The organism is Microvirga lotononidis (assembly GCF_034627025.1).
In the GTDB taxonomy this organism is placed as follows: Bacteria; Pseudomonadota; Alphaproteobacteria; order Rhizobiales; family Beijerinckiaceae; genus Microvirga; species Microvirga lotononidis.
Genome location: NZ_CP141048.1, coordinates 57,672 through 113,381, shown reverse-complemented (window position 1 = coordinate 113,381; position 55,710 = coordinate 57,672). Strand labels below are relative to the sequence as shown.

At 64.6% G+C, this 55,710-nt stretch carries 56 protein-coding genes (1 of these 56 cut by a window edge); 34 read left to right on the top strand and 22 right to left on the bottom strand.

Translation table 11 applies throughout. The features are described from left to right. The 8 genes from U0023_RS00510 to ftsH form a co-directional block, all read left to right on the top strand. Positions 1 to 254, top strand: the 3' end of a protein-coding gene (locus U0023_RS00510) for a Do family serine endopeptidase (RefSeq protein ID WP_009764326.1). Its footprint begins 1,153 nt before the window's first position; only the last 254 of its 1,407 coding nucleotides appear in the window; the start codon falls outside the window, past its left edge; the stop codon is at positions 252 to 254. Between the two features lie 64 nt (positions 255 to 318). Then, a complete protein-coding gene (locus U0023_RS00505) occupies positions 319 to 1,641 on the top strand; it encodes a replication-associated recombination protein A (protein WP_040638763.1) in 1,323 nt (440 codons plus the stop codon). A gap of 3 nt (positions 1,642 to 1,644) precedes the next feature. Beyond that, the gene (gene crcB / locus U0023_RS00500) at positions 1,645 to 2,031 is read left to right on the top strand and encodes a fluoride efflux transporter CrcB (RefSeq protein ID WP_009764328.1); all 387 of its coding nucleotides are present in this window, start codon (positions 1,645 to 1,647) and stop codon (positions 2,029 to 2,031) included. 147 nt (positions 2,032 to 2,178) lie between these two features. Continuing rightward, positions 2,179 to 3,486, top strand: coding sequence for an RluA family pseudouridine synthase (locus U0023_RS00495; protein WP_009764329.1), 1,308 nt, complete (start codon positions 2,179 to 2,181; stop codon positions 3,484 to 3,486). A gap of 111 nt (positions 3,487 to 3,597) precedes the next feature. After that, the gene (locus U0023_RS00490) at positions 3,598 to 4,059 is read left to right on the top strand and encodes a hypothetical protein (protein ID WP_009764330.1); all 462 of its coding nucleotides are present in this window, start codon (positions 3,598 to 3,600) and stop codon (positions 4,057 to 4,059) included. Between the two features lie 215 nt (positions 4,060 to 4,274). Beyond that, the gene (locus U0023_RS00485) at positions 4,275 to 4,859 is read left to right on the top strand and encodes a GNAT family N-acetyltransferase (protein ID WP_009764331.1); all 585 of its coding nucleotides are present in this window, start codon (positions 4,275 to 4,277) and stop codon (positions 4,857 to 4,859) included. Positions 4,860 to 4,951: 92 nt separating this feature from the next. After that, the gene (locus tag U0023_RS00480; protein ID WP_009764332.1) at positions 4,952 to 5,290 is read left to right on the top strand and encodes a GNAT family N-acetyltransferase; all 339 of its coding nucleotides are present in this window, start codon (positions 4,952 to 4,954) and stop codon (positions 5,288 to 5,290) included. Positions 5,291 to 5,403: 113 nt separating this feature from the next. Continuing rightward, positions 5,404 to 7,176 (top strand): ATP-dependent zinc metalloprotease FtsH, encoded by a 1,773-nt coding sequence (gene ftsH, locus U0023_RS00475; protein WP_195904222.1) that lies wholly within the window; start codon positions 5,404 to 5,406, stop codon positions 7,174 to 7,176. A gap of 14 nt (positions 7,177 to 7,190) precedes the next feature. Here the strand turns inward: ftsH and U0023_RS00470 are convergent, their stop codons facing one another. Continuing rightward, positions 7,191 to 8,732: a sensor histidine kinase gene (locus U0023_RS00470; protein ID WP_009764334.1), complete on the bottom strand. Its 1,542-nt coding sequence runs from the start codon at positions 8,730 to 8,732 to the stop codon at positions 7,191 to 7,193. Positions 8,733 to 8,904: 172 nt separating this feature from the next. On the opposite strand from U0023_RS00470, the gene U0023_RS00465 reads away from it, so the two are divergent. From U0023_RS00465 to U0023_RS00455, 3 genes are read left to right on the top strand one after another with little or no spacing between them, the layout of a single operon-like run. Further along, positions 8,905 to 9,030, top strand: a complete 126-nt coding sequence (locus U0023_RS00465) for a hypothetical protein (RefSeq protein ID WP_009764335.1) — start codon at positions 8,905 to 8,907, stop codon at positions 9,028 to 9,030. A gap of 33 nt (positions 9,031 to 9,063) precedes the next feature. Then, positions 9,064 to 9,741, top strand: a complete 678-nt coding sequence (locus U0023_RS00460; RefSeq protein ID WP_009764336.1) for an HAD-IA family hydrolase — start codon at positions 9,064 to 9,066, stop codon at positions 9,739 to 9,741. 17 nt (positions 9,742 to 9,758) lie between these two features. After that, a complete protein-coding gene (locus U0023_RS00455) occupies positions 9,759 to 10,541 on the top strand; it encodes an ATP12 family chaperone protein (RefSeq protein ID WP_040638764.1) in 783 nt (260 codons plus the stop codon). A 53-nt stretch (positions 10,542 to 10,594) separates the two neighbouring features. Here U0023_RS00455 and U0023_RS00450 read toward each other — a convergent pair whose 3' ends face one another. Next, a complete protein-coding gene (locus tag U0023_RS00450) occupies positions 10,595 to 10,972 on the bottom strand; it encodes a hypothetical protein (protein ID WP_009764338.1) in 378 nt (125 codons plus the stop codon). A gap of 155 nt (positions 10,973 to 11,127) precedes the next feature. On the opposite strand from U0023_RS00450, the gene U0023_RS00445 reads away from it, so the two are divergent. The 3 genes from U0023_RS00445 (at position 11,128) to U0023_RS00435 (ending at position 14,709) form a co-directional block, all read left to right on the top strand. Further along, positions 11,128 to 12,660 (top strand): acyl-CoA carboxylase subunit beta, encoded by a 1,533-nt coding sequence (locus U0023_RS00445; protein ID WP_009764339.1) that lies wholly within the window; start codon positions 11,128 to 11,130, stop codon positions 12,658 to 12,660. A gap of 88 nt (positions 12,661 to 12,748) precedes the next feature. Then, the gene (locus U0023_RS00440) at positions 12,749 to 13,612 is read left to right on the top strand and encodes a hypothetical protein (protein WP_154661156.1); all 864 of its coding nucleotides are present in this window, start codon (positions 12,749 to 12,751) and stop codon (positions 13,610 to 13,612) included. A 17-nt stretch (positions 13,613 to 13,629) separates the two neighbouring features. Further along, positions 13,630 to 14,709 (top strand): PLP-dependent cysteine synthase family protein, encoded by a 1,080-nt coding sequence (locus tag U0023_RS00435; protein ID WP_009764341.1) that lies wholly within the window; start codon positions 13,630 to 13,632, stop codon positions 14,707 to 14,709. 142 nt (positions 14,710 to 14,851) lie between these two features. On the opposite strand, the gene U0023_RS00430 is transcribed toward U0023_RS00435, so the two are convergent. Together U0023_RS00430 and U0023_RS00425 are read right to left on the bottom strand one after the other, a co-directional pair. Continuing rightward, positions 14,852 to 15,469, bottom strand: coding sequence for an alpha/beta hydrolase (locus U0023_RS00430; RefSeq protein ID WP_009764342.1), 618 nt, complete (start codon positions 15,467 to 15,469; stop codon positions 14,852 to 14,854). Between the two features lie 258 nt (positions 15,470 to 15,727). Continuing rightward, positions 15,728 to 16,657: a ring-cleaving dioxygenase gene (locus U0023_RS00425; RefSeq protein ID WP_009764343.1), complete on the bottom strand. Its 930-nt coding sequence runs from the start codon at positions 16,655 to 16,657 to the stop codon at positions 15,728 to 15,730. Positions 16,658 to 16,974: 317 nt separating this feature from the next. Between U0023_RS00425 and U0023_RS00420 the strand changes: the two genes are divergently transcribed. Next, a complete protein-coding gene (locus U0023_RS00420) occupies positions 16,975 to 17,388 on the top strand; it encodes a hypothetical protein (RefSeq protein ID WP_009764344.1) in 414 nt (137 codons plus the stop codon). Positions 17,389 to 17,540: 152 nt separating this feature from the next. Here U0023_RS00420 and U0023_RS00415 read toward each other — a convergent pair whose 3' ends face one another. Further along, the gene (locus U0023_RS00415) at positions 17,541 to 17,756 is read right to left on the bottom strand and encodes a dodecin (protein WP_009764345.1); all 216 of its coding nucleotides are present in this window, start codon (positions 17,754 to 17,756) and stop codon (positions 17,541 to 17,543) included. Positions 17,757 to 17,822: 66 nt separating this feature from the next. Then, positions 17,823 to 18,842 (bottom strand): fumarylacetoacetate hydrolase family protein, encoded by a 1,020-nt coding sequence (locus U0023_RS00410; protein WP_009764346.1) that lies wholly within the window; start codon positions 18,840 to 18,842, stop codon positions 17,823 to 17,825. Between the two features lie 73 nt (positions 18,843 to 18,915). Between U0023_RS00410 and U0023_RS00405 the strand changes: the two genes are divergently transcribed. The 5 genes from U0023_RS00405 (at position 18,916) to U0023_RS00385 (ending at position 24,239) form a co-directional block, all read left to right on the top strand. Continuing rightward, positions 18,916 to 20,004 carry a TRAP transporter substrate-binding protein gene (locus U0023_RS00405; RefSeq protein WP_040639167.1) on the top strand — a complete coding sequence of 363 codons (1,089 nt, stop codon included), beginning with the start codon at positions 18,916 to 18,918 and terminating at the stop codon, positions 20,002 to 20,004. 156 nt (positions 20,005 to 20,160) lie between these two features. Further along, positions 20,161 to 20,664, top strand: coding sequence for a MarR family winged helix-turn-helix transcriptional regulator (locus tag U0023_RS00400; protein WP_040639168.1), 504 nt, complete (start codon positions 20,161 to 20,163; stop codon positions 20,662 to 20,664). After that, the gene (maiA, locus tag U0023_RS00395) at positions 20,661 to 21,287 is read left to right on the top strand and encodes a maleylacetoacetate isomerase (RefSeq protein WP_009764349.1); all 627 of its coding nucleotides are present in this window, start codon (positions 20,661 to 20,663) and stop codon (positions 21,285 to 21,287) included. The genes U0023_RS00400 and maiA overlap by 4 nt, the downstream gene beginning before the upstream one ends. A gap of 85 nt (positions 21,288 to 21,372) precedes the next feature. Further along, entirely contained in the window at positions 21,373 to 22,488 is a 1,116-nt protein-coding gene (hppD, locus tag U0023_RS00390; protein ID WP_009764350.1) for a 4-hydroxyphenylpyruvate dioxygenase, read from the top strand. Between the two features lie 497 nt (positions 22,489 to 22,985). After that, complete coding sequence (locus tag U0023_RS00385; RefSeq protein WP_009764351.1) at positions 22,986 to 24,239, top strand: porin; 1,254 nt, start codon at positions 22,986 to 22,988, stop codon at positions 24,237 to 24,239. A 134-nt stretch (positions 24,240 to 24,373) separates the two neighbouring features. On the opposite strand, the gene U0023_RS00380 is transcribed toward U0023_RS00385, so the two are convergent. Further along, a complete protein-coding gene (locus tag U0023_RS00380; protein ID WP_009764352.1) occupies positions 24,374 to 25,252 on the bottom strand; it encodes an alpha/beta fold hydrolase in 879 nt (292 codons plus the stop codon). Positions 25,253 to 25,296: 44 nt separating this feature from the next. Beyond that, the gene (locus tag U0023_RS00375) at positions 25,297 to 27,339 is read right to left on the bottom strand and encodes a lytic transglycosylase domain-containing protein (RefSeq protein ID WP_009764353.1); all 2,043 of its coding nucleotides are present in this window, start codon (positions 27,337 to 27,339) and stop codon (positions 25,297 to 25,299) included. Between the two features lie 190 nt (positions 27,340 to 27,529). Here U0023_RS00375 and dapA point away from each other — a divergent pair, with 190 nt between their 5' ends. From dapA to U0023_RS00360, 3 genes are read left to right on the top strand one after another with little or no spacing between them, the layout of a single operon-like run. Continuing rightward, positions 27,530 to 28,414, top strand: coding sequence for a 4-hydroxy-tetrahydrodipicolinate synthase (gene dapA, locus U0023_RS00370; RefSeq protein ID WP_009764354.1), 885 nt, complete (start codon positions 27,530 to 27,532; stop codon positions 28,412 to 28,414). Positions 28,415 to 28,422: 8 nt separating this feature from the next. Next, positions 28,423 to 28,896, top strand: coding sequence for an SsrA-binding protein SmpB (gene smpB / locus U0023_RS00365; protein ID WP_009764355.1), 474 nt, complete (start codon positions 28,423 to 28,425; stop codon positions 28,894 to 28,896). 49 nt (positions 28,897 to 28,945) lie between these two features. Then, positions 28,946 to 29,476, top strand: a complete 531-nt coding sequence (locus U0023_RS00360; protein WP_009764356.1) for a glycine cleavage system protein R — start codon at positions 28,946 to 28,948, stop codon at positions 29,474 to 29,476. 59 nt (positions 29,477 to 29,535) lie between these two features. Here the strand turns inward: U0023_RS00360 and U0023_RS00355 are convergent, their stop codons facing one another. The 6 genes from U0023_RS00355 to rpoZ all read right to left on the bottom strand — a co-directional run bounded on the left by U0023_RS00355 (position 29,536) and on the right by rpoZ (position 35,450). Next, entirely contained in the window at positions 29,536 to 30,183 is a 648-nt protein-coding gene (locus U0023_RS00355; RefSeq protein WP_009764357.1) for a LabA-like NYN domain-containing protein, read from the bottom strand. Between the two features lie 241 nt (positions 30,184 to 30,424). Next, the gene (gene pyrE / locus U0023_RS00350) at positions 30,425 to 31,009 is read right to left on the bottom strand and encodes an orotate phosphoribosyltransferase (RefSeq protein ID WP_009764358.1); all 585 of its coding nucleotides are present in this window, start codon (positions 31,007 to 31,009) and stop codon (positions 30,425 to 30,427) included. 191 nt (positions 31,010 to 31,200) lie between these two features. Beyond that, positions 31,201 to 31,893, bottom strand: a complete 693-nt coding sequence (locus tag U0023_RS00345) for a gamma-glutamyl-gamma-aminobutyrate hydrolase family protein (RefSeq protein WP_009764359.1) — start codon at positions 31,891 to 31,893, stop codon at positions 31,201 to 31,203. A 44-nt stretch (positions 31,894 to 31,937) separates the two neighbouring features. Continuing rightward, on the bottom strand, positions 31,938 to 32,651 hold the full coding sequence (locus U0023_RS00340) for an alanyl-tRNA editing protein (RefSeq protein ID WP_009764360.1): 714 nt from the start codon (positions 32,649 to 32,651) through the stop codon (positions 31,938 to 31,940). Between the two features lie 37 nt (positions 32,652 to 32,688). Beyond that, positions 32,689 to 34,860 (bottom strand): RelA/SpoT family protein, encoded by a 2,172-nt coding sequence (locus U0023_RS00335; protein ID WP_009764361.1) that lies wholly within the window; start codon positions 34,858 to 34,860, stop codon positions 32,689 to 32,691. A 182-nt stretch (positions 34,861 to 35,042) separates the two neighbouring features. After that, complete coding sequence (gene rpoZ / locus U0023_RS00330) at positions 35,043 to 35,450, bottom strand: DNA-directed RNA polymerase subunit omega (protein WP_009764362.1); 408 nt, start codon at positions 35,448 to 35,450, stop codon at positions 35,043 to 35,045. A 405-nt stretch (positions 35,451 to 35,855) separates the two neighbouring features. Here rpoZ and fabD point away from each other — a divergent pair, with 405 nt between their 5' ends. From fabD to gmk, 7 genes are all read left to right on the top strand, one after another. Beyond that, on the top strand, positions 35,856 to 36,803 hold the full coding sequence (gene fabD / locus U0023_RS00325) for an ACP S-malonyltransferase (RefSeq protein WP_009764363.1): 948 nt from the start codon (positions 35,856 to 35,858) through the stop codon (positions 36,801 to 36,803). Between the two features lie 10 nt (positions 36,804 to 36,813). After that, a complete protein-coding gene (gene fabG / locus U0023_RS00320) occupies positions 36,814 to 37,551 on the top strand; it encodes a 3-oxoacyl-[acyl-carrier-protein] reductase (protein ID WP_009764364.1) in 738 nt (245 codons plus the stop codon). A 234-nt stretch (positions 37,552 to 37,785) separates the two neighbouring features. Continuing rightward, the gene (locus U0023_RS00315; protein WP_009764365.1) at positions 37,786 to 38,022 is read left to right on the top strand and encodes an acyl carrier protein; all 237 of its coding nucleotides are present in this window, start codon (positions 37,786 to 37,788) and stop codon (positions 38,020 to 38,022) included. A gap of 69 nt (positions 38,023 to 38,091) precedes the next feature. Beyond that, a complete protein-coding gene (fabF, locus tag U0023_RS00310; RefSeq protein ID WP_009764366.1) occupies positions 38,092 to 39,354 on the top strand; it encodes a beta-ketoacyl-ACP synthase II in 1,263 nt (420 codons plus the stop codon). Positions 39,355 to 39,534: 180 nt separating this feature from the next. Then, positions 39,535 to 40,896 (top strand): endolytic transglycosylase MltG, encoded by a 1,362-nt coding sequence (gene mltG, locus U0023_RS00305; RefSeq protein ID WP_009764367.1) that lies wholly within the window; start codon positions 39,535 to 39,537, stop codon positions 40,894 to 40,896. Between the two features lie 92 nt (positions 40,897 to 40,988). Then, entirely contained in the window at positions 40,989 to 41,876 is an 888-nt protein-coding gene (locus tag U0023_RS00300; RefSeq protein WP_009764368.1) for a YicC/YloC family endoribonuclease, read from the top strand. Continuing rightward, positions 41,866 to 42,531 (top strand): guanylate kinase, encoded by a 666-nt coding sequence (gmk, locus tag U0023_RS00295; protein ID WP_009764369.1) that lies wholly within the window; start codon positions 41,866 to 41,868, stop codon positions 42,529 to 42,531. The genes U0023_RS00300 and gmk overlap by 11 nt, the downstream gene beginning before the upstream one ends. Positions 42,532 to 42,537: 6 nt before the next feature. On the opposite strand, the gene U0023_RS00290 is transcribed toward gmk, so the two are convergent. The 6 genes from U0023_RS00290 to lptF all read right to left on the bottom strand — a co-directional run bounded on the left by U0023_RS00290 (position 42,538) and on the right by lptF (position 50,499). Continuing rightward, entirely contained in the window at positions 42,538 to 43,650 is a 1,113-nt protein-coding gene (locus U0023_RS00290) for a D-alanine--D-alanine ligase family protein (protein ID WP_009764370.1), read from the bottom strand. Between the two features lie 151 nt (positions 43,651 to 43,801). Next, entirely contained in the window at positions 43,802 to 44,662 is an 861-nt protein-coding gene (rsmA, locus tag U0023_RS00285) for a 16S rRNA (adenine(1518)-N(6)/adenine(1519)-N(6))-dimethyltransferase RsmA (protein WP_009764371.1), read from the bottom strand. Next, complete coding sequence (gene pdxA / locus U0023_RS00280; RefSeq protein WP_009764372.1) at positions 44,659 to 45,669, bottom strand: 4-hydroxythreonine-4-phosphate dehydrogenase PdxA; 1,011 nt, start codon at positions 45,667 to 45,669, stop codon at positions 44,659 to 44,661. The genes rsmA and pdxA overlap by 4 nt, the downstream gene beginning before the upstream one ends. Then, entirely contained in the window at positions 45,669 to 48,215 is a 2,547-nt protein-coding gene (locus U0023_RS00275) for an LPS-assembly protein LptD (RefSeq protein ID WP_009764373.1), read from the bottom strand. Before U0023_RS00275 ends, pdxA begins: the two co-directional genes overlap by 1 nt. 35 nt (positions 48,216 to 48,250) lie before the next feature. Then, complete coding sequence (lptG, locus tag U0023_RS00270; protein ID WP_009764374.1) at positions 48,251 to 49,336, bottom strand: LPS export ABC transporter permease LptG; 1,086 nt, start codon at positions 49,334 to 49,336, stop codon at positions 48,251 to 48,253. A 2-nt stretch (positions 49,337 to 49,338) separates the two neighbouring features. Continuing rightward, positions 49,339 to 50,499 carry an LPS export ABC transporter permease LptF gene (gene lptF / locus U0023_RS00265; RefSeq protein WP_009764375.1) on the bottom strand — a complete coding sequence of 387 codons (1,161 nt, stop codon included), beginning with the start codon at positions 50,497 to 50,499 and terminating at the stop codon, positions 49,339 to 49,341. A gap of 203 nt (positions 50,500 to 50,702) precedes the next feature. Here lptF and U0023_RS00260 point away from each other — a divergent pair, with 203 nt between their 5' ends. The 4 genes from U0023_RS00260 (at position 50,703) to U0023_RS00245 (ending at position 54,896) form a co-directional block, all read left to right on the top strand. Continuing rightward, positions 50,703 to 52,193: a leucyl aminopeptidase gene (locus tag U0023_RS00260; RefSeq protein WP_040639171.1), complete on the top strand. Its 1,491-nt coding sequence runs from the start codon at positions 50,703 to 50,705 to the stop codon at positions 52,191 to 52,193. A 67-nt stretch (positions 52,194 to 52,260) separates the two neighbouring features. Further along, positions 52,261 to 52,713, top strand: a complete 453-nt coding sequence (locus tag U0023_RS00255) for a DNA polymerase III subunit chi (RefSeq protein ID WP_009764377.1) — start codon at positions 52,261 to 52,263, stop codon at positions 52,711 to 52,713. 216 nt (positions 52,714 to 52,929) lie between these two features. Next, positions 52,930 to 54,513 (top strand): S10 family peptidase, encoded by a 1,584-nt coding sequence (locus U0023_RS00250; protein WP_009764378.1) that lies wholly within the window; start codon positions 52,930 to 52,932, stop codon positions 54,511 to 54,513. Continuing rightward, complete coding sequence (locus U0023_RS00245) at positions 54,513 to 54,896, top strand: hypothetical protein (RefSeq protein WP_009764379.1); 384 nt, start codon at positions 54,513 to 54,515, stop codon at positions 54,894 to 54,896. Before U0023_RS00250 ends, U0023_RS00245 begins: the two co-directional genes overlap by 1 nt. A 197-nt stretch (positions 54,897 to 55,093) precedes the next feature. Here the strand turns inward: U0023_RS00245 and U0023_RS00240 are convergent, their stop codons facing one another. Together U0023_RS00240 and U0023_RS00235 are read right to left on the bottom strand one after the other, a co-directional pair. Next, positions 55,094 to 55,231 carry a hypothetical protein gene (locus tag U0023_RS00240; protein WP_154661157.1) on the bottom strand — a complete coding sequence of 46 codons (138 nt, stop codon included), beginning with the start codon at positions 55,229 to 55,231 and terminating at the stop codon, positions 55,094 to 55,096. Between the two features lie 146 nt (positions 55,232 to 55,377). Next, on the bottom strand, positions 55,378 to 55,662 hold the full coding sequence (locus tag U0023_RS00235; protein WP_009764380.1) for a hypothetical protein: 285 nt from the start codon (positions 55,660 to 55,662) through the stop codon (positions 55,378 to 55,380). Between the last annotated feature and the right edge of the window lie 48 nt (positions 55,663 to 55,710).

Genomic DNA, 55,710 nt, shown 5'->3' with positions numbered 1-55,710 from the left:
TGAACATGTCGCCCGCCGTGGCGGACGAGCTGCAGGTCGAGATCGCCGATGACGGCGTGGTCGTGGCCGATCTGGAGGATCGCAGCGTCGCCGCCAGCGTGGGCTTCGAGAAGGGCGACCAGATCGTTGCCATCAACGGCGAGCGCCTGGCCTCCACCAAGGACGCGGATCGCGTGATCAACCGCAACGGCGGCTATTGGGAAATCACGGTGAGCCGAGGTGGGCGCGTCTTTACGACGGTGCTTGGGCGATAAACGGGACGGCAGGCTCCAGATCGGGTATGGATGGCGGGCTGTTCCTCTTAGTCCCTGACGCATCATGAGCGACCTGTTTTCATCCGCCGGCCTCGATCAATCCGCGCCTCGTCCGCTGGCGGACAGGATGCGTCCGACAAAGCTCTCCGAGGTGGTCGGGCAGGACCACCTCGTCGGGCAGGACGGAATCCTGACCCGGCTCATCGCGTCCAAAACCCTGGGGTCCCTGATCTTCTGGGGCCCGCCCGGCACCGGCAAGACCACGGTGGCGCGCCTGCTCGCCCATGAGACCGATCTTCATTTCGAGCAGATCTCGGCGATCTTCTCGGGCGTTGCGGATCTCAAGAAGGTCTTCGAGGCGGCCCGTCATCGGCGGTCCACGGGCAAGGGCACGCTGCTCTTCGTCGACGAGATTCACCGCTTCAACCGGGCTCAGCTCGATGCCTTCCTGCCCGTCATGGAAGACGGCACCATCACGCTCGTCGGCGCCACCACGGAGAACCCATCCTTCGAGCTGAACGCGGCGCTTCTGTCCCGTGCCCGGGTGCTGCTATTCAAGTCTCTCGACGAGGCGGCGATCGAGCGGATCCTGGCGCGCGCCGAGGAGGTGACGGGGAAAAGCCTGCCGCTCGACGGGGAGGCGAGGGCTTCTCTCGTGCGCATGGCGGACGGGGACGGACGGGCCTCCCTGACGCTGGCCGAGGAGGTCTGGCGCTCGGCCAAACCCGGCGAGGTCTTCGACGCGGAGCAGCTGCAGGAGATCATCCAGCGCCGCGCGCCGATCTACGACAAGGGGCAGGAGGGGCATTACAACCTCATCTCCGCCCTGCACAAAACCGTCCGCGGCTCCGACCCGGATGCGGCGCTCTACTACCTGACCCGCATGCTCGATGCGGGCGAGGACAGGCTCTTCATCGCCCGCCGTCTCGTGCGCATGGCCGTGGAGGATATCGGGCTAGCCGATCCCCAGGCGCTGGTCATCGCCAACGCGGCCAAGGACGCCTTCGACTTCCTGGGCTCGCCCGAGGGCGAGCTAGCCCTCGCCCAGGCCGCCGTCTACCTCGCCACCGCGCCGAAATCGAACGCGCTCTACACGGCCTACAAGGCCGCCACCCGGGTGGCGAAGGAGCACGGCTCCCTCATGCCGCCCAAGACGATCCTGAACGCCCCGACCAAGCTCATGAAGCAGATCGGCTACGGCGAGAGCTACGCTTATGACCACGACGAGCCTGACGCTTTCTCAGGGCAGGATTACTGGCCCGAGAAGCTGGGCCGGCAGGACTTCTACGACCCCGTGGATCGCGGCTTCGAGCGGGAGATCCGGAAGCGGCTGGACTGGTGGGAGAGGCTGCGCCGGGAACGGCGGCGCGAGGACGACGGGGAATAACGCATGAAATCCTATCTCCTCGTCTTCCTCGGCGCCGGGATTGGCGGCGCCCTCCGGCATGGAGTGAATGTCGGCTGCGCCCGTTACTGCGGGACAGCTTTTCCCTGGGGGACGCTGACGGTGAACGTGGTCGGCTCGTTCCTGATGGGAGCCATCGCCGGGTGGCTCGCCTTCAAGGCAGGCGAGGGATGGAGCCAACCCCTGCGGCTCTTCCTCACCACCGGGATCCTCGGCGGCTTCACGACCTTCTCGGCTTTCTCGCTCGATGCGGTGCTGATCTGGGAACGGGGGCAGGCCGGGATCGCGGCGACCTACGTGGTCGGGTCGGTTCTTCTCTCCATCGCCGGTCTGGTGGCCGGCCTGGGCCTTGTGCGGACGATCGCGGCCTAGAGCATCGCACGTGAATCCGAACTAAGGTCCGGTGCTTCAACTTTTTGGTTCGACGCATCTTTTCACGGATAGCCGGTGTCGCACTTTTGCGTTCGATGCTCCAAACCTCGATTGCTGCTTCGGCGGCGCTCTGATACCCACATTCCCATGAGAAAAAGCGGTTCAGGACAGAATAACGGTCGTGGCGGGCGCTCCGGGGCCCGGCAGGACTTTCGCTCGCGTGACGACAGACCGGCCCGCAAGTCGTCATCCAAATCTTCGTCGCTGAAGTCTTCGTCGCTCAAGTCTTCGGCGGCGAAGCCGGGCGGCTTGAAATCGGCTGCCGGCAAGACGCGGACGGCAACGGCCCTGCGCGAGAAACCGGCCGCTGTCCGGCCGAAGCAGGCGCGGCCCGCGGCCGTCGAGGCTCCGCGCGGGCCGACACGGGCGCAGGCCCGGGCGGAGGCTCAGGAGGTCCTGGCGACGGGCGTGCAGACCCTGGTGGTCGAGCCCGACGAGGCCGACATGCGCGTCGATCGCTTCCTGGTGGCCCGGTTCCCGCAGCTCGCCTTCACGCATATCCAGCGCATCGTCCGCAAAGGGGAACTGCGCATCGACGGCAAGCGGGCGCAGCCGAACGACCGGCTCCTGGCCGGCCAGAAGGTCCGCGTGCCGCCCCTGAAGCTCGATCAGCCGCGTCCGGTCTCCCGCAACGCGGCCAAGGACCAGGACGACCGCGATTTCCTGAAATCGATCACGCTCTACGAGGACAAGGACGTCCTCATCATCAACAAGCCGATGGGCCTCGCCGTCCAGGGCGGATCGGGCACCAAGCGGCATGTGGACGGCCTGCTCGAGTCGCTCAAGGACGACGAGGGGCAGAAGCCGCGCCTCGTCCACCGTCTCGACAAGGACACGGCCGGCTGCCTCGTCATCGCCAAGACGCGCTTCGCCGCGTCCACCATGGCCAAGTCCTTCCGCGCCCGCACCACGCGCAAGATCTACTGGGCGCTCGTCGCCGGCGTTCCGCGCGTCAAACAGGGCCGGGTCTCGACCTATCTGGCCAAGGAAGGCGACGAAGGCGATTCCCGCATGCGCGTGGCCCGGCACGGGGACGAGGGCGCGAGCCACGCCCTGACCTATTACGCGGTCGTCGATACGTCGGCGCAGAAGCTCGCCTGGCTGTCGCTGAAGCCGGTCACCGGGCGCACGCATCAGCTGCGCGCCCACACGGCCCATATCGGCCATCCCATCGTGGGCGATCCGAAATATTTCGACATCGAGAACTGGGAGCTGCCCGGCGGCATCCAGAACAAGCTGCACCTCCTGGCGCGCCGCATCGTCATTGCCCATCCGAGGACCGGAAAGCCCATCGACGTCACCGCTCCGCTTCCGCCGCACATGCAGCAGAGCTTCAATCTCCTGGGCCTCGATACGAGCCGCTACGATCCCATCGTCGAGGCGCCTGAAGAGTAGCCTACATAACCCGTTCGGTCCTCCTCCCTGTCGCACTTTCGCCGCGCATGGCGCGCAGCATCGGGTGTCTCATCCGGCCTTTCGGCCGTGTTGAGACAGAGGAGGAGATCGATGGAACACAAGCCTCTTGATCAGCTCCGCAGCGTCGCCGATGTCCAGCCGAGACCCCTGTCTCGCGAGGAGCGGCTCCAGCGTTGGATCGACCTGCTCGAACGGGACCCGGCGCGTCGCCTGCACTCTCTCGGTGAAATCGAGTACAAGCCGCCGGCCGAGCGCGCCCTGGTCCGCGAGGACGACTCGCCCCTCACGGTCGCCCATGACGATCCCATCCTGCGCGCGGACGGATTGGAGAGTGACCGGCTCGGCGATGCCATGCGGTATTTCGGGTTGTCGGACGGTCAGGCTCATTATGTGCTCTGCTCATGCTTGAGCGGGCATTCGATGGACGCCGCGACCTGCGCTCAGAGACTGCGCAACGCGACAGGCAACGTGACCTGGCAATCCGCCATCGGCGCCTGGGCCCTGGCGGGCCTCGCGGTGGCACTGCCGGGACTCGTCTATCTGCTGAGCTGACGCGGGTCCGGGAGCGACGCTTATTCGCGGCAGGGACGACACCCTCCGCCGTCATGGCGGTCTTGTGCCGGCCATCCCGTTTGTTGAAGCGCCGCGCTCTTCCCATCGGGATCACCGGGACAAGCCCGGTGCTGCCATGGAGATGCTGCCACCTTAGCCGTTGCGAGCCGCCCGTGAATCGGGGACAAAGCAGCAGATCGCAAAGGCAAGTCTTCATGCTGCACATCGAGCCCGTCACCCTCTCCACCGACCGTTTGACCCTGCGCCCTTTGAGCCTCGCCGACGTGCCGGCCTTGGGGCTGGCCGCCAGTGATGGCGAGCTTTGGGAGAAGAAGACCACGACGGTGCCCCGGCCGGAGGACTTCGAGGCCTATGTGCAGAAGGCCCTGGAGCTTCAGGCCTCTGGCCTCGCCCTTCCTTTCGCCACCGTGGTGAACGACGGCGACCGGGTCGTCGGCTCGACGCGCTACATGAACATCGATGCCGCCAACCACAGGGTCGAGATCGGCACCACCTGGATCGCCAAGTCCTGGCAGCGGACCTTCGTCAACACCCATGCGAAGTTCCTCATGCTGCGGCACGCCTTCGAAAGCCTGGGCTGTCTCGCGGTCGAGATCCGCACCCACGCCCGCAACGACCAGTCCCGCGCGGCCATCGAGCGACTGGGCGCCAAGCTCGACGGCATTCTGCGCCAGCACATGATCATGCCGGACGGGCATGTCCGCGATACGGCGGTCTACAGCATCGTCCGGGAGGAATGGCCCGCGGTGAAGGCGACGCTCGAGCAACGGCTCGGGTGAGGGCTGCCTCCTCGCTCTGACGAGGCCCCGGCGAAACTCTCCAACGTCGTGACGGGCTCAAGACCGGCCATGACGTGGAGGGTGTCGTCCCCATGGCGGAACGGCCGCCGCCGGATCACGTTGGTTTTCGACAGGTTCTGCAACGCGGGTTGAAGATGGACGCCATGGTTCGCGACAACGCCGAGCGACACCGCTTCGAGCTGGAACGGGACGGGTACATCGCTTTCGCCAATTATGAGAGGCGCGGGTCCGATCTCGTGATCCGGCACGTGGAGGCGGCCATTCCCCTGCGCGGAACGGGAGCCGCGGGCGAGCTGATGCGCGGCGTGGCCGAGATCGCCCGTTCCGAGGGCCGGACCATCACGCCTTTGTGCGGCTATGCCCGGGCCTGGATCCGCCGCCACAGGGAATACAGCGACCTTCTCGCCTGACGCGCCCCCTCCGTTCGGTGGGTGTGCCTATTCGCCGTACTGCGATCTGCGTCAAAATCGACTAAACAGCGGCACCTCCAAAAAACATGACATCGCGCTATGGGGGCGCCGCCGTGACCAACGTTCTCGAAAAAGCCAGACGGGTTCTGGGCAAGAAAAGCGTGGCTGTTTCAGCCGCCATCCTCATCCTAGTCGTGGCGGCCGCCGTGTTCATCGGCCCCCGCCTGCTGGCCGAACCCGCCGCCGAAATCACCTATTCCGACTTCACGCGGGATCTGGCGAACAAGAAGGTTCAGAAGGTTCTGATCGAGAGCGGCGGTCTTTCCGTCACCATGACGGACCGGGATGTCTTCGTGCGCATGCCCAACGGCCTCGTGAGCGCCGACTACATCGAGCGGATCACGGCAGCCGGTGCCGAGGTCGATTTCAAGAAGCCCGGTTTCGACGCCGCCCACATAGCGAGCATCCTGGTACCGCTCGTGCTCGTCGCAGCCGTCCTGGCCATGCTGGCGATCCAGACCGACTTCAAGCCCACGTCCCGGTGGCCTCGGGTGATCCGCAGCCTGCCCAACCGGTTCGACGACGTCGCCGGACAGGAAGAGGCCAAGGCCGAGCTCCAGGAGGTCATCTCGTTCCTGCGCGATTCCGAGGCCTTCACCAAGGTCGGCGCCCGAATCCCCCGCGGCCTCCTGATGGTCGGGCCGCCCGGAACGGGAAAGACCCTGATCGCCAAGGCGCTGGCCGGCGAGGCCGGGGTTTCCTTCATGGCCGTGTCGGGCAGCGACTTCTCGGCACCCCTGATCGGCATCGCCAAGGGACGGGTGTCCAAGCTGTTCGAGCAGGCGCGCAAGAAGGCACCCTGCCTGATCTTCATCGACGAGATCGACGCCATCGGCCGCAAGCGCGGTGGCGGCGGATCGGCCGCCGACCGGGAGTTCGAGGCGACCCTGAACCAGCTCCTCGTCGAGATGGACGGCTTCAACACCACCGCCGGGGTGATCGTCATCGGCGCGACGAACCGCGTCGACGTGCTCGATCCGGCGCTCCTGCGCCCCGGCCGCTTCGACCGCCAGGTTCACATCGGCCTGCCCGATATCGGCGGCCGCGAGGCGATCCTCAACGTCCATGCCCGCAACGTGAAGCTGGCGGAAGGCGTGAGCCTCGCTTCCATCGCTAAGGGCACGCCCGGCTTCTCGGGTGCCGATCTCGGCAACCTCCTGAACGAGGCTGCCATCTTCGCGGCGCGCGAGGGCGTCGAAGCGGTCACGCGCGATCACCTGGAAGCCGCCCGCAACAAGATCATCATGGGGCTCGAGCGGCGCACCCTCGTCATCTCGGACGAGGAGCGCAGGCTGGTAGCCGCCCACGAGGCGGGCCACGCCCTTTGCGCCTGCCTGCTGCCTGCCTCCGACAAGGTGCACAGCGCCACCATCATCCCGCACGGGCAGGCGCTCGGCCTCGTGATGCGGCTGCCCGAGCACGACCGGTTCTGTATTCCCGTGGAGAAGCTCGAGGCAGACCTGATCGTCGCCATGGGCGGACGCGCGGCCGAGGAGATCGTGTTCGGGGCCAAGAAGGTCACGACGGGCGCCGCCAGCGACATCGCCCATGCGACCAACATCGTGACCAAGATGGTCACGGAATGGGGCATGAGCCCGGCCATCGGCATGGTTCGGGTGGCGCGCTCCGGCGACAGCCTTCCGCGCGAAGTCGAGCAGGAGATCCGCCGCATCATCGATGAGATGTACGAGGCCGCCAAGGCTTGCATCGAGGACAACCGCGATGCGCTCGATGCCCTGACGGAGGCGCTGCTGGAGCATGAGACGATCGACGGCGACGAAGTCCGCGCGATCGTCGCGAGGCAGCGGACGCGACTGGCGGCCTGATCGGCTCGATCGGATTACGCGTGGATCGCGTCCCGGTCCGCGTCGTCGCTGTCGTTCAGAAGCGCATGGACCGTGCAGACGACGCCGGTCGGCGCGAACGCGATGGTGACGTCTCCGTGGAGTTCCTGGGCGAGGCTGCGCTCGATCAGCCGGGTGCCGAAGCCCCGGCGGCTCGGCTCGACGACCGGCGGGCCGCCCGTCTCCGTCCAGATCAGCTCCAGCCCCGGTTTTTCTCCCGGTTTCGTCGTCGACCAGCTGATCCCTACGCGTCCCGTCTCGTTGGACAGGGCGCCATATTTGACCGCATTGGTGCCAAGCTCCTGGATCGCCATGGCGATCGCGAGTGCGATCCGGGGCGGCAGGCGCATTTCGGGTCCGCGAAGATCGAAGCGGCCATGCCCGTCGTCCTGAAAGGGCGCGATGGCTTCCCGGACGACTTCCCGCAGATAGGCTCCATCCCAGTTCTCGCGGGTGAGCACGTCATGGGCCCTTGAGAGCGCGAACAGGCGCCCCTCGACCGCGTCGCGCGCCTCACTTGCCGTAACTGCATTGCGCAGGCTCTGGGACGCGATCGACTGGACGGTCGCCAGGGTGTTCTTCACGCGATGATTGAGTTCGTTGATGAGAAGCTGCTGATGCTCCTCTGCCTTCTTCATCTCCGTGATGTCGAGCGCCACGCCCAACGTTCGCGCCGGAAGGCCGTTTTCCACGTCCTGAAGCTCCGCGCGAAGCAGCAGCCAGTGCAAAGAACCGTCCGGCCAGATGACCCGTAATTCGGTCTCCATGTGGCGATCCCCACGCGCGAGGGCCTCGAAGGCGGCGGCACGAAGGCGCTGCTGTTCACCGGGATAGTAAAGGGATCGGATGCGCTCCGTGGAGAGGGGAACGTCCGGGGAGAGCCCGAGCAGCCGGTTCAGCTCCGGTGAGGCGCTCACCTTTTCCGTGGCGGTCTCGACCTCCCAGACGGCCATGCGTCCGGCATCGATGGCCAGGCGCAGGCGGGTCTCGCTTTCCGCAAGAGCCGTCTGCGACAGCTTGGTCTCGGTAAGATCCGAGGCGAGGACGTAGAAGCCGACGATGCGGCCGTCCTCGGCCCGGTCGGGGATGTATTCCGACCTGACGTAACGCACCCCTGTCCGAAAGGGCGCCCACCATTCATGGGCCGCCCGCTCTCCGGCGAGGACCGCCTCGATATAGGGCTTCGTCCGCTCATAGGCCGGGGTGCCGACCGCCTCCCAGAGATGAAGGCCGTACAGACTCTCCGGCGTGCGCCCGATCCAGGTTTCATAGGCGCGGTTGTTGAAACGGTAGCGCTGATCCCTGTCCACATAGGCAACGAGAGCCGGTAGATGATCCGCGATCTGCCTGAGCTCCTTCTCGCTGACGTGGGGCGGCCATTCACTGTCGTCGGCCTGAACGCCTTCTGCCGAGCCGGGACGAGTACCCGTCGGAATCGTCTGCGCCTGAAGCCGCGCCCGAAGCTCGCGATTCTCGCGCTCGAGTTCGGCGAGCCGGTGCAGCAGATCGCCTGAATCTATGGGCTCGCTGGTTATCATCTATTCTTGTCGGCCCATCTTCGGCATGAATCTTATGTTACGCACGGTCAGTGCAAGAATATAGAACGTAAGCTTAAAAATCGGAGCGCAGCGGATTGTTTCCTGGCTGCACCTTCTGGCCGCGGCCGGCATAATTGAATAAGGTGCCCGCCACCAAGGGGGCTCCCACATCATGAAGCGCATCATTCGCGTCACCGCCGTCATCGCTCTCGGCCTGCTCGCTACGGCCTGCGACAAGTGTGGCAACTGGAACATCAACACACCGCATTTCTGCCATGCCGACAAGCCGCAGACCTAAGTTGTAGGCACTGCCCCTGAGCAGGAAAGACCTTTGAAGCTCGTACTCTTCGATGTCGACGGCACGCTGGTCGACAGCCAGAACATCATCGTGGCCGCCCAACGGATGGCCTTCGCCGCCTGTGGGCTGGAGCCGCCGAGCCGGGAGCGCTCGCTCTCCATCGTCGGCCTGTCCCTGGCGGAAGCCTTCACGGTACTGGCCGGGCCGAAAGGGCCCATCGCAGGTCTCGTGGAAGCTTACAAGGATTCCTTCCATAGCCTGCGCCAGGATCCGGCGAATGCGGAGCCGCTCTTTCCCGGCGTGGAACGCTGCCTCGAATGGCTCCACGGCCGCGAGGACGCGATGCTGGGGATCGCGACGGGCAAGTCCCGGCGGGGCGTCGCCCACTTGCTCGAAAGGCATGGCTGGCACGATGTCTTCTCGGTGATCCAGACGGCCGACGATGCTCCGTCCAAGCCCCATCCGGGCATGATCCTGCAGGCCATGCGGGAGATGGGCGCGCAGCCTCAGGACACGGTCATGGTGGGCGATTCGAGCTTCGACATGGGCATGGCGCGCGCGGCCGGGGTGCTGCCGGTCGGCGTGTCCTGGGGCTTCCAGCCCGTCGCCGCCCTGGCCGAAGCAGGGGCCGGGCCCATCGTCCATTCCTACGCGGAATTGGAGGCGGTGCTGACGGAATTCCTGAACGAACCCTCGAAGATCTCCGTCTGAAACCCCATTTTAGGACCATGACAGATTCACGCGACTGGTTCCCGTCCGAAGAGGAACCCAACCCCATGCGCGCGGCCCAGGCCGGCATGAAGCCGACCCTGCCGAAGCGGTTCTACAAGGATGCAGGCGTCGAGGAGCGGGACGGCCTGTTCCACCTGACCCTGGACGGGCGCACCGCCAAGACTCCTGGCAAGCAGGCGCTCGCCGTGCCTTCGCGAGCTCTGGCCGGGGCGCTGGCCGAGGAATGGCAGGGGCAAGGGGGCGAGATCGATCCCTCGACCATGCCGATCACCCGCATCGTCAATTCCGCCATCGACGGCGTCTCGCCCCGGCAGCGGGACGTTGTGGACGACCTCGTCCGCTATGCCGGATCGGATCTGGTCTATTACCGGGCCGGCGAGCCCGAGCGCCTGGCGGCCTCGCAGAACGATGCCTGGGGGCCGGTGCTCGATTGGGCCAGGGACACCCACGGAGCCCGCTTCGCTCTGGGCGAGGGCGTCATGCACGTGACCCAGCCCGACGACGCCGTCGCGGCGATCCGGCGCGCCATCGAGGAGGTCGAGTCACCCTTCGCGCTCGCCGCCCTGCACGTGATGACCACCCTGTCCGGCTCGGTGCTGATCGCGCTCGCCCATGCGGCGGAGCAGATGGACGTGGACCAGGCTTGGGCGGCCGCTCATGTGGACGAACTCTATCAGGAGAGCGTCTGGGGCGAGGATTACGAGGCCATGGAGCGTCGTCGCCGCCGCGAAGCGGATTTCAGGGCCGCCTCGGAGGTCTACAGACTGGCAAAACGATGAAGAAAAGGCCGCTTGTGCGTCTCGCACAGCGGCCTTTTCTTTGTCGGGGAAGCTTACGAGCGGCGGAAGGTGATGCCGCAGCGCTTCTGGATCGAGGCTTCCTCGACGGCCTGCATCTGGCCTTTCAGGCGGGCGAGTTCAGCAGTCTGGGCGCCGTTGCCGCCGACGAAGAAGGCCGCCGGCCAGAAGATGACGACGGCGGCCGTGGTGGCCACGACGTCCTTGGTGCGCGATGAATCCTGTGCACCGGCCGCGGCCGCGGCGGCGGCGCTGACCCGCTGGGCTTCCACGCCCAGCTCGCGGCAGCTGTAGCTGGAATAGGCCATGGGGGAGATATAGGCGGCAGCGACATCCTCCGACCGGCTGGCGCAGCCGGCGGCCGTGAGAGTGAGAGCTGTCGTGAGAGCGGTGATGGTCTTGACGGTCTTCATGGCAAGGCTCTTTTGATATGTTATGTAATTTCGATACCTAGCCGTCATAGCCTTCGCCGTAAAGTGCTGTGGAGCACACGCCCATAGTGGGATTTTGAGCCCTGCGTGCCTGTGGTAAGCGGGGGGGACATTCCCCCTTCATCCAGGGATCCCCGATGAAAGACATGCTTGAACGGCTTGAAGAGCGGCGCGCCCAGGCGCGCCTGGGCGGCGGCGAGAAGCGCATCGCGGCGCAGCACGGCCGGGGCAAGCTGACCGCCCGCGAGCGTATCGAGCTCCTGCTCGACAAGGGCTCGTTCGAAGAGTTCGACATGTTCGTCGAGCACCGCTCCACCGATTTCGGCATGGAGAAGGTCAAGATCCCGGGCGACGGCGTCGTCACCGGCTGGGGCACGGTCAACGGGCGCACCGTCTTCGTCTTCGCCAAGGACTTCACGGTCTTCGGCGGCTCGCTCTCAGAGGCCCACGCCCAGAAGATCATCAAGATCCAGGACATGGCGCTCAAGATGCGCGCGCCGATCGTCGGCCTGTTCGACGCGGGCGGCGCCCGCATCCAGGAGGGCGTGGCGGCGCTCGGCGGCTACGGCGAGGTGTTCAAGCGCAACGTGATCGCCTCCGGCGTCATTCCGCAGATCTCGGTGATCATGGGGCCGTGCGCGGGCGGCGACGTCTATTCGCCCGCCATGACCGACTTCATCTTCATGGTTCGCGACCGCTCCTACATGTTCGTCACCGGGCCCGACGTGGTGAAGACCGTCACCAACGAGACGGTGACATCGGAGGAGCTCGGCGGCGCCAAGGTGCACACCACCAAGTCGTCGGTGGCGGACGGCGCCTACGACAACGACGTGGAGGCGCTGCTGCAAGTGCGCCGCCTCATCGACTTCCTGCCCGCCAACAACCAGGACGGCGTGCCGGAGATCCCGAGCTTCGACGATCCCAACCGGGTCGACGACAGCCTCGACACCCTGATCCCGGAGAACCCCAACAAGCCCTACGACATGAAGGAGCTGATCCTGAAGGTCGTGGACGAGGGTGACTTCTTCGAGATCCAGGAAGCCTACGCGAAGAACATCATCACCGGCTTCGGCCGCGTGGAAGGCCGCACGGTGGGCTTTGTGGCCAACCAGCCGATGGTGCTGGCGGGCGTGCTCGACTCGGACGCCTCCCGCAAGGCCGCGCGCTTCGTGCGCTTCTGCGATGCCTTCAACATCCCGATCGTCACCTTCGAGGACGTGCCGGGCTTCCTGCCGGGCACGGCGCAGGAATATGGCGGCCTGATCAAGCACGGCGCCAAGCTGCTCTTCGCTTATTCGGAAGCCACCGTGCCGCTGGTCACTGTCATCACGCGAAAAGCCTTCGGCGGCGCCTACGACGTGATGGCCTCGAAGCATATCGGCGGTGACGTCAACTACGCCTGGCCCACCGCGCAAATCGCCGTGATGGGCGCGAAAGGCGCGGTGGAGATCATCTTCCGAAGCGACATCGGCGACGAGGAGAAGATCGCCGCGCGCACCAAGGAATACGAGGACCGCTTCATGTCGCCGTTCGTCGCCGCCGAGCGCGGCTACATCGACGAGGTGATCATGCCCCATTCCACGCGCCGGCGCATCGCCCGCGCGCTCGCCATGCTCCGGCACAAGGAGAGCGAGCGGCCTTGGAAGAAGCACGACAACATTCCTCTATAAGATGGATCGTAAATCTTTACGTCGGTTGTTGCGACGTGTTTATCGCGAGAGTGGACTGCTTACTGGTAAGAAGCGAGTAGGCTTGGAGGTGTCCGAGCTTGCTCGGTTAGCTGCTCGTAGAAACCGGCTTAAAAAGCTAGAGCACTTTGAGCTTTGGAATGAGATATATGATGAATATGTCTCATGGGTAATATCTGTAGCTAGTAGCATATATTTGCCTTTAAAGAATGAAGGAGAATTTGAGGGCAATGTCGAATTGCGACTTTCAGTAACAATGCTTTTCTTTCGGCTTGTTTCTGACCTTCTTTCTGTGCGGATTCTTTGCAGAGAGGGGCACGATGTTGCTGCCAAAGTTATCGCTCGAACGGCAGTAGAGAATATAGATTTAATTATATTGCTCCTTAAGAAGCCTGAACTGGCTATCGATTTTTGGAATGCTGAAGATACGAAGCGTTCAAACGATTTTTGGCACAAAAATGTTAAAGGTGAAAAGGCTCGCAAAGTACAGAAGGATATCTTGCGAGTTAGATTAAACAATGATGATGCGGCATCGAGCATCTACGATTGGATGTATGAATTTCACGCAATCTTAGGTGCCTCTACGCATCCTTCTCAGTTGGGGGCAATGTTTTCCGTTCTGGCGATTGGCTCTGGAACAACGGACAATTGGCTCGGGATGTTTGGAGACAGAGCTGAAATATCATGCGATACGTACAGCCATCTGGTCACGCATATTTGGAAGATCGGCTTTTATTTTAAGGGTTTTCCCTTCGATGATGAAAATGCGAGTCGACTTGGGCTAAAATACTCTGAGGAAAATACTTTGAACCGACATGCTAAAGTCGGAGGCGAAACTCTTACCAGCTTCTTAGTTGGAGTTTGGCATCCAGAGCGGACAGATTTGTTCTTCAAGGATTATGATGTCTCCAACATTTGGCCGGAAGCTGAATAAAGACGAAGTCAAAAATCATGAGCACACCCTGTCCCCGCTCCTGGGTTTCGACCGCCATCCAGATCATCGAGGCGGATTTCAACCGCTCGTCGGACACGCATCTTTTGCGCGTGCCGTTGCCGGCGGTGCCGGGCGTCGAGCTGTATCTGAAGGATGAATCGACCCATCCGTCGGGGAGCCTGAAGCACCGGCTGGCCCGGTCGCTGTTTCTCTATGGGTTGTGCAACGGCTGGATCGGCCCGGAGACCACGATCATCGAGGCGTCGAGCGGATCGACGGCTGTGTCGGAGGCGTATTTCGCCCGGATGCTGGGCCTGCGCTTCATCGCCGTGATGCCGCGTTCCACCTCGGCCGAGAAGATCGCGCAGATCGCCTTCTATGGCGGCGAGAGCCATTTCGTGGATTCTCCCGCCGAGATGTATGCGGAGAGCGCGCGTCTCGCGGAGGAACTCGGCGGCCATTACATGGACCAGTTCACCTATGCCGAGCGGGCGACGGACTGGCGCGGCAACAACAACATCGCCGAATCCATCTTCAGCCAGATGTCGCACGAGGAGCATCCGGTGCCGAGCTGGATCGTGGTCGGCGCGGGAACCGGCGGCACCTCGGCGACGCTCGGGCGCTACATCCGCTACCGCCGCCTGCCGACGAAGCTGTGTCTCGCCGATCCCGAAGCCTCCGTGTTCCACCGGCATCTGGCGGATCGCGCCGTGTGCAACGTGTCAGGTGCGCCCTCGGTGATCGAGGGCATCGGCCGCCCGCGCTTCGAGCCGTCCTTCGTGCCGGAACTCATCGACCGCGCGTTTGCCGTGCCGGATGCGGCGAGCATCGCGGCCGCGCGGGTCCTGTCGCGCCGCATCGGCCGCTCCTGCGGCGGCTCCACGGGCACCAACCTGTGGGCGGTCGCGCAGATCATCGGCGAGATGGTGCAGAACGGGGAACAGGGCTCCGTCGTGACGCTCCTGTGCGATTCAGGCGAGCGCTACCGCAGCACGCATTTCGACGATGCGTGGCTCAAGAGCCGTGGCATCGACATCGCGCCTGCGGAACAGGTGATGGAGCGGTTCTTCGAGACGGGTGTCTTGAGTGCCGCCTAAGGTGTGAGGAGCGGGTATGACGCCCTCACACGTCATGGCCGGGCTTGTCCCGGCCATCCCGATACTGAAAGGCACTGCGCTCTTCAGAAGCGAGATCACCGGCACGAGGCCGGTGATGACGTGGAGAGTGCCGAACGACGGTTCACCGGCTCTGTTCGGAAAACCACTTCACCAGCAGCTGCAGGTCCGTCTGCGACAGATTATGGCCGGTGGGCAGCATGTGATGCTGGACCTCCGCGCCGGCTTCGCTCAGCGATGCGGCGAGGCGCTTCGCGTTGTCGGCCGGGATGATCGGGTCCATGGCGCCAGAGGTCATCAGCACGCGCTTGCCCGCGAGGTCCACTGGCGGCGTCTCTGAGAGTGGCACCATGGCGCGCAGCAGCGCCGCACCGGACAGCGCGTCCGGGCGCAGCATCAGCATGGCGGCCGCGATATTGGCCCCGTTGGAGAAGCCTACCGCGATGGGGGCCTCGAGCCCATAGGCCTTGCGGGCCTCGGTGACGAAATCCGCGAGTTCGTTCGCGCGGAATTTTACATCCGCCTCGTCGAACACGCCTTCCGCGAGCCGGCGGAAGAAGCGCGGCATCCCGTTCTCCAGGATCTTGCCGCGCGGGGAGAGCAGGGCGGAGCCCGGGGAGATCGTGCGGCCGAGCCCGAGCAGATCGTTCTCGTCCCCGCCGGTGCCGTGGAGCAGCAGGAGCGGAGGACGGCTGGAATCCGTGGCGGGCTCGAAACGGTGGATGAAGGACAATTCGGTCATGGGATTTCTCTTTCTTTGGGGGAAAGGCGCAAGGCGCTCTTTTCGCCCCTTGAGAGGAGGGTGATTGGGCGAGCCCTCGATGTCATGGCCGGCCTTGTGCCGGCCATCCCGATTGGAAAAGCTCGGCGCCTTTCGGATCGGGATCACCGGCACAAGGCCAGTGATGACGTCGAGAGAGTGACGAGGCTCAGCATTCCGACCTTGCGCCCCTTCCTCAATCCCTCCCCGCAAGGGGGAGGGAAGAAGGTTGGCGCTGGCTCACGCCAGTTCCGGCAGATGAGCCTCGATGTCGCCGCGCCGGGGCTCCAGGAAGGCCGGGAGCTTCAGGGCCTCGCCGAGGCTGTCCTGCGGCTCGTCCACGGCGAAGCCGGGCTCGTCGGTGGCGATCTCGAACAGGATCCCGCCCGGCTCACGGAAGTAGACGGACCGGAAGTAGTTGCGGTCCTTCTGCTCCGTGGTGTGCAGACCGTGGCTCTCGGCCAGCTTCTTCACCATCTCGGCTTCCTCGGCATCGTCCTTCGCGCGGAATGCCACGTGGTGGACGGAGCCGCCGCCCATCCGGCCCGGCAGGAAGCCACCGGCGCTGCGGATGTCGACCGTGCTGCCCATCAGGGCGTCGGTCTCGTAGCGCACGAGGGAGCCGTCACGGGCCGTTTCGCGGAAACCGAACACGTCGGTCAGGATGGCCCCGGTCCGCTCGCCGTTCTCGACGAGCAGCGTGACGCCCTCCAGGCCGCGGATGGCATGTTCCGCCGGGATGCCGTCGACCGTCCAGGCGGGCTCGCTCTCCGCGTTCGGCGTGCCGACGAGCGCGAGGCTCGTGCCGTGCGGATCCTTGAAGGTCAGCACGCTCTGGCCGAAGCGCTTCTCCACCGTGCCGTGCTCGACGCCCTGCTCGATGAAGCGGTGCGCCCAGAAGCCGAGCGATGCCTCGGGAACCCGGAAGGAGGTTTCCTGGGTCGAGCCGATGCCGTTGCGCCCGGGAGCCACATGCTCCCACGGGAAGAAGGTCAGGATCGAGCCCGGCTGCCCGGTGGCATCGCCGAAATAGAGGTGATACGTGCCGGGATCGTCGAAATTGACGGTCTTCTTCACCAAGCGCAGGCCGAGCACGCGGGTGTAGAAATCGAGGTTGCGACGGGCCGGGCCAGCGATGGCGGTGACGTGATGGATGCCGTGGTGCCGCATGGGACTATTCCTTAACGGGCAAGCGCCGATTGCGCTGCGTTGTCGAGGAGATAGGTACCACCGAAGACCGCTGAAGTGTCGAAAGGGCGACCTTGCGGGATTGCAAGGGACACGGCGCCTCCGGGACAAATCCGCGTAATTCCTCGAAAATCTGGACTGGCAAGATTCCGGCAACCAAAGTCTCTCAACAACGCTTAACCTCAACGGCGATTCAGCATGTCGTATTAACGGTTTCGGCCCGCTCTCCGTGTGAGACTCCTCCTCAGCAAGCGATGAACCGGCAGTGAGCCAAAGAAGAGCCGGCGGGAGTCAAAGGGATGATGAAGGATCAACTTCGCGATTTCATCGACAGGGTTTCCGAGGCCAAGCATGTTTCGGACGATGACGTGACTATGCTTCAGGGCGAGATCCTGCAAGGCGGCCTCACGAGCCGGATCGAGGTCGAGTCCCTGCTGGCGCTCGACCGGATCGTCGATGCCGCGGAGAGCTGGGGAACGGCCCTGACCAAGCTCGTGGTCGATTTCGTCGTCTGGGGCCGGGCGCCTCATGGCGTGGTGAGCAACGATGACGCCTTCTGGCTTGCCACCCTGCTGGAGATCAGCGGACCGTCTCCGAACGCCATGAGCATCGCCTACGCCATCCTCGACGAGGCGGGCTACGTCGACGTGGCGCTGCTCGACTTCATCATGCGCGGACGCCAGCAGGCGAGGCTCTCCCAGATCGCCGCGTAAGCGAACTGTTGCGCTGACATCTCCACGTCATGGCCGGCCTTGTGCCGGCCATCCCGATAAGGTGAGGCTCGGCGCGTCGGACAGTCGGGATCACCGACAGAGGGCCGGTGATGACGAGTCAACGGAGCATCTCCAGGTAGTCGAGAAATTCTCTACTCGCCCGCCTCCAGCGTAAACCCGGCCTTGAGCACCACCTGATAATGGCGCACCTCGCCGTCCTTCACATGGCCCCGGGTCTGGACGACTTCGAACCAGCGCAGATTTCTCAAGGTCTGGCTCGCGCGTCGGATCGCCGTCTGGATGGCGTCCTCGATGCTGGTCTCGGACGAGCCGACGAGCTCGACGATCTTGTAGACATGCTCATCCATGGGCCGCTCCATGCTTTGCCGACAGAATGGAGGTAGCGCGCTCTTCGGATGCGCCTATGGGGCGGTTCACCCTTCTTTCCGGTACGCCTCGACCTTCTGCTCGATCGCCCCGAAGATCGACTGGCCCTGCTTGTCCTTCATCTCGATGCGGATCGTGTCGCCGAAGCGCATGAACGGCGTTCTGGCCTCGCCCTGGAGGATCGTCTCCACGGTGCGCAGTTCCGCGAGGCAGGAATAGCCGAGGCCTCCCTGATCGATGGGCTTGCCCGGCCCGCCGGCCTCGTCCTTGTTGGAAACCGTGCCGGACCCGATGATCGTGCCGGCGCCAAGCGGCCGCGTCTTGGCCGCGTGGGCGATCAGCGTCGGGAAGTCGAAGGTCATGTCGATCCCCGCATTGGGCTTGCCGAAGGGCTTGCCGTTGAGGTGCGTGAGCAGGGGCAGGTGAAGCTTGCCGCCGTCCCAGGCCTCGCCCAGCTCGTCGGGCGTGACCGCGACCGGCGACAGGGCGGAGGAGGGCTTGGCATGGAAGAAGCCGAAGCCCTTCGCCAGTTCGGCCGGGATCAGATTTCTCAAGGACACGTCGTTGACGAGCACCACGAGGCGGATGGCGCGGGCGGCTTCGTCCCGCGTCGCGCCCATGGGCACATCGTCGGTGATGACCGCGACCTCGGCCTCGAAGTCGATCCCATGCGCCTCGTCCACCGCCAGGACCGGATCGCGCGGTCCGAGGAAGGAATCGGAACCGCCCTGGTACATGAGCGGGTCGGTCCAGAACGAGGCCGGCATCTCGGCGCCGCGCGCCTTCCGCACCAGCTCCACATGGTTCACATAGGCCGAGCCGTCGGCCCATTGATAGGCGCGGGGCAGGGGCGACGCGCAATCGTGCTCGTGAAAGCGGAAGGCCGGGACCGAGCCGTGCTCCAGCTGTTCGGCAAGGTCGCGGAGCTGAGGCTCTACTTTTTCCCAATTGTCCAAGGCTTGCTGAAGCGTCGGAACAATGAAAAAAGCATCCGTCGCGCGGGTCAGGTCTTTCGACACGATGACGAGGCGGCCGTCACGGCCTTGGTTGAGGGAGGAGAGCTTCATTGCCACCGACCGGGTTGTTATGGTCCATTCAACTTGCAACAGAATGCTCTCTGGGGAAACGCCAATGACGACGATGAAGAGAAGAAACTTTCTGAAGGGGGCAGGTTTTGCGGCAGCAGCCGGCACGGTGGCGGCTCCGGCCATCGCTCAGTCCGCTCCCGAGATCCGCTGGCGTCTGACCTCGAGCTTCCCGAAATCCCTGGATACGATCTTCGGCACCGCCCAGACCTTCGCCAAGTACATGGCCGAGGCCACCGACAACAAGTTCCAGATCCAGGTCTTCGCTCCGGGCGAGATCGTGGGCGGCCTGCAGGCCATGGACGCGGTGCAGAACGGATCCGTCGAATGCGCCCATACCCCGCTCTACTACTACATCGGCAAGGAGCCGGCGCTCGGCATGGGAACGGGCCTGCCCTTCAGCCTCAACGCCCGCCAGCTTCATTCCTGGTGGCACTTCGCCGGCGGCAAGGAGATCATCAACGAGGTGATGGGCAAGTATAACTGCACCTCCCTCGTGTGCGGCAATTCCGGCGCCCAGATGGGCGGCTTCTTCCGGAAGGAAATCAACACGGTCGACGACCTGAAGGGCCTCAAGTTCCGCATCGGCGGTCTCGGCGGTCAGGTCCTGGCCAAGCTCGGCGTCGTGCCGCAGCAGATCGCTCCCGGCGACGTCTACCCGGCGCTGGAGCGCGGCACCCTCGATGCTGCGGAGTTCGTCGGCCCCTACGACGACGAGAAGCTCGGCTTCCTGAAAGTGGCGAAATACTACTACGCTCCCGGCTGGTGGGAGGGTGGCGCCATGCTCCACCTGGTGGTCAACCAGGAGAAGTGGAACGAGCTGCCGAAGAACTACCAGGCCATCATGAGCCAGGCGACGGAAGCGGCCAACAACTGGATGCTGGCCAAGTACGACGCGGTCAACGGGCAGGCCCTGCGCCGCATGGTCGGCGCCGGCGCCGAGCTGCGCACCTTCTCCCCGGCCATCATGGAAGCCTCGCTCAAGGCGGCGAACGAGCTTTATGCCGAGCTCTCGGCCAAGAACGCGGATTTCAAGAAGGCCTACGATTCCATGGTGGCCTACCGCAACGACGTCCTGCCCTGGTGGCAGCTCAACGAATACGCGTTCGACACCTTCATGGTCCGCACCCGCGGACGGGCGTGAAAGACGGTAAAGCCTTATATTTAACCTTCTGGCGGCGGCGCGGTCGGGCAATCCGGCCGCGCCGTTCGTTTATGGCGCCGTGCTCTACGGCATAAAATCTGGTTGCGTCTGCAACGAATTATGTTATCGGTTGCTTGTGCAACGAATGGCATGGTGATGGCGACTGGATCTGCAGCGAAGAAGCCGGAATCCGAACCTCTGGTGGTGCTGGAGGAATTCCTGCCGTACCGGCTGAACGTCCTGGCCGGCCTCACATCGAGCGCGCTGGCGCAGATCTACGCGGAGCGTTTCGGCCTCTCGATCCCAGCTTGGCGGATCATCGTCACCCTTGGGCAATACGAACTGCGCACGGCGCGGGACATGGCCCCCGACGGCGTGATGCATAAATCGACGGTGTCGCGAGCTGTCTCGGCGCTCGAGAAGCGTGGCCTCGTCATACGCCGTCCCAATCTCGACGATCGCCGTGAGGAATGGCTGGCCCTGACGCCCGCAGGACGGGCGATCTACGAGGCTGTCGCGCCCGAAGCCCTGGCCGTCGAGGAACGCCTCCTGTCCGCCCTGACGCCGCAGGAACAGCAGGCGCTCGCAGCCCTGATCGACAAGCTGACCCGGCAGGCTCGGTTGCTGGCCCCCCGCAGTGTCGAGGAGGATGACGGGTGAAGCTCTATACCTATTTCCGCTCCTCCGCCGCCTATCGCGTCAGGATCGCCCTCAACTTGAAGGGCGTGACATACGAGTCCGCGCCGATCAACCTTTTGACGGGGGAGCAGCGCGAGGAGAGCTACAAGGCCGTCAATCCTCAGATGCGCGTGCCATCCCTCAATATCGGCGCGACCACGCTGATCCAGTCTCCGGCCATTCTCGAATATCTCGACGAGGTCTATCCGGAGCCGCCCTTGCTGCCGGTCGGTGCAGTCACGCGCGCCAAGGTGAGGGCGATCGCCAGCCTGATCGCCTGCGATATCCATCCGCTCAACAATTCCGGGACGCTGGCCTATCTCAAGAACCGTCTCGGGCACGACAAGGCGGCGGCCGACGAATGGTACGCCCATTGGGTGCGCGAGGGTTTCGACGCCATCGAAGCCCTGCTCGGGCCCGGTCCTTACGCCTTCGGGGCCAGAATCACGCTGGCCGACATCTATCTCGTGCCGCAGGTCGCCAATGCGCGACGCTTCCACATCCCGCTCGATGCCTATCCCAAGATCGTCGCCGTGGATGCGGCCTGCGCCGCGCACAAAGCCTTTCAGGATGCCGCGCCGGCCAAGCAGCCCGACGCGACCTGACGCAATCGCATCCGTCCCCGAATGGATGCGTTGTCTTCACAGCCGATCGCCTCTCGCTCGGCAGAGGCATGACAGGAGGAAAGCCATGGGACCGTTCCCGCACGATGCACCGCCGGCCGCGATTTCCGAAGAGAACCCCATGGGGACGGACGGATTCGAGTTCGTTGAATTCTGCCATCCCGACCCGCAGGCACTGGATCGTCTGTTCAAGACGATGGGTTTCAGCCTCGTCGCCAAGCACCGTTCGAAGAACGTGATGCTCTACCGCCAGGGCGACATCAACTTCGTCGTCAACGCGCAGCCGGGCTCCTTCGCCGAGCGCTTCGCGGCGCAGCACGGCCCCTCGGCTCCGGCCATGGCATTCCGCGTGGCCGATGCGAGATACGCCTATGACCGCGCGCTTTCCATGGGGGCCAAGCCCATCGAGACGCAGATCGGTCCCAACGAGCTCGAGATCCCGGGCATCGAAGGAATCGGCGGATTGCAGATCTATTTCGTCGACCGCTATGGCGCGAAGGGCTCCATCTACGACGTCGATTTCGAATGGCTGGGTGAGCCCGATCCGAAGCCGAAGGGCGTCGGCCTCTATTACATCGATCACCTGACCCACAACGTGTATCGCGGGCGGCTCAACGAATGGGCGGGCTTCTACGAGCGCCTCTTCAACTTCCGTCAGATCCGCTACTTCGACATCGAGGGCAAACTGACGGGCCTGCACTCCCGAGCCATGACGAGCCCGGACGGCAAGATCCGCATCCCGATCAACGAGGACGCGGGCGAGACCGGACAGATCGAAGAGTATCTGCAGGAATACAAGGGAGAGGGCATCCAGCACGTGGCCCTCGGCTCGCACGATCTCTACGAGTCCATCGAAGCGCTCATCGAAGGCGGGCTCGAGTTCATGCCGGCGCCGAACGACATCTACTACTCCCGTGTCGACAAGCGCCTGCCCAGCCATGAGGAGTCTCTCGACCGCCTCATGCGGAACGGGATTCTGATCGACGGGGAGGGCGTCGTCGAAGGCGGCTTCACGAAGGTCCTGCTCCAGCGCTTCGGCAAGACCGCCATCGGGCCGATCTTCTTCGAGTATATCCAACGCAAGGGCGACGACGGATTCGGCGAGGGCAACTTCAAGGCCCTCTTCGAATCGATCGAGGAAGACCAGATCCGCCGGGGCGTCATCGGCCCCAAGGTCGCGTAGCTTAGAATCGCTTTACGATTCGAGAGAGGCCGGGTTCGCCCGGCCTTTTTCATGAAGGGAAGGGAGCGAGCTATCGAAAATGTGACGGGCGTTATTCACAGGGGGAGGCTATCGTGAGTTGTCTCACGGTCTCCGGCGGGGACACGAGGTCGTCCGCATAAGCGCTTCAAACCCTTTGTACTTAAGGATTTATGAATTTCTGCGTGCGGATCTTAACGAAGCGTAAAGAAGCCAGCTTCAAACGTTGCCTTTGTGCAACATGCCCCTGAAAAGCCCCGCCTCTTGCCCATTTTGCGCCTTCATTCGGTTGCCTGCGATCCAGTCATGGATAATGTGGCTCCAGCGACGGGGGCACCCCAGTCGTGATACCGGCGAGTTCGACCGAAAAGGCGGGCCGCCGGGTGCTAGGGGAAAAGGGACGTGTTTAGGGCTTCGTTGAAGCACTCGAAGCACAAAAACCCGGCCCCCCAGGGTCTCGAAACTTTGGAGGTTTAACCATGAAGCTCGCTAAGAGCCTCTTCCTCGGATCGGTCGCGGGTCTCGCGGCTGTCGCCGGGGCTCAAGCTGCCGATCTTCCCGCGAAGAAGGCCGCTGCTGTCGAATACGTGCGCGTCTGCTCCACCTACGGCGCAGGCTTCTTCTACATCCCCGGCACCGAAACCTGCCTCCGCGTCGGCGGCCGTGTTCGCGCCGAGTTCCGCTACCTCGAGCCGCTCGATCGCGCTGATGACGCCATCGGCTTCCGCGCTCGTGGCCGTATCCAGCTCGACGCCCGCACCGCCACCGCCTACGGTCTGCTCCGCACCTTCGTGCGCTTCGACCTGACCCGCGACACCGGCGACTACGGCTTCAGCTCCACGACGGCTAACGTCGACCAGGCCTTCGTGCAGTTCGGCGGCCTCACCGCCGGTCGTACCGTGTCGTTCTACGACAACAGCGACCTGCCCACCGGCCACTTCGGCACGCTCCGCTTCTCGGACGCTCCGACGGTCAACGTGTTCGCCTACACCTTCTCCTTCGGCAACGGCTTCTCGGCCACGCTGTCGGCTGAAGAAGGCCGCTTCACCGGCACCACGATTGCTGGCACCTCGGTGTTCACCGAAGCTGGTCAGACCTATCCTGACCTCGTCGGTAACCTGAAGTACGCCGGCACCTGGGGTACGGCTCAGCTCTCCGGTGCTCTGCACCAGCTGCGCAGCGACAACGTCGTCGCCTTCGCTCCCGGCGTGTTCGACTATCCGGACTCCGAGCTCGGCTGGTCGGTTTCGTTCCAGGGCTCGCTGAACCTGCCGGCTCTCGGCGCTGGCGATGCCGCTTGGCTTGCCGTGTCCTATGCTGACGGCGCTCTCGGCTACCTCGGCTTCGGTTCGACCGCCACGGTCGGCACGCTCCGTCAGTCGGTTGTCGATGCCTACATCGGTACGGATGGCGACATCCACACCGGCCAGGGCTGGTCGATCGCTGGTGGCCTGCGCCACTACTGGACCCCGACCGTCCGCCAGAACGTGTTCGGTTCGTGGGCTCGCGTCGAGTATGACAACGTTGCTCCGCTCGCCTTCCCGGCTGGCCTGGGCGTCGGTGTTGACTTCACCGAGTGGCGCGCTGGCACGAACGTGATCTGGTCGCCGGTTGCCGGCCTGGATCTCGGCGTCGAAGTTCTGTACGCGAACATCGACCCGCGTGGCCCGAACCCGATCAACTCCCAGAACGACATCTGGGAAGGCCGTATCCGCGTTCAGCGCGACTTCTAATCGGCTCGTCCTGATTGGATAGGAGAACCCCGGTGGCAACACCGGGGTTTTTCTTTTGCGGAACAGACGCATCAGACGCGCCCGTGAATCACGTCTCACGTCCGGTTCCTTGGATGCACGAGCAGGGATGCTTCTCAGCCGGCGTCGACTTTGGCGATGAAGTCTTTGATTTCTCGAACGAGATCACCTTCAAGAGCCGGGGCGTGGCCCTGGTCCGGCACCGTGATCGATGTGAGATCCGGATGTCGTTCCTTCATCATCCGCAGGGTCTCTGCGCTCAGCAGATCGGAATTCGCCCCACGGATCGCGAGAACGGGAAACAGCTTGAGGGTCTCGAAGAGGGGCCATAGATCCGGCAGCGCTGCCTCCAGATCGAGCCCTTCGAGTGCCTTCGTCAGCCGGGGATCGTAGGCGAGTACGAGCCCGTCCTCGGTCTCACGCCAGGTCCCTCGCGCCATGCGCTCCCATTGCTCACGCGTGTAATGGGGAAATTGGGTCTCCGATTGCCGGCGCAGAATGTCGGCGGCCTCGTCGATGGTTCGCGGCGTCGGGAGCTTGCCGACATAGCTGCGGATCCGCTTCAGCCCCTCCGCTTCGAGAACCGGACCGACATCGTTCAGGATAGCGCCGGCGACGAGCTCGGGATGGGCTGCTCCGATCGCCATCGCAATCAAGCCGCCACGGGACGTGCCGACGAAGATCGCTTTCGCGATTCCGGCTGCGGCCAGGACCTGCACGGTGTCGTTCAACTCGACCTTGACGTCGTAGCTGCGCCAGTCCGGGTCCCATTCCGAGCGCCCGCGCCCTCGATAGTCGAGGGAGACGAACCGGCGCGGTCGGGCAGGGTCGCGGCTGATGCTTTCCGCAAGCTCGTGAAAATCCGCCGACGTCCTGGCAAGGCCAGGCAGGCCTATGACGGGCAAGAGAGCGCAAGCTCCGGGGGCATAATCGCGGGCGTAGAGACGCAACCCGTCGCCGGCGGTTACGAACAGGTCGCGATAGGAAGAGCTCATCTTGGTCCGGCTGTGACGATTTCGGTGCGGTCCATCCTGCACCATCAATTGATGCTTGTCGCATCCGCCGTGGCTGGAGCAGGAGGGGCGGCCCTGTCGTTCAGGCGCTGCCGGTATACCCGCAGGTTCTCCAGCACGCGCTGGACGTAGTTGCGGGTCTCGTAGAACGGAATCCGCTCCACCCAATCGACCTCGTCGACATCGGGCTTACGGGGATCGCCGTAGGTCCTCACCCACTTGATCACGTTGCCGCCGCCCGCGTTGTAGGACGCGAAGGCGAGGATGTAGGAGCCCTTCCAGTCCTCCATCAGTTCGCCCAGATGGGCCGAGCCGATCTTGGCGTTGTAGGACGGGTCGTCGGTCAGCCGGTTGAGATCGAAGCCGACGCCGAACCGTTGCGCGGTTCTCTTTGCCGTCGCGGGCATGAGCTGCATGAGTCCGCGGGCGCCCGCGCTCGAAACGGCCCGCGGGTTGAAGGCGCTTTCCTGCCGGGCGATGGCATAGACCATCGCCGGCTCCACCTCGTCTCCCACCGGCTGAAAATCAGGAATGGCCGCCAGCGGATAAGCATGCTGATCGAGCGGGAACCCCCGCTGCAGGGCCGTCTTGCCGATGGCGAGAACGGCCCGGGGATTCTGCTGGGCCGTTGCGAGGCCCGCCAGGGCGTCGAGCTGTCCCGGATCGCTCAGGGACTGGGCGAGATCGGTGTAGAGGCTGAGGGCAAGATCCGGCTCGCCGATCTGTTGCAGCAGTTTCACGGCCTGGACGGGGACAAGGGCATCGAACGCCTTGCGCTCGTCCTCCGAGAGCGGATCGACCTTCCGGAGGGCGATGGCCTGTCCCAGTTTGGCCTTGGCCAACTGGCCGTAATAGGTCGTCGGCTGGTCCGACGCGCGTTCGTAGAAGATCCTGGCGTCCTGGCCCTGGCCGGCCGCTTCCGCTGCGCGGCCCTGCCAATAGGCGACACGGGATATGGAGATCGGCGTCGAGGCCGTCTGGGCGACGGTCGCAAAGTGCTTGGAGGCCGTGGCCGGATCGTTCAGGAAGCGGAGCGCGATCCACCCCGCGTGAAACTCAGCCTCGATCTGCTGCACCGGCGATTCCGCGGCGTGATGGCTCGCCACGTCGTAGGCCAGCTTCGGATTGCCCTTGTCGAGCAGGGCACGGGCGATCAGGCGCTGTTCGGCCCACCATTCGTCGCCGTCCACCCGCAGCTCGGGATCCCGAGGCGCCTGCATGATGATCCCGGCGGCTTCCTCCAGATTGTTGCTCCGCCGCTGAAGCAGCGCCCTGGAGAACAGGTAGGACGGGTCGCTTCGCAGCGAGGAAGGTACGGCCGCAAAGGCTTTCTCGGCCTTCTTCTTGCCCTGGAAAACGCTCAGCCGCGCCTTGGCGAGCAGCTCGTAATCCTTGCCCGCATAGGAGGCCACGCGCTGGGCTCCGCCCCAGTTCTCCTTCAGGAGAAGTCTCTCCATGCGGAAGCGGTGATCGGACTTCGCAAGAACATCCGGGAAGCGGTCGAGGATGCGGCGCTCCATGTCGGGGCCGAAATTATCCTCCCGCCAGACGTGCCGGATCCTGTCATTCGCCTCCTGTGCGAAGCCGTCGGCCTGGAGCGCGAAGGCGAGGGCGATCCGGCCCGCAGCCGTTCCGGGCGGCTGCTTGGCGAAGAAGGCGCGGACCTGGGCGGGGGGGCGGCGCTCGGCCAGCAGGGCATCCTCGCTTCGCCGCCGAAACTGGCTGGAAACCGGCCAGTCCGGATAATCCTTCTGGAAAGCGAGGATGCGATCGAGTCCCGTGGTGAACCCACTGCGGATCGCAAACCATTCGACCAAGGCCTGAGCGGCCGGCTGGGAGAGCTTCGTCTTGAGGATCTGGGCCTCGGTCGCATCGTTGTCCCGATAGGCCTTGAAGATCGAGGGCAGGTGATCCAGGTCTCCCGGCACGGGCACGGGCGGTATGAAGCTCTCCAGAGTGGCGGGTTGCGCGGCCGGCGGCGTGATGGGAGGGGCTTCGGTTCCGTGAGCGGTGAGGGCGGCGAACTGAGCGAGCGCGACGGATGTCACAAGACGTATGAGAGGACGCATGTTGAGACTCACCCGCTACCCCCTTTGCTGCCGCCTTTTATTTGATTGTGACGACGTTTCTCTTGAGGAAACACTAAGAGCCGAGCTAGGACAACTCCCCGAACGAATGTTTGCGCGCATGCGCCGCACCCCCTATCTGTAAACCCTTGTGGCCCAAGAGAACGCCCGGCGCCCATTTCGAGGATACCCCATGACCCAATTCAAAGGCTCCATCACGGCTCTGGTGACCCCCTTCAAGGATGGGGCCGTGGATGAGGCGGCGTTCCGGTCCTTCATCAACTGGCAGATCCAGGAGGGCACGAGCGGCCTCGTTCCCGTGGGAACGACGGGCGAGAGCCCCACGCTCAGCCACGCGGAGCACGAGCGGGTGGTCGAGATCTGCGTCCAGGAGACGAAGGGCAGGGTGCCCGTGATCGCCGGGGCGGGCTCCAACAGCACGGCTGAGGCGGTGTCCTTCTCCAAGCATGCGGAAAAGGTCGGCGCCGATGCGGTGCTGATCGTCACGCCCTATTACAACAAGCCGACGCAGGAAGGCCTCTATCAGCACTTCAAGGCCATCAACGACGCCGTCGGGATCCCGATCTTCATCTACAACATCCCCGGCCGCTCGATCATCGACATGTCGGTGGAGACGATGGCGCGGCTCTATGAGTTGAAGAACATCGTCGGCGTGAAGGACGCGACAGCCAACATGGCGCGCGTGAGCCTTCAGCGGCAGGTGCTCGGCACCGACTTCATCCAGCTGTCGGGCGAGGATGCGACCGCTCTCGGCTTCATGGCCCATGGCGGCCATGGCTGCATCTCGGTGACGTCGAACGTCGCGCCCCGGCTTTGCGCGGAGATGCAGAGCGCATGCCTGAAGGGCGACTACGCATCGGCCCTGAAAGTGCAGGATCGCCTCATGCCCCTGCACACGAATCTGTTCATCGAAACGAATCCGACCCCCGTGAAGTACGCCGCGTCCCTCCTCGGCCTCATGGAGGACAATGTGCGCCTGCCGCTGGTGCCAGCCTCCGAGAACGCCAAGCAGGCTGTCCGCTCGGCCATGGTCCATGCGGGGCTGATCAACACTTAAAAGAGCTCATGGCAAAAGATCCAAAGGCTGCCAACCGCGTCGTCGCCGACAACCGGAAGGCGCGGTTCAATTATGAGATCCTCGATACCTACGAGGCGGGGATCGCGCTGACCGGCACGGAAGTGAAATCCCTGCGTCAGGGAAAGGCGACCATCGGCGAGGCTTATGCCGGACCGTCGGGCGAGGAATTCTTCCTCTTCAACGCCTATATCCCGGAGTATCTGCAGGCGAACCGCTTCAACCATGAAACGAAGCGTCCGCGCCGCCTGCTGCTGCACAAGCGCCAGATCGACAAGCTGATCGGCGCCACGCAGCGCGAGGGTTTCACCGTGATCCCGCTCAAGATCTATTTCAACGATCGCGGGCGAGCCAAGGTGGAGCTCGGCCTCGGGCGAGGCAAGAAGCTGCACGACAAGCGCGAGACCGAGAAAGAACGCTCCTGGAACCGGGAGAAGGCGCGTCTCATGCGTGAGAAGGGCTGACGGAAGGCGCGCCTGCGCTACCTTCTCCTCCAGAGTTTGGGAGGAAAAAATGACGTCCGTTGCTCTGGTGTCGGTTCTTGGGCCCGATCGGGTCGGCCTCGTGGCGGCGATCGCCGAGCATTTGTTCGACGTGGGCGTGAACCTGAGGGACACGACCTTCGCGGCCCTGGGCTCGGGCGCCGAATTCGTCGCCCTGTGCGAGCTTCCCACCGATCTGAGGGCCGCCGATATCGAGACCGGACTGAAGCAGCTGCCCGAGCTCGCGGGAGCCGAGGTCCGGGCGGTTCCCTATGCTTTCGATCCGAGCCCCGGTCCCGCCGGCAAGATCACGCACCGCATCACCATCAGCGGGGGCGATCAGCTCGGCCTCGTGGCGCGCCTCTCGGAAGTGTTCAAGCAATACGAGGCCAATATCGTGCGTCTCGAAGCCCGCAAGCTTCCGGATGCCGAAGGCGGGCTCTACGTGACCCGGTTCGCCGTTTCGATTCCCGCCAGCCGGACGGATCTATGCCTGGCGACGGTCAGCAACACCGCCGGGTCGCTCAGCCTGGACTGCGATGTCGAGGAAAGTTCGCTTTAAAAGCGAATTGCCGGGACGAGCCCGGCCATGACGGTATTTCTGCGAGGAGAGCCCGAGGCTCAGACGTCGAATTCGTCGTCCGAGGCCTGCCGGATGCCGTAGCGGCTCTCCAGGGCGCCGTTGCGGGGCTGCTGCGGGCGGGACCGCTCGCCGCCCTCGCTGCCGGCGCGCTGCTGACGGTCGGAAGGATCTCGGCCGATCCGGGAGGCGAGCTGCGACAGGTCGAGGAACTCGTCGGCTTGGCGACGCAGCTCATCGGCCACCATCGGCGGCTGGGTGGTCACCGTGGAGACGACCGAGACCCGGACGCCGCGGCGCTGCATGGCCTCGACCAGCGAGCGGAAATCGCCGTCGCCGGAGAACAGGACCATGTGGTCGATGTAGGGGGACAGCTCGAGCGCGTCGATGGCGAGCTCGATATCCATGTTACCTTTGACCTTTCGGCGACCGGCGGAATCGACGAATTCCTTCGTCGGCTTCGTCACCACCCTGTAGCCGTTGTAATCGAGCCAGTCGATCAGCGGGCGGATGGAGGAGTATTCCTGATCTTCCACAAGCGCCGTGTAGTAAAAGGCCCGAACCAGAATGCCCCGTCCTTGAAACTCCTTCAGCAGGCGCTTGTAATCGATATCGAACCCAAGTGTTTTCGTAGTCGCGTAGAGGTTGGCGCCGTCAATGAAGAGCGCAATCCGCTGCTGGCCTGACATAAGTATTCTCTATTCGTGTCTGCCGGAGCGGCATAACAGCCTTCATTATTCAAGCAGCATCAATTATTTACGCTAGCAATAAAATTGCGCGATATAATCACGACGCGCCCTAGATCAGGCTGATATGAACCCTTCGGACGAGTAAAAACGACAAAGTAAAATACTTAATGGCGTCCAAATTCCAAGAGTCAAGTTGGCAGAACCAAGGCAGTCAAGCCTTTGTGTGACAATTAAACAGCTTTTATGACTTGAGGCTGCGGCTGCCCGGTTTAATGGCGGGGAGAGCGGCCATTTCGGCAGGAATCTGGTCCGGAGCATAGGCCGGAATGTCTAGCTGAACGAGGGACACCAGGGGGACGCCGAGATCCGCCTTGCCGCCGGAGCGGTCGATGAGGCAGGCAGCGCCGAGAATCGTGCCGGGATGCTCCCGCAGGGCTGTCAGGCATTCCCGGGAGGAGAGGCCGGTCGTGACGATGTCCTCCACCATGACGACCCGAGCCCCTTCGGGAATCGTGAAGCCGCGGCGCAGGACGAAGACCCCGTTCTCGCGCTCGACGAAGATCGCCTTGCATCCCAGATGCCGGGCCGTCTCGTAGCCCGGCACGATGCCGCCGACCGCGGGGGAGACCACGTAGTCGACGGATCCGAAGGCCTCACGGATCTTCTCGGCCAGAGCACGGCAGACCCGCTCGGTGCGCGCGGGGTCCTGAAACACGAACATTTTCTGCAGGAAGACAGGGCTGTGCAGGCCCGACGAGAGAATGAAGTGGCCCTCCAGCAGCGCGCCTGCGGAGCGGAATTCGTCGAGAACTTCATTCTGGGTCATGGCGCGGCCTTTCTTCTCGTGGACAGGCGCTCTTTGGCAGGCGCCCCATTCGGACGCAAGGGCAATCGTTCATACGCCCGGGACTTCCTGCGCGCTGCTGCGCCTCAACGGCGTCGTGTCGGCACAAGGCATGCAGCGCCTTGTCGAAGCGTAGCCACTGGGGCTGCGATCTCTGCTCCGGCCTCGGCCGGTCAGCGGGCTGCCTCGACGAAGGCGGCGAACAGCAGACGGGATGGGTTGTCATGCGCGGCGAGGAGCTCGGGGTGCCATTGAACGCCGACAGCGAAGCGGCGGGAAGGAATCTCGACGGCTTCGATGACCCCGTCGTCGGCCCGGGCGGAGATCACGGCTTGGTCCGATACCTCGACCACGGCCTCCTGGTGGCGGCTGTTCACGTCGAGACGCGACGTACCCACGATCCGCGACAGCATCGTCCCCGGCATCACCTCGACCGCGTGCATCACGCCCCGGCTGTCGTGGTCGAGAATATGCGCGCCGGTTTTCCGGATCTCGTGCACCATGCGCCCGCCATGGAGGCAGGCGAGCATCTGCATGCCGTTGCAAATGCCCAGGACCGGCTTGTCGCGCTCCAGGAAGCCACGCATGAGCGCCTGCTCCACGGCGAGCCGCTCCGAGGACGGATACCGCGATCCCTCGCCCGGGGGATACCACTCGCCGGGAAACCTGATGCGCCCGCCGACGCTGATGAAGCCGTCGAACTCCGCCACGACGGTTTCGACCATGTCGGCGAGATAGGGGATCCCGAACGGCATTCCGCCCGCGCGATGCACGGCCTCGAAATAGGCCTTGGACACGTCGTATGCGTTGCCGCCTGCGGAGCTGTTCTCATCCATGATGACGGCGATGCGGGGCTTTGCTGGCATGGAGATGTCCTGAAACTGAGATTTCACCTTGGCCTTAACCCCGATCAATCGGCAAAGCCAACCTTGATGCGGCGGTTCTGCCGTCCCTTGTTGTCGACCTTCAGAATTTTGACCGGGCGGGCCTGTCCTGTCGACGTCAGATGGGTGCCGCCGCAGCCCTGGCGGTCGAGCCCGGCGATTTCGACGATGCGCACGAGCCCATCCTCGCCACGCGGCGGCGAGACGGCCTTGCTCCGGAAGAGGCCGGGCGTTGCCGCCGCTTCGTCCCAGTGCATGAAGAAGGCCCCGACGGAGAGATCCTGGCGGATCACGTCGTTGATGGGTGCGTCAAGCGCGCGGAGACGGTCATTGTCGATCTCGGGCAGGTCGAAGTCCACGCGGAACGTGCCATCGGCGGAGAGCTGCGCGCCCGTCAGCAACGCCCCGCCGAATTCGCGAAAGACGATGCTGTTGGCGATGTGGGCGAGGGTGTGCAGCTCGCACATCAGGCGTCGGAAAGCTGCGTCAACGCCGATGCGCACCGTCCCGGTAATCGCCTCGGTGGAATCGAATTCGTGCCAGAGGCCGCACTCGTCGACGCGAACGGACGTGACGGCGGCTTCTCCATGGGACCAGGCGAGGATCGCCCGATCCGAGAGCTGCCCGCCTCCACCCGGAAAGACAGGCGATTGCGCCAGGAGGACCGCTCCCGGTCGTGCATCGAGCGCGGGAGCCTCGTATTCGAGTATGTCGGCACGTTCCTGGCAAAGAAGGCGCATCGCTGCTCAATCCACTTGTCGATGTACCATCCCGTCCTCAGCCGGTCACCCGGTCGACGCGGCTCACGACCCGCTTGGCGCGCAGCTCTGCGATGATGGCGTTGAGGTGCTTCAGGTCCCACACCGTCAGGTCGATGGTCACGTCGGTGAAATCCTGCGTGCGCCGCTTCATGGAGACGTTGTCGATGTTGCCGTCATGGTCGGCGATGACCTGCGTGATCTGCGCGAGCGAACCGGGCTCGTTGATGGATTGCAGCTTGATGCGCGCCGGGAAACGCTGCGCGGAGCCTGATTCCAGATCCCAGCGAACGTCGATCCAGCGATCCGGCTCGTTGTCGAAGGCCGCCAGGGACGGCGACTGGATCGGGTAGATCGTGACCCCTTCGCCGGGGGTGAGGATTCCGACGATGCGGTCTCCCGGCACGGCGCCGCCCTCCGGAGCGAATCGGATCGGCATGTCCTTGTTGAGGCCGCGGATCGGAATGCCGCCCGGATGCTCGCTCGCGGCCTTTCTACCGGCGCCGTCGGGTTGCCCGCCGCCCTTGCCGTCGGGGCCGGCACGGCGCTCATCCAGGTAGTCGGGATAGACGGCCCGCACCACGTCGCCGGAGAACATTTCGCCCCGGCCAACGGCTGCCAGCACGTCTTCGACCGAGACTCGGGCCAGACGGGGCAGGGCCCCCTTCAGTTTCTCGTCCGAGAAGGCACGGCCGGCCCGCTCGAAGGCGCGCTCGAGGATCTGATGACCCAGGCCCGTATATTGCCGGCGCACGGCGGCCCGGGTGGCGCGGCGGATCGAGGCCCGGGCCTTGCCGGTGACCACGAGCGATTCCCAGGCGGCCGGAGGCGTCTGCCCCTCGGCGCGGACGATTTCCACCTCGTCGCCGTTCTGCAGCTCCGTCAGGAGCGGCGACATGCGGCCGTTGATCTTGCAGCCGACGGCGGTGTTGCCCACGTCGGTGTGGACCGCGTAGGCAAAGTCGATGGGCGTCGCCCCGCGCGGCAGGGCGATGAGGCGCCCCTTGGGCGTGAAGCAGAAAACCTGGTCGTGGAAGAGTTCGAGCTTCGTGTGCTCGAGAAACTCCTCCGGATTGTCGCCCTCGGCGAGGAGGTCGATGGTCCGGCGCAGCCATTGATAGGCGCGGCTTTCCGTGGCGAGGCGCGAATTGTCGTTGACGCCCTCCTTGTAGAGGGCGTGGGCGGCGATGCCGTACTCCGCCACCTCGTCCATGTCTTCCGTGCGGATCTGGAGTTCGACGCGCTGGCTGCCGGGGCCGATCACCGTCGTGTGGATCGACCTGTAGTCGTTCTGCTTGGGCGTCGAGATGTAGTCCTTGTAGCGGCCCGGGACCATCGGCCAGCTGGTATGGACGACGCCCAGCGCCCGGTAGCACTCGTCGATGGTGTTCACGATGATCCGGAACGCGAAGATATCGGACAATTGCTCGAAGGAGACGGATTTCCGCTCCATCTTGCGCCAGATGGAATAGGGCCGCTTCTGACGTCCCGTCACCATCGCCTCGATGCCTTGAGCGCGCAGCTTGGTCGTCAGCGTGCGCTCGATTTCCTCGACGAGCTTCTCGCTTCGGGCGGAAAGCTCGTGCAGGTGGCGCTTGATGGCCTCGTAGGCCTCGGGATCGAGGTTCTGGAAGGCGAGCTCCTCCAGCTCCTCGCGCATTTCCTGGATACCCATGCGTCCGGCGAGCGGAGCGTAGATGTCGAGGGTCTCTTCCGCGATGCGCTTGCGCTTCTCCGCCGGCATGAACTGGAGGGTGCGCATGTTGTGCAGGCGGTCGGCGAGCTTGACCAGCAGCACGCGCACGTCGTCCGCGATGGCCAGCAGGAGCTTGCGGAAGTTCTCGCCCTGGGCCGCCCGCTTCGAGACGAGGTCCAGCCGCTTGATCTTGGTCAGGCCGTCGACGAGAGCGCCGATCTGCGGCCCGAAGGTCTTGTTGATCTCTTCCAGGGTCGCCTGCGTGTCCTCCACCGTGTCGTGGAGGACCGCCGCCGCGATGGTGGCATCGTCGAGCTTCAGATCCGTGAGAATCGCCGCCACTTCGAGGGGATGGCCGAAGAACAGGTCGCCGGATGCGCGCTTCTGGTTGCCATGGGCCATCATGGCATACACGTAAGCGCGGTTGAGAAGCGCCTCGTTGGTCGAGGGGTTGTAACGCTTGACCCGCTCGACAAGTTCGTACTGGCGCATCATGCGGCCGTGATCCCCTTTGGTCCTGTTATCTGGCTGAAATGACGAAGCTATCGAAGATATTGTACAACGTCTTCCAACCGCAAGCTGAATAGCTTGCCGCAGGCCGCCTATGCGGAGGCGTGGTTAAGCCAGCCAACAAAAAAGCCCGGCATCGAGCCGGGCTTTTGAAATCGTCGCGAAGCTTATTCGCGGTCGTCGTCGTCCGCGCTGCTGCTCGGGGGCACGAGGCCCTCCAGGCCGCGAAGCAGGTCTTCTTCGCTCATGCGGTCGAACTGGACGTCCGCATCGTTGTCGCCGCCGGTCGAGGGTGCGGCGGCCGTATTGCTGAGCATGGGGACGGCCTCGGCCTCCGGCTCATCCACCTCGACGTATTTCTGCATCGAGTGGATCAGCTGCTCCTTCAGGTCATCGGGAGCGATCGTCTCGTCGGCGATCTCGCGCAGCGCCACGACGGGGTTCTTGTCGCGGTCGCGGTCGATCGTCAGCGGGGAACCCGACGAAATGAGGCGGGCCCGGTGGCTTGCCAGCAGAACGAGCTCAAACCGGTTGTCGACCTTGTCGATGCAGTCTTCGACGGTCACGCGAGCCATGCGGGGCTCCTTCTTCAGTCATGAGAATAGCGGAAGGGGGACCGGATACACCGGTTGGACCGAGAAAACAAGAGGAAGCGTTCTCCGGCAGGGACTTAACCGCAGGTGCGCTCGCACACGCCCGCTCCGGGCCCCTGCCGTTACAAGCGGGGCCGTTGTCATGTCAGTTCAGGTGTGCGTTGACAGGTTTACGCAAGGGACGGCTTGGGCCGGGGCATTCCATCGCTTGGCTTATGATCATGCTCGGCGTCCGGCGAGGCGGCATCGATAAAAGTCTTCTGACCGGCTGGCGCCGCCTTATCTGATAAACAGGTCAAGTGCCGGCCGGCGTGTTCTCTGCCTTGACTCCTCAGCGTCCCGGTGCGAGTCCCGCGCGGATTCTATCAAGGAAGGGGTCCGCTCCCGATGAAGCGCGCATTCATTTTTCCCGGCCAGGGAAGCCAGGCCGTCGGCATGGGCAAGGCCCTGGCCGACGCCTTTCCGGTGGCCAAGGCCGTTTTCGACGAGGTGGACGAGGCTCTCTCCCAGAGGCTTTCCACCATCATGTGGGAAGGCCCGGCCGAGGAGCTGACCCTCACGGCCAACACCCAGCCGGCTCTGATGGCCGTGAGCCTGGCGGCGATCCGGGTGCTGGAGGCCGAGGCCGGTCTCGACCTCAAGAAGCATGCCGCCTTCGTGGCCGGGCACTCGCTGGGCGAATATTCGGCGCTCGCCGCCGCCGGCAGCCTTTCGATCTCCGATACGGCCCGCCTGCTGCGGATTCGCGGCAATGCCATGCAGGGCGCCGTCGCCGTAGGGCAGGGCGCCATGGCGGCGCTTCTCGGCCTGGAATACGACGCTGCCCTTGAGGTCGCCGGCGAGGCGGCTCAGGGCGAGGTCTGCGACGCGGCCAACGACAATGGCGGCGCCCAGGTGGTCGTTTCCGGCCATAAGGCCGCCGTGGAACGGGCCGTGGCGATCGCCCAGACCAAGGGCGCGAAACGCGCCGTGATGCTCGCCGTGTCCGCCCCCTTCCATTGCGCTCTCATGCAGCCCGCCGCCGACGCCATGCGCGAGGCCCTGGCCGGCGTGACCGTGAATGCTCCCGTGGTTCCGGTCGTGGCGAACGTGGAAGCCGGGCCCATCACCGACCCGGCGGCGATCCGGGATGCGCTCGTCCGCCAGGTCACCGGGACGGTCCGCTGGCGCGAGAGCGTGGCCTATATCGCCGCCCAGGGTGTCGAAGCATTTTATGAAGTCGGGTCGGGCAAAGTCCTGACCGGGCTCGTGAAGCGCATCGCCGCCGGGACCACGGCTACGGCCATCGGCACCCCTGAGGATGTCGCCGCCTTCAAAGCCTCTCTGACCGCATAAGGAGCCCTGCATGTTCGATCTCACCGGCCGCAAGGCTCTCGTCACCGGCGCCACAGGCGGTATCGGCGGCGCCATCGCCCGCTCCCTCCACGCCCAGGGCGCGATCGTGACCCTGTCGGGCACCCGACGCTCGGCCCTCGACGAGCTGGCCTCGTCCTTGGGCGAGCGGGTCCACGTCGTCGAGGCGAACTTGGCGGACAAGGATTCGGTCGAGGCCCTCGTCCCGGCGGCAGAGGCCGCCATGGACGGCCTCGACATCCTGGTCAACAACGCGGGCGTGACCAAGGACAACCTGTTCATGCGCATGAAGGACGAGGAATGGGACACGGTCATCGCCGTGAACCTGACCGCCTCCTTCCGCCTGTCGCGGGCGGCCGTGAAGGGCATGATGCGCCGGCGCTACGGTCGGATCGTCAATATCGGCTCGGTCGTGGGTTCGACGGGCAATCCGGGACAGGGCAATTACGCGGCCTCGAAAGCGGGCCTGATCGGGATGACCAAGGCGCTCGCCGCCGAGGTGGCGAGCCGCAACATCACGGTCAACTGCGTCGCCCCGGGCTTCATCGCGTCGCCCATGACCGACGTGCTGAACGAGAAGCAGCGCGAGGGCATCCTCGGCACCATCCCTATGGGAAGGCTCGGCCAGGGGGATGAGATCGCCTCGTCGGTTGTTTATCTCGCCTCCGCCGAGGCCGCCTACGTGACGGGTCAAACCCTGCACGTCAACGGCGGAATGGCTATGTTCTAAAGGAACTTATCGCCTGTTCCGGAATCTGTTTGCAGGTGCCGTTCACCCCTCGCCAGAGAGGATAAGCTTGTGTTAAGCATGATCCCGATCAGGTCAAAGGGGTTGACCGGCGCTTAAAAATGCGGCTTTGCACGGCGCAGGGTAGCCGTTTCAGCGTTGTCAGCTGAACAGCTGATCTAATTTGATTTCTTAATCCGCCCAATTCCTGAGGCGGCAGCCACTGAGGAAAAAACGATGAGTGACGTCGCTGATCGCGTGAAGAAGATTGTTGTCGAGCACCTCGGCGTCGAAGCCGACAAGGTGACCGACAACGCCAACTTCATCGACGACCTGGGCGCCGACAGCCTGGATACGGTCGAGCTGGTGATGGCGTTCGAGGAAGAGTTCAACGTCGAGATCCCGGACGACGCGGCTGAGACCATCGTGACGGTCGGCGACGCCATCCGCTTCCTCGAGAAGAACGCAGCCTAACAGGGCTGGAAAGGGCGTCGGGTGACTCATCCGACGCCCGAATTATATTGATCGATAGGGCAGGAATTCATGCGCCGGGTAGTTGTCACAGGTCTTGGCATGGTCACTCCGCTTGGAAGCGGTGTCGACGCCACATGGTCCCGCCTCGTCGAGGGGCAGAGCGGGGCCGGCAAGGTCACGGATTTTCAGGTCGATGATCTCGCGTGCCAGATCGCCTGCCAGATCCCGCGCGGCGACGGTTCCAACGGCACCTTCAACGCCGACGAATGGATGGAGCCCAAGGAGCAGCGCAAGGTCGATCCCTTCATCGTCTATGCGATGGCTGCCTCCACCATGGCCCTGCGGGATTCCGGCTGGGAGCCCAAGACTTACGAGGATCAATGCGCGACCGGCGTGCTGATCGGCTCCGGCATCGGCGGCATCGGCGGCATCTACGAGGCCTCGGCCACCCTGATCGAGCGCGGTCCCCGGCGCATCTCGCCCTTCTTCATCCCCGGACGCCTCATCAATCTGGCCGGCGGCTACGTGTCCATCGAGCATGGCCTGAAGGGGCCGAACCATGCGGTCGTGACGGCCTGCTCCACCGGCGCCCACGCCATCGGCGACGCGGCCCGCCTCATCGCCCTCGGCGATGCGGATGTGATGGTGGCCGGCGGCACGGAATCCCCGATCAACCGCCTTTCCATCGCGGGTTTCGCCGCCTGCCGCGCCCTGTCGACGAATTTCAACGACGATCCGACCCGCGGCTCGCGCCCCTACGACAAGGACCGTGACGGCTTCGTCATGGGCGAGGGCGCAGGCGTCGTCGTTCTGGAAGAATACGAGCATGCCAAGGCGCGCGGCGCCAAGATCTATGCCGAGGTCATCGGCTACGGCCTGTCCGGCGATGCCTATCACATCACCTCGCCGTCCGAGGACGGCGACGGGGCCTATCGCTGCATGTCCGCCGCCATCAAGCGCGCCGGCATCCAGGTGTCCGAAATCGACTATGTGAACGCGCACGGCACCTCGACGCCGCTGGGTGACGAGATCGAGCTGAAAGCCATCGAACGGATCGTCGGCAATGCGGCGGACAAGCTGACCATGTCCTCCACGAAGTCCGCCATCGGCCATCTCCTGGGGGCCGCGGGCGCCGTGGAAGCGATCTTCTCGGTGCTGGCGATCCGGGACGGGATCGCTCCGCCGACCATCAACCTGGACAACCCCTCCGTCGAGACGGCGATCGATCTCGTGCCTAAAAAGGCCAAGCGGAAGGAGATCAACACCGCCTTGTCGAACTCCTTCGGGTTCGGCGGGACTAACGCTTCGCTCATTCTTCGTCGCGTAGCATAGCGCATCGTGCGGACCCGAAGGGCCACGTCAGCGACAGTGGACCGGTTGTCCACGCGAGCGATGCGCCGATTTCGGGTCCGATGCGAGGGCGGGGAGGTCTGTTACGGCTTTTCGCCATAATCCCTGTTAGGGTGTCGGCGGACCGGCAGGACCGCCGGCCGATACGAGAAAAGCGGCGTGATGTTCGGACGAAAGAAAAAGATCCTTCTCCCTCCGGTCGACGAACCCGATCACGGATCGGCGCAGCCCCGTCTCGCCCCCCGGTCTCCCAATGAAGCCATCAAGCCGTCGATGGCTCCGCCCCCGCCACCGAAACTCCGCCGCCGCCGCAGGGGAATGCTGTCGCTCCTGAGCGGCCTGTTGACCCTGTTCGTGGCTCTGGCGATCGCCGGGATCTTCGGCTTCTCCGTGCTGCAGCACGAGGTGACGGTCCAGGGCCCCCTGCAGAGCGACAAGGTCGTCGTGATTCCCCGCAACACCGGCACGGGCGAGATCGCCAACATCCTCAAGGACGAGGGCGTCATCAACCAGCCGCTGCTGTTCCAGATCTATGCCCATATGAACCGGCAGCGCGGTCAGCTGAAGGCCGGCGAGTTCCAGTTCAAGGCCGGCACCAGCATCGAGGATGCCATCGATACCCTCATCCAGGGCAAGGCGATCCTGCATGCAGTGACGATTCCCGAGGGGCTGACCAGCGAGCAGATCGTCGGCCGGCTCTACGAGCACGAGATCCTCACCGGCGACGTGGCCGAAACCCCGCGCGAAGGCTCGCTCCTGCCCGATACCTACAAGTTCGAGCGCGGCACGACCCGCCAGCAGATCATCGCCACCATGCAGGCGGCCCAGCGCCAGGCCATCGAGCAGATCTGGCAGCGCCGCTCGAACGAGCTGCCGATCAAGTCCCCGCAAGAACTCGTGATCCTGGCCTCCATCGTCGAGAAGGAGACGGGCCGGGCGGACGAGCGCACCCGTGTGGCCGGCGTCTTCATCAACCGCCTGCAGAGGCGAATGAAGCTCCAGTCCGATCCGACCATCGTCTACGGATTGGTCGGCGGCAAAGGCACGCTGGGACGCGGCATCCTGCGCAGCGAGATCGAGGCTGCGACGCCCTACAACACCTATGTGGTCGAAGGCCTTCCGCCCGGGCCGATCGCCAATCCGGGCCGCGCCGCCCTCGAAGCCGTAGCCAACCCCTCGCGCACCAAGGATCTGTACTTCGTGGCCGACGGCTCGGGAGGCCATGCCTTCGCCGAATCGTACGAGCAGCATCAGCGCAACGTGGCGCGCTGGCGGCAGATCGAGAAGACCCGCCCGGCGCCTGGAGCCGACGACGTCGACCGGGTGGTGCCGGATGGCGAGCAGACGAACCTGCCTGCCGGTGCGCCGCCCGCCCTGCGTGGTTCCGCCAATGCACAGCCCACGGCCGGCGGGCGTCTGGGACGCGGCTTCGACGCCAGTGAGGGAACCGAAAAGGATCCGCTCAAGAACAAGAGCTTCGATCTGAACAGTCCGAAGAACGTTCCGGCCCTCCGGCAGCCGTGAACCGCCTAGGCTGGATCGAGATCGCTCGTCGACACTTGCACCGGCGCGCATTATGGTCGCGCCGGTTTTTTCATTCCGTTCGAGGTTAGCGTATGTCCATTGCGAGCATGACCGGCTTCGCCCGTGAGGCCGGCGTCACCGGATCCTATCAATGGGCCTGGGAGCTCAAGACGGTGAACGGACGTGGCCTCGAGGTCCGCGTCCGAACTCCCTCGGGTCTCGACACCATCGGCGAGGAAGCGCGGGGCCTGATCCTCAAGGCCCTGACCCGCGGCCAGGGCCAGCTCAATCTGGCGCTCGGCAAGGCGACGTCCGCACCCAAGCTGCGCGTGAACCAGGACGTGCTGCAATCGCTGCTCTCGGCCATCGGCGGCCTGTCGCTCCCGGACAACGTGCAGCCTGCTTCCCTCGACGGTCTCCTGTCGGTGCGCGGCGTGGTCGAGCTCGACGACGATGCCGCCGATCCATTGCAGGACGAGGACCTCGTGGCGGCCTTGCGGGCAGGGATCGGCGCGCTGATCGAATCGCTCAAGGCGGTGCGACTGAAGGAGGGGCAGGCGCTCGCTGCCGTCCTCGGCCAGCAGCTCGACATCATCTCGCGCCTCGTCGACGAAGCCGAAGCGGCGCCGGCCCGTCAGCCCGACGCCATTCGCGCCCGCCTGGAGGCGCAGATCGCCGAGTTGCTCGACGGCAAGACCAGCCTCGATCCGGCGCGGCTGCATCAGGAGGCCGTGCTCATCGCCGCGCGGGCCGACATCCGCGAGGAGCTCGACCGTTTGCGCGCCCATGTGGATGCCGCGAGGGGACTGCTGCAGGAGGGCGGATCGGTCGGCCGACGGCTCGATTTTCTGGCGCAGGAGTTCGGCCGCGAGGCGAATACCCTGTGTGCGAAGGCCAACGACGTATCCCTCTCGCGGATCGGGCTTGAATTGAAGGCCGTGATCGAGCAATTCCGCGAGCAGGTTCAGAATGTGGAGTGATGCGGTGAACCAAGATTCGAAGCCTCCGGTCGGCCGTCGCGGCCTCATCCTCATCCTGTCCTCGCCGTCCGGCGCCGGTAAGACCACGCTCACTCGCAGCCTCGTGGAAGAGCGGGCCGGTGTCCTATCCGTTTCCGTGACGACCCGCCCCAAGCGTCCCTCCGAGATCGAGGGACGGCACTATCATTTCATCGACGTGGAAGAGTTCCTGGCGATGCGGGATCGCGACGAGCTCCTGGAATGGGCCGAGGTGCACGGCAACTTCTACGGCACGCCGCGCAAGCCCGTGGAGAGGACCCTGGCATCCGGCCAGGACATGGTCTTCGATATCGACTACCAGGGGACCCGTCAGGTCCGGCAGAAGCTGCCGGACGACGTGGTGACCGTCTTCGTCCTGCCGCCGAGCTTCAAGGAACTGAAGGCGAGGCTCGAACGTCGCGCGGAAGATGCGCCCGACGTCATCGCCAAGCGTCTCGCCAATGCCCGCATCGAGATGGAGCGCTGGGTCGAGTACGATTACGTGATCGTCAACGAGGATCTCGGCAAGTCCTTCGAGAGCCTGAAAGCCATTCAGGCGGCCGAGCGCCTCAAGCGCGAACGCCTCGTCGGCCTCTCCGAGTTCGTCGAAGGCTTGCTCGCCGAGACGATCGACTGAGCCTGCTCACACCAGCGCGAGCGCGTTCCGGCGTTCGTGGCGGGCGATGGCGTGTCCCAGCAGCACTTCCATCAGCTCGCTCTGCGGCAGGCCGCCCGCTTCCCAGAGCTTGGGGTACATGCTGATCGCCGTGAAACCGGGCAGGGTATTCACCTCGTTGATGTAGAGGCCGTCGTCGTTCCTGGGATCCAGGAAGAAGTCGACACGGGCCAGCCCCTCGCAGGCGAGCGTCTTGAAGGTTGCGACGGCAAGATCCTGGATGCGACCAGCCGCGAAGGATGAGAGTTCCGCCGGGATGCGCAGGAGCGCACCATCCGCATCGATATACTTGGCGTCGTAGCTGTAGAACCCGTGGCTGTCGGCCGGCACGATCTCGCCCAGCGGAGAGGCGCGGACGTCGCCCGAGGCATCCTCGAGCACGGAGCACTCGATCTCCCGGGCGCCCGTGACGCTGCGCTCCACGAGCACCTTGCCGTCGTACCTGAACGCACGCTCGCAGGCCCTGTCGAATTCCTCCGCGGACGACGCGCGGGACACGCCGACGGACGAGCCCATATTGGCCGGCTTGACGAAGAGATCGGCCGTTCCGAGCGCGTCCTTTGCGGCCTTGTAATCGACGTGGCTGCGCGCGGTCAGCGTCAGGAACGGCACCACCGGGAGGCCGCTGTCGCGCAGGAGACGCTTGGCGATGTCCTTATCCATGCCGGCGGCGGAGCCCATGACGCCAGAGCCCACATAGGCAACATTGGCCAGTTCGAGAAAGCCCTGGACCGTTCCGTCCTCGCCGTTGGGACCGTGTAGCACGGGCACGACCGCATCGAGGTTGAGGGAGCGCGCGGGCCCGGCGCCGTTCAGCACGATCATCTCGCCCGCGCCACCGGGGAGGAGGGCTACCTGCGGGGCGCCGTCCGGGATCTCCAGGGATTTCGCACCCCTTCCGCCACCATTGCCATTGTCGCAGAGAAGCCAACGTCCGTCCCGGCCGATGCCGATGGGGACGATGTCGTAGCGGTCGGGATCGAGAGCCCGCAGGACATTGGCCGCCGACAGTTTCGAGACTTCATGCTCCGCCGAGCGTCCCCCGAACAGAAGCCCGATCGTCTTGCGCGGCTGCGACATTCCCGCCTTCTCCTTTCGCGGCCGGTTGAGCCGCTCACGATGATCCCATCATGGAAGGGCGCGGTTAAGGTCTCATGAAGAGGAGCCCCCGCGCCGGTCCAGCGGCTTCATATAGGCGGGAATGGCGGGATGGCGAGGGACGACGAGCGTCTCAGCTCTGCCGATGCCTCAAGGCATCATAGGCATTCGCCAGGGCAACATAGCCCTCTACCGGGATGTTCTCCGCGCGGATCGTCTCCTCCAGCCCGGCCGCTGCGATCATCGCGGCCGGGTCGGGAGCGATGGATTTCAGGCTCTGGCGCAGCATCTTGCGGCGCTGCCCGAAGGCGGCGCGGGTGACAGCTTCGAGGGCGCCGATGCGGCAGGGCAGCGGGTTGGCCCGCGGGGTCAGGTGCACGATGCTCGACGTGATCTTCGGCGGCGGCACGAAGGCGGAGGGCGGTACGTCGAAGAGGATGCGCGCCTCCGTCCGCCAGCCGCAGAGGACGCCGAGCCTGCCATAGTTCTTCGGATCATCTTCGTCCGCGACGATGCGCTCGGCCACCTCGCGCTGGAACATGAGGGTGAGCGCGGCCCACCAGGGCGGCCAGGCCTCGCCGGTGAGCCAGCCGGTCAGAAGGGCCGTGCCGACATTGTAGGGCAGGTTGGCGATGATCCGCACGAGCCCGTCGCCGACCAACGGGCGCGGATCGAACGCGAGCGCGTCGGCTTCGACGACCTCCAGCCGTCCCGGATAATGCTCGGCGATCTCGGCAAGGGCGGGCAGGCAGCGGCTGTCGCGCTCGATGGCGATGACCTTCTTCGCGCCCGCCGCCAGGATGGCGCGGGTGAGGCCTCCGGGGCCGGGGCCGACTTCGATGACGGTGGCATCCTCCAGCGGGCCCGCCGAGCGGGCGATGCGGCTGGTGAGGTTGAGGTCGAACAGGAAATTCTGGCCGAGCGATTTCTTGGCCATCAGACCGTGCGTGCGCACGACCTCGCGCAACGGGGGAAGATCGTCGATCTGGCTCATGGGCTTGTCAGGCGGGCGGCCAGCTTCAGGGCCGCCATGAGGCTGTCGGGGCGGGCGATCCCCTTGCCGGCAATGTCGAAAGCCGTGCCGTGGTCGGGCGAAGTCCGCACGAAGGGCAGCCCGAGGGTCACGTTGACGGCTTCGTCGAAGGCGATGGTCTTGATGGGGATCAGCGCCTGATCGTGGTACATGGCAAGGGCTGCATCGTACCGGCTGCGCGCTCGGGCATGGAACATGGTGTCCGCCGACAGGGGGCCCGTCACGTCGATGCCCTCCGACCGCAGGATGTCGGCCGCCGGGACGATGACGGACTCGTCCTCCGTGCCCATCGCGCCGCTTTCGCCCGCATGGGGGTTGAGCCCCGCGAGGGCGAGCCTCGGGTTCTCGACGCCGAACCGCTGCCGCAGCTCCCGGGCGACGATCCGGCCTGTGAGGACGATCAGGTCCGTGGTCAGGGCCGCGGGCACATCCGCCAGGGGAATATGCACCGTGACGGGGACGACGGCGAGCGGCTCGCTCCAGAGCATCATGACGGGGTGGTATGTCTCCGGTCCGCCTTCCGCTGCGAGAGCCGCAAGAAACTCCGTATGGCCCGGATGCCGGAAGCCGGCCTCGTAGAGAACGTGCTTGGCGATGGGGTTCGTCACGACGGCGGCCGCCGAGCCCGCTCGCACGAGGCGAACGGCCGTCCCGATGGATTCGATGACGGATGCAGCATGGGCCGGGTCGGGTTTTCCCGGCTCCGCGGAAACCGGCGCGCTCAACGGAACGACAGGGAGCGCGTGCGAAAAGGCGGCTCGAATCTGGTCCGGTTCGACGGCCACGATGGGGACGTCCCAGCCATAGCGCTTCGCGACGCGATCGAGATGCCCGGGATCGCCGACGACCCCGAAGGCCGGAAGAGACGCGGCGTCCCGTTCCAGCCAGGCCCTCAGGCTCAATTCGGGTCCGATCCCGGCCGGATCACCCTGTGTCAGGAGGAGAGAAGGGCGCTGTTGGAGCCCCATCACTGGGTCGATACACCTTCTTCCGAGGAAAGGCCGCTGAGGTTCTGAGTATAGCCCACTTCGCCGAGAGAGCGGAATTCGAGAGTGAACGCGATGGTTTGATTCTGGCTTCTCTCACCCGAATTCCGCACCACTTCGCGCGGGGTCACGCTGTAGCTGAGGGAGAATGTGGTGCATTCGTCCATATAGCCGATTCCGAGCGACATGCCGCTCACATAGGCGACGTTCTGCCGGTTGTAGACGGCCGTCTCGGGGTTGAGGGCGAATTGGGTCAGATAGGTTTCACGCGCCAGGAGATAGCGGTCGAGATCGAGGAGGACCGAGCCGGACACGTACCAGTTCGGCGTGATATCCCACCGGGCCGTGCCGAGCAGGCCTTCGCGCCGCAGCGGGAAGCCGATGGCCGGCTGGGCCGCGTAATTGGCATAGGTCACCGAGGTCGACACCGGCAGGTACGGATTGAAGTTCGCCCTGAATCCGGCTTCGAACCGGTTGAGGCCGAAATCTTCCTGGTCGAAGCGCGCGCGGGTCACGAAAGCGAAGTTCGCATTCGGTGAGATCTGGAAGCGGCCGACATAATCCGAGGCCCGGGAATCCAGCCCCGAATCCAGCCCGACATTGGCGAGGTCGGGATGGGTGAACGAGTTGAGCCCCGCAATCTGATAGGACTGCCCGAAGAGCACGTTGGCGTAGAAGTCGTCGGCGCCCGTGATGGTGTACTGGATGCCGACATTGGCGCGAACGCCTCCTTCGACCCGGTCGTAGCCGGAGAACTTGTCCCAATCGAACAGGGACGTGTCGTCGAACACGAGGCTCTGGGCGTCCTCGTTGGGGAGGCTGCCGATCCGGGTCTCGCTCGGACGTGCGATCACCTGCGCGATCGGCTCGAGGACCTGCTTGCCGGAGGTGCCCAGGCTGGCGATGAACGGATAGCGATACTCGACGCCCACGGCCGGCATGGCCCGGAAGAGATAATCGTCGCCCGGATCGAGATAGTTCGCGAGCTGCGGGTTCTGGTAGCCGCTGAAGTTCGGGGAAATCCAGAAGCTGTCGGCCCGGAGATAGGCGAACGGCGTCCAGACCTGACCGGCCGGATCGACGAACTCACGGCGCCAAGAGGCGGTGACGGACGCGCGGGAAGTCGAGCCGCTGATGCCCCGGACAAGGCACTGAGCAGGGTCGAAGATGATGCAGGTCTGAGCAACGCCGAAACGGGTCGTGTTCGCAATCGACAATGGATCGAACTGCGCGGCATCGCGGGAAAGGTGCGTCACGTTCACGTCGAGCGCGAACTCGCCGCCGATGGTCGAGGGCGTAAAGCGCTTGTTGTAGTCGAGAACGGGAGCGACGACCGGCTGCTGCTTCTGCCAATCGGAGCTCGACAGGGTCTGGAAGTAGTAGCCCCGCATGTCGAAGAAGGAGCGGTCGCCCGCGCCCTGCAGATACAGGGTCGAGATCGACTCCTTGACGTAGTACGAGCTGAGGCTCTCGCTGCGGATCTTGTAGTTCGACAGGAACCACTTGTCGGACAGCAGGGCGATATCCCAGCCCCAGCGCCAGTTCTGGTTGATGTAGAACAGGCCGTTCGTCTCCAGCGAGCCGCGGAAGTCGCGATCACCTGCTCCGTTCGGAGAGGGAAGGAAGGCTTCGGGATCCTGCTGCGAGATACCGGCGGCGCGGATGGTGTAGGTGCCGTTGTCGAGCCGGTGACGCCATTCGGCTTGGGCGAGAAGACCCTGCCGGCTCAGATAGGTCGGGCTGAGGGTCAGGTCGTAGTTCGGCGCGATCGCCCAGAAGAACGGCACGGAGCCGCCGTAGCCGAGGGAGCTGGAATAGACATAACGCGGCGACAGGAAGCCCGTCTTGCGCTTGACCGTCGGATCCGGCGTCCAGAAATAGGGCATGTAGGCGACCGGAATGCCGAGGAGCTCGAGGGTAGCGTCCTCGTAATAGATGGTCCGTTCGCTGTTGTTGTGAATGATCTTGGCGGCCTTGACCTGCCAGAGAGGCGGCCGCTCCGGGTTGTCCTTACAGGGTTCGCAGGCCGTGTAGGTGCCGCGCTCGAAAACCGTCGTCTCGCCCTCGGCGCGTTCGGCCCGGGGGGCGGAGAAGCGGGTCGTGAGCGGGCGGCCCTGCTCGACGGTGGTCTGGACCACTCTCAGGGAATCGATGAAGCCGTTCTTGAAGTCGTCCGTCAGCTCGAATCGGTCGCCCGTGGCGACGGTGCCGCTGGCATCGGTGAGGCGGGCATTGCCTTCGGCGAAGACGCGGCCGGTGTTCCGGTCGTAGGTGACCCGATCGGCCTGGAGCGTCCGGCCCTGGTAGTTCATCTGTACGTCGCCGGAAGCGGCGATCGTGTTCTTGTCGTTGTCGTAAACGATTTCCTTAGCGTCAACGAGAAGGCGATCCTGGCCCGATCCGGATTTAGCGCGCCCGGCGATGGCGTCGTTCAGGGTCGCCTGGGCGAGCGCAGGCACAGACCCAGCAGCTAACAGAGCCGCTGCGATCGCAGACGTTGCGATCGTTGTCTTAAGCCGCTGCCGCATCCCCACTCCTTAACAAACCTTTTTATCGAGGCCGGTCAGCCGTCCTCTTGATGCAATAACGCCAGGGTCCCTAACAGACTGCCTACTACAGCTGGGAACCAGGCTGCAACAAGGGAACTGATGATTCCGGCGGCGCCAAGCTCCGCCATAAGCTCCGTGGCGACATAAAGCATGAAGCCGGCCGCGACGCCACCCAGAACCATCATCGCTACACCGCCAAATCGAAAGAATCTTAACGATACGGATGCGGCCACGAAAACCATGGCGATGAACAGCAGAGGGCGGGCCAGGAGGAGATCGTAATGGAGCTGGTAGGCGGTGACGTTGATGTCCGCCTGGGCCATGCGGTTAATCGTCTCCTTGAGGTCCCAGAACGGAACCGCATCGGGTTCGATGAAGCTCTGTCGAACCTGCGAGGGCTGGAGGTTCGAGGCGATCAGGTAACGATCATGGGACTGGGGCTCCTCGGTGGCCGAGAGGATTCGGGCATCCTTCAGCTCCCAGAAGCCTTCGTGCAGCGTCGCTTCCTTGGCTTCGATCCGGTGGGTGAAGACCCCCGCCTGGTCGAAGGCATAGACCGTGACCCCGTAAAGGGTCGGGCTGTCGGTGGCCGAACCGTCGCCTCGAAGGATGGCCTGCCCGTCCTGGCTCCTCTGGCGAATCCAGATCGGCTTCTCCCGGTTCTGGGTCGGTCGGGAGAAGGTCTGCGTCTCCAGGGCCGAGGCGCGCTGCTTGAGGATGGCGGAGACCGGGTTGTAGACGGTCACGGACAGGACGCCGATCAGCAGGGCGATCAGAAGGCCCGGCTGCAGGAACTGCCAGGCGGAAATTCCGGCCGCCCGGGCCACCACCAGCTCGAGCTTGCGGCTGAGCTGGAGCAGGGCCGCCATGCTGCCGAACAGCACCGCGAAGGGCATGACCTGCTCGGCGATGGCCGGTGTCCGGAACAGGGCGAGCTGAGCGATCACCGCGGGCGTCGCCGCCGGCGCATCGCCCGCCCGGCGCATGAGTTCCACGAAGTCGAGCGTGTAGACGAGGGTGAAGACAGTCGCGAAGACAAGGAAGATCGTCTTCATGAACTGTCGCGAGAAATAGGCCCCGAGGGTGCGGCCGATCAGCATGGTCAGGCCTTCTGAGCTGCGGGAGCGCGCGACGGCAGCAGGTTGCGGAAGGTCGTATAGAGCTTCGCCTGTGCGGAGCGCATGGCCGGTCCCTTGAAGATGAACAGCAGGCTGATGAAGATGCCCGCCAGGGGAACGCCGTAGACGGCGATCACCGCCGTCGCCGTCCTCGCGACGGCGCTCGACGCGGCGAAGCCGAGAATTCTCAGCAGCACGATGGCGACGACCGCGCCGGCGATGGCGAGACCGCGCCCTTGGCGAGTCGTTCTCGCTTCGCCCAAGGCCGCGAAGGCGATGACCATCATGGCGAGCGGGTAGAGCCAGGACGACAGGCGGTCGTGCAGCTCGGCCCGGAAGCGCCCGCGCTGCTCCTGGTAGATGAACTCGCCCTTGTCGGGGAAGAGGAGCTGGGTCGTGCTTCGCTCGCGCGGCTTGTAGACGACCTCGCCACCCTCCTTGCTGAAGGCGGACAGGTCGACCGCATAGCGCTCGAAGGCGACGATCGACGTATCGCGGCTGTTCGGCTCCTTGCGCTGGACGCTGCCCTTCTGGAGCACGAGATAGGCAGTGCCGTTCTGTTCGACGGTTTGTCCGCGCTCGGCCAGGTAGACGATGGCTTTGTCCTTGTCCCGCAGATCTTCCATGAAGATCCCGAGAAGGGCGTCCCCCGAGCGCTCCCGGTAATGGAACGTGAAGCCGCTCTCCAGGGTGATGAACTGCCCTTCCTTGGCCATGGTGCCTACGAAATCGGCCCTGATCTTCGTGAACAGCTGGCGCAATTCCTGGAAGCTTGCGGGCATGAGATAGACCGAGATGACGGCCACGACCGCGCATACGAAGGTGGCCAGGGCGAGGAAGGGCCGCAGGAGGCGCTGCGGCGGCATGCCGCCGGCGCTCATGACGATCAGCTCGGAATCGCCGTTCAGCTTGTTCAGGGTGTAGATCGTGGCCAGGAACAGGGCCACGGGTGCGATGACGTTGATCAGGGCGGGCAGGGACAGCCCCGTGACCGTGAGGAAGATCACGATGGTCTGGCCCTTGCCGGTCAGCAGGTCGAGCTCGCGCAGCGCCTGCGTGATCCAGATCACGCCCGTCAGGGCGACGAGGCACGCCAGGAAGGCATTGAAGGTGTTCTTCAGAATATAGCGTTCGAGAAGTGTCATAAGGCCCTTCGCCCCCGGGCGGCGGTGCCCTGGGTATCGTGTCGCATCATCTCAGGCAAGATGGCCGCTTTCAACAACCCGGGATTGCGCCGATTTCACGGCAGCTTCCCCGTGCCTTCGCCGGCCATATGCTATATGTCCCCATCGTCAGCGTCGCAGCCGGCCTCAAGACCGGTGATGTGCATCAGAACAACGAGGATTTCATGGCCGACAGCTTCACGATCGACTTTCAGGCCCACGGCAAGGTTGAAACCGGCGATCTCGTCGTTTTCGTCGGGGACGATCTCAAGCCCTCCGGCGCCGTCGCGGCGCAGCTGGGCCCGAAGGCCGTCGACCTCATTGCCAAGGCTGCTGCTGCCGAGACTTTCAAGGGCAAGGCGAAATCCTCCATGTCGATCGTCGTGCCGGCCGACCTGCCGGTCGACCGACTGGTCGTGATCGGCCTCGGCGGCGAGAAGGACCGGGCCGGCCTCGATTTCGTCCAGCTGGGCGGCCTGATCGCCGGCAAGGTGAACGGGAAGCTCGCGACGGTGGTGCTGGACCTGCCCGGAATCGAGGTCTCCCCGGAGGCGGTCGCCGATATCGCGCTCGGCGCCCAGCTGCGCCGCTACAGCTTCGACCGCTACAAGACCAAGAAGGACGACGGCGACGCCAAGAAGGGCGGCAGCCTCGTTCTCAGCGTGGCCGATCCCGCCGCGGCCAAGAAGGCTTATAAGTCCCGCGAGGGCATCGAGCAGGGCGTCGCCATCGCCCGCGACCTCGTCAACGAGCCGCCGAACGTCCTCGGTCCCCAGGAATTCGCCGCCCGCGCCCAGGAACTGAGCAAGCTCGGGGTCGAGGTCGAGATTCTCGACGACAAGGCTATGAAGAAGCTCGGCATGAATGCGCTTCTCGGCGTCGCTCAGGGTTCCGTGCGCGGCGGCCGGGTCGCTATCATGCGCTGGAACGGCGGCAAGGCCGACGACAGTCCCATCGCCTTCATCGGCAAGGGCGTGGTGTTCGATTCGGGCGGCATCTCGATCAAGCCGGGCGCCGGCATGGAGGACATGAAGGGCGATATGGCGGGCGCGGCCTGCGTCGTCGGCCTGATGCATGCGCTCGCGAGCCGAAAGGCGAAGGCCAATGTGGTCGGCGCCATCGGCCTCGTCGAGAACATGCCGGACGGCAATGCCCAGCGTCCCGGCGACATCGTCACCACCATGTCGGGCCAGACCATCGAGATCATCAACACGGATGCCGAAGGCCGCCTCGTGCTGGCGGACGTGCTCTGGTACGTGCAGGACCGCTTCAAGCCGAAGTTCATGATCGATCTCGCGACCCTGACCGGCGCGATCCTCGTGGCCCTGGCGCAGGAATATGCGGGCCTCTTCTCGAACAACGACGAATTGTCCGAGCGCCTGACGGCAGCCGGCAAGGCGACCGGCGAGCGGGTTTGGCGCATGCCGCTCGGGCCGGAATTCGACAAGATGATCGAATCCAAGTTCGCCGACATGAAGAACTCCGCCGGCCGTTTCGGCGGGTCGAGCACGGCCGCGGCCCTGCTCCAGCGCTTCGTCAACGACGTGCCCTGGGCTCATCTCGACATCGCCGGCACGGCCATGGGCTCGCCCGCGACCGAGATCAACAAGGGCTGGAGTTCCGGCTGGGGCGTGCGTCTCCTCGACCGTCTCGTTCGCGACCATTACGAGGCCTGATGACTATGGCGGAAAGGGACCTCTGGCGCGCTGCCACCGTTGCGGCCGCAAGAAATTGTGATCAGCGATGACCGAGGTCCTTTTCTACCACCTCCAGCATCAGCCGCTCGAGGCCGTGCTGCCCACGCTCCTGCAGAAGACCCTGGAGCGGGGGTGGCGCGCCGTCGTGCAGGCGGTGACCGAGGAGCGCATGTCCGCGCTCGACGACCATCTCTGGACCTTCGCCGACGAAAGCTTCCTGCCGCACGGCACCGACCGCGAGGCCCATGCGGCGGACCAGCCGATCCTCATCACCCTGTCGGGAGAAAACCCCAACGGCGCCTCCATCCGCTTTCTCGTGGAGGGCGCAGATCTGCCGAACGACATCGCGGCTTACGAGCGGCTGGCGATCCTGTTCGACGGCAACGACGTCCAGGCCCTTGCCGTCGCCCGCGACCAATGGCGCGCGGTGAAGGAGGGCGGCCATGCCGCGACCTATTGGCAGCAGGACGAGAGCGGACGCTGGCAGCGGAAGGCGTGAGGCAAGCGGCCGATCCGCATGTCATCACCGACCTCGTGCCGGTGATCCCGGTTGCATGAAGCCCGAGCCCTTCAGGATCGAAATGGCCGGCACAAGGCCGGCCATGACAGTCGGGGCGCGCGAACGAGCCGCCCAAACACAAACTCGTCATCGGTTCCGTGCTTGCAACGGGAGGGTTTCTCTCCAGTTTCACGCAGGCCAAACAAGGATCTTCCGATGACCCGAGCGACGCGTCTTCCTGTCTATGCCGCCCTCGTCCTCTCCCTGGCGATGCCCCTGGCCGCGGGCGCGCAGGAGCAGTCGGGCAATCGGGAGCAGCAGGCCCAGCAGACCCAGGGCCAGCAGCAGGAGGCGCGCCGGCCCCAGGCCCCGGCGAGGAACGCGCAGGCCCTGCCGCCGGAATCGGTGACCCGTCACAGCCTGCAGCTCCCGGGCCGGACCCTGTCCTTCACCGCCACGGCGGGACATCTGACCCTGACGGATCAGCAGGGCTCGCCCCAGGCCGAGATCGGGTTCGTGGCCTATACGCGGGACGATGCCGATCCGGCGACGCGGCCGGTGACGTTCGCCGTGAACGGAGGGCCGGGCGCATCATCGGCTTATCTGCATCTTCTCGCCATCGGCCCCTGGCTGCTGCCGATGGACGGGACGACGATCAGCCCCTCGGCCCCGACGGCCCTCGTGCCCAACGCCGAAACCTGGCTCGACTTCACGGATCTCGTGTTCATCGATCCGCCCGGCACCGGCTACAGCCGCGTGGTCGGTGGCGATCAGGTGCGGGATCGGATGTATTCCGTGCAGGGCGATATCGATGCTCTCGCCGCCGTGGTGATGCGCTGGCTGAAGGAGAAGAACCGTCTCACCTCGCCGAAATTCTTCGTCGGCGAGAGCTATGGCGGTTTCCGTGGACCGCTCCTGGCCCAGAAGCTGCAGAGCGACCAGGGGATCGGCTTCAGCGGGCTCGTCCTCGTCTCGCCGGTCTTCGATTTCAACTGGCTCGAGCGGGGAACCGCGGGGTCTCCCTGGACCAGCGCGGTTCTCCTGCCGTCTCTCGCCGCCGCAAGGCTCTCGCGCAACGGGACCGTGTCCCGGGACGCGTTGAAAGACGCGGAGGCTTATGCGTCGGGTGAGTATCTCGTCGATCTCATGCGCGGCTTGCAGGACAAGGAAGCCGTGGACCGGATCAGCCGCCGCGTGGCGGAAATCAGCGGGCTCGATCCCGAGCTGACCCGCCGCCTCGCCGGTCGCATCGACATGAGGACGATTCAGCGGGAACTCCGGCGCGGTTCGGCCGAAGTGGTCAGCGCCTACGACACCAATGTGGCCGCAGCCGATCCCAATCCGACGTCGCTGTCGTCGCGTTTCCAGGATCCCGTGCTCGACGCGATGACGGCGCCTCTGACGAGCGCGATCATCCATCATCTGACGGATACGCTGAACTACAAGGCCGAAGGTCGCTACAACCTGCTGAACGGATCGGTCACGGGCGCATGGCGTTGGGGCGGCGGTCGCAACGGGCCCGAAAACCTCGATGAACTGCGCCAGGTCCTGTCCCTCGACGGCAAGCTGCGCGTCCTCGTCGCCCACGGCTTCACCGATCTCGTGACGCCGTATTACGCCTCCCAGCTTCTCCTCAACCAGCTTCCCGATCTCGGTCCCGAGAAGCGTGTGGCTTTGAGTGTTTACGACGGCGGGCACATGTTCTATTCGCGAGAGGCGTCGCGACAGGCCTTCAGGAGCGATGTGCAGCGGCTGTTCGAACAGGCCTTGCAGGCGAGGGCGGCCGGTAACGGGGATTGATGGTGATGCGTGTAAAGGTTCTCTCGGGTGCCGCTTTCGCGGCGTTGGTCCTGGCTGGCTGCACCAGCACGGCCAGCGCGCCGCCGGCTCCGGCCGTGACGATGGCTCCCGCGCCTTCGGCGTCCCGAGGCCCCGTGATCGACGGGCCGACGCTCGGGCCGGACGGCCAGTGCACGGTCAGGGCCTTCGGAACGGCGACGGCCATCGAGCCCGGCATCATGGAATGCGATCTCGTGCGCCTGAAGGGCAAGCCGCCGACCGATGTGCTCGTCGGCGAGAGCGGCAAGGGACAGCGCGAAGTGCAGGTGCTCTATTCCGAGCCCGGCGGCCGCGAGCTGTATTTCTTCGTGAACAACAGGCTCGACCGGGTGGTGAAGCCGTAAGGTCGGAGCATCGTCCGGCGCAGCTGCTCCGCCATTGCGGAGCAGCATGGAAGGCCGTCGAGGGTTGCGGCGCCACCCATGAGATTCGCGTGATCTATCCGATTGCCCTCAAGCGGGTCTACGATCCGTCGATCGGGCGTTTGGCGCGCTTGCTCCGGTGTCTGCCGTAGAGATCGGGAGTCGGATCGCCTTCCGGGTCATTGGAGGAGGACGGCCGTCCATCCGAGCATCGCGAGGCCGCAGACAAGGCCGACCCAGCGGAAGGCTCGGGCCCAATTGTCGTTGGCCGGGTTATCGCGGACCGGTTCTGAGAAGTCGTCTTCGTCCTCATCCATGGCGGATCTTCGTTCCCTCCGATTTTGCCGGGAAGGAAATCCCAAGCCCGAGGAAGAGTCGAGTGTTATTCAGCGCATGGCCCGGATAATCCGATGCATAACTCGCACGGAGAAGCGCGCGACCACGCAGAATGCCCACCGGGCTATCACAGATCGGTCGGGCTTCCTCGCCTGCCATGGGAAGCGGTGCCCGAAACGGCGCAATCGTAGAGATGCCGGATGTCGTCGAGGCTGCGGATTGCGGGGCCCGTTTGCCTTTGGATCACGGCGCTCAACTGCCTGAACTTGTCGTCGGACCAGTCCTCGATCACCACAGCAACCGCCTTCCTGAGAGGAAGGGTCGCGACCTTCACCGGCATGAGTCCAGCGTTCCGCATCGGTCGGCCGATGGCGAACAGATCGACGATCTCTTCAAGATCATGGGCGGTCAATATCCTCTCCATTCGGGCCGAGTCACGTGATCGCCGGCAGAGGAATGT

Coding starts and splice junctions, on each gene's coding strand:
- U0023_RS00505 (WP_040638763.1), top strand. CDS start 319: ATGAGCGACCTGTTTTCATCCGCCGGCCTCGATCAATCCGCGCCTCGT.
- crcB (WP_009764328.1), top strand. CDS start 1,645: ATGAAATCCTATCTCCTCGTCTTCCTCGGCGCCGGGATTGGCGGCGCC.
- U0023_RS00495 (WP_009764329.1), top strand. CDS start 2,179: ATGAGAAAAAGCGGTTCAGGACAGAATAACGGTCGTGGCGGGCGCTCC.
- U0023_RS00490 (WP_009764330.1), top strand. CDS start 3,598: ATGGAACACAAGCCTCTTGATCAGCTCCGCAGCGTCGCCGATGTCCAG.
- U0023_RS00485 (WP_009764331.1), top strand. CDS start 4,275: ATGCTGCACATCGAGCCCGTCACCCTCTCCACCGACCGTTTGACCCTG.
- U0023_RS00480 (WP_009764332.1), top strand. CDS start 4,952: ATGGCGGAACGGCCGCCGCCGGATCACGTTGGTTTTCGACAGGTTCTG.
- U0023_RS00470 (WP_009764334.1), bottom strand. CDS start 8,732: ATGATAACCAGCGAGCCCATAGATTCAGGCGATCTGCTGCACCGGCTC.
- U0023_RS00465 (WP_009764335.1), top strand. CDS start 8,905: ATGAAGCGCATCATTCGCGTCACCGCCGTCATCGCTCTCGGCCTGCTC.
- U0023_RS00455 (WP_040638764.1), top strand. CDS start 9,759: ATGACAGATTCACGCGACTGGTTCCCGTCCGAAGAGGAACCCAACCCC.
- U0023_RS00450 (WP_009764338.1), bottom strand. CDS start 10,972: ATGAAGACCGTCAAGACCATCACCGCTCTCACGACAGCTCTCACTCTC.
- U0023_RS00445 (WP_009764339.1), top strand. CDS start 11,128: ATGAAAGACATGCTTGAACGGCTTGAAGAGCGGCGCGCCCAGGCGCGC.
- U0023_RS00435 (WP_009764341.1), top strand. CDS start 13,630: ATGAGCACACCCTGTCCCCGCTCCTGGGTTTCGACCGCCATCCAGATC.
- U0023_RS00430 (WP_009764342.1), bottom strand. CDS start 15,469: ATGACCGAATTGTCCTTCATCCACCGTTTCGAGCCCGCCACGGATTCC.
- U0023_RS00425 (WP_009764343.1), bottom strand. CDS start 16,657: ATGCGGCACCACGGCATCCATCACGTCACCGCCATCGCTGGCCCGGCC.
- U0023_RS00420 (WP_009764344.1), top strand. CDS start 16,975: ATGATGAAGGATCAACTTCGCGATTTCATCGACAGGGTTTCCGAGGCC.
- U0023_RS00415 (WP_009764345.1), bottom strand. CDS start 17,756: ATGGATGAGCATGTCTACAAGATCGTCGAGCTCGTCGGCTCGTCCGAG.
- U0023_RS00410 (WP_009764346.1), bottom strand. CDS start 18,842: ATGAAGCTCTCCTCCCTCAACCAAGGCCGTGACGGCCGCCTCGTCATC.
- U0023_RS00405 (WP_040639167.1), top strand. CDS start 18,916: ATGAAGAGAAGAAACTTTCTGAAGGGGGCAGGTTTTGCGGCAGCAGCC.
- U0023_RS00400 (WP_040639168.1), top strand. CDS start 20,161: ATGGCGACTGGATCTGCAGCGAAGAAGCCGGAATCCGAACCTCTGGTG.
- hppD (WP_009764350.1), top strand. CDS start 21,373: ATGGGACCGTTCCCGCACGATGCACCGCCGGCCGCGATTTCCGAAGAG.
- U0023_RS00385 (WP_009764351.1), top strand. CDS start 22,986: ATGAAGCTCGCTAAGAGCCTCTTCCTCGGATCGGTCGCGGGTCTCGCG.
- U0023_RS00380 (WP_009764352.1), bottom strand. CDS start 25,252: ATGAGCTCTTCCTATCGCGACCTGTTCGTAACCGCCGGCGACGGGTTG.
- U0023_RS00375 (WP_009764353.1), bottom strand. CDS start 27,339: ATGCGTCCTCTCATACGTCTTGTGACATCCGTCGCGCTCGCTCAGTTC.
- dapA (WP_009764354.1), top strand. CDS start 27,530: ATGACCCAATTCAAAGGCTCCATCACGGCTCTGGTGACCCCCTTCAAG.
- smpB (WP_009764355.1), top strand. CDS start 28,423: ATGGCAAAAGATCCAAAGGCTGCCAACCGCGTCGTCGCCGACAACCGG.
- U0023_RS00360 (WP_009764356.1), top strand. CDS start 28,946: ATGACGTCCGTTGCTCTGGTGTCGGTTCTTGGGCCCGATCGGGTCGGC.
- U0023_RS00355 (WP_009764357.1), bottom strand. CDS start 30,183: ATGTCAGGCCAGCAGCGGATTGCGCTCTTCATTGACGGCGCCAACCTC.
- pyrE (WP_009764358.1), bottom strand. CDS start 31,009: ATGACCCAGAATGAAGTTCTCGACGAATTCCGCTCCGCAGGCGCGCTG.
- U0023_RS00345 (WP_009764359.1), bottom strand. CDS start 31,893: ATGCCAGCAAAGCCCCGCATCGCCGTCATCATGGATGAGAACAGCTCC.
- U0023_RS00340 (WP_009764360.1), bottom strand. CDS start 32,651: ATGCGCCTTCTTTGCCAGGAACGTGCCGACATACTCGAATACGAGGCT.
- U0023_RS00335 (WP_009764361.1), bottom strand. CDS start 34,860: ATGATGCGCCAGTACGAACTTGTCGAGCGGGTCAAGCGTTACAACCCC.
- rpoZ (WP_009764362.1), bottom strand. CDS start 35,450: ATGGCTCGCGTGACCGTCGAAGACTGCATCGACAAGGTCGACAACCGG.
- fabD (WP_009764363.1), top strand. CDS start 35,856: ATGAAGCGCGCATTCATTTTTCCCGGCCAGGGAAGCCAGGCCGTCGGC.
- fabG (WP_009764364.1), top strand. CDS start 36,814: ATGTTCGATCTCACCGGCCGCAAGGCTCTCGTCACCGGCGCCACAGGC.
- U0023_RS00315 (WP_009764365.1), top strand. CDS start 37,786: ATGAGTGACGTCGCTGATCGCGTGAAGAAGATTGTTGTCGAGCACCTC.
- fabF (WP_009764366.1), top strand. CDS start 38,092: ATGCGCCGGGTAGTTGTCACAGGTCTTGGCATGGTCACTCCGCTTGGA.
- mltG (WP_009764367.1), top strand. CDS start 39,535: ATGTTCGGACGAAAGAAAAAGATCCTTCTCCCTCCGGTCGACGAACCC.
- U0023_RS00300 (WP_009764368.1), top strand. CDS start 40,989: ATGTCCATTGCGAGCATGACCGGCTTCGCCCGTGAGGCCGGCGTCACC.
- gmk (WP_009764369.1), top strand. CDS start 41,866: ATGTGGAGTGATGCGGTGAACCAAGATTCGAAGCCTCCGGTCGGCCGT.
- U0023_RS00290 (WP_009764370.1), bottom strand. CDS start 43,650: ATGTCGCAGCCGCGCAAGACGATCGGGCTTCTGTTCGGGGGACGCTCG.
- rsmA (WP_009764371.1), bottom strand. CDS start 44,662: ATGAGCCAGATCGACGATCTTCCCCCGTTGCGCGAGGTCGTGCGCACG.
- pdxA (WP_009764372.1), bottom strand. CDS start 45,669: ATGGGGCTCCAACAGCGCCCTTCTCTCCTCCTGACACAGGGTGATCCG.
- U0023_RS00275 (WP_009764373.1), bottom strand. CDS start 48,215: ATGCGGCAGCGGCTTAAGACAACGATCGCAACGTCTGCGATCGCAGCG.
- lptG (WP_009764374.1), bottom strand. CDS start 49,336: ATGCTGATCGGCCGCACCCTCGGGGCCTATTTCTCGCGACAGTTCATG.
- lptF (WP_009764375.1), bottom strand. CDS start 50,499: ATGACACTTCTCGAACGCTATATTCTGAAGAACACCTTCAATGCCTTC.
- U0023_RS00260 (WP_040639171.1), top strand. CDS start 50,703: ATGGCCGACAGCTTCACGATCGACTTTCAGGCCCACGGCAAGGTTGAA.
- U0023_RS00255 (WP_009764377.1), top strand. CDS start 52,261: ATGACCGAGGTCCTTTTCTACCACCTCCAGCATCAGCCGCTCGAGGCC.
- U0023_RS00250 (WP_009764378.1), top strand. CDS start 52,930: ATGACCCGAGCGACGCGTCTTCCTGTCTATGCCGCCCTCGTCCTCTCC.
- U0023_RS00245 (WP_009764379.1), top strand. CDS start 54,513: ATGGTGATGCGTGTAAAGGTTCTCTCGGGTGCCGCTTTCGCGGCGTTG.
- U0023_RS00240 (WP_154661157.1), bottom strand. CDS start 55,231: ATGGATGAGGACGAAGACGACTTCTCAGAACCGGTCCGCGATAACCCG.